This window comes from Streptosporangium carneum (assembly GCF_027922005.1).
Classification (GTDB): Bacteria; Actinomycetota; Actinomycetes; order Streptosporangiales; family Streptosporangiaceae; genus Streptosporangium; species Streptosporangium carneum.
On sequence record NZ_BSEV01000010.1, the window covers coordinates 86,943 to 144,006 of the forward strand.

Genomic DNA, 57,064 nt, shown 5'->3' on the forward strand with positions numbered 1-57,064 from the left:
CGACACCGTGATCGACGAGGAGGGCGGCAACGTCAGCGCCGGGGAGAAGCAGCTCCTGACCATCGCCCGCGCCTTCCTGGCCGACCCGTCCCTGCTCATCCTCGACGAGGCGACCAGCGCGGTCGACACCCGCACCGAGGTCCTGGTCCAGCACGCCATGGCCGCCCTGCGCTCCGACCGCACCAGCTTCGTCATCGCCCACCGCCTGTCCACGATCCGCGACGCGGACCTGATCCTGGTGATGGAGGCGGGAAGCATCGTCGAACAGGGCACCCACACCGAACTCCTCGCCGCCGAGGGCGCCTACCACCGCCTCTACTCGGCCCAGTTCACCGGAGCCCTGGTCGGCGGCGAAGGCGAACCCGTCGGAGGCTGACGCCCCCTGAAGCGCTGAAGACCTGGCCGGAAGGCCGTACGGAGACCTGGTGGGGGCCTGGTGGAGATCTGATGGGGGGCCGGTGGGTCCAGGGGGTTTCGGGGTCCGAACCCACCGGCGGCCAAGGCGGAGCCGCAGGCTCGGGTCTTCGGGACCCGAGCCCGTCGGAGAGGCGAAGCGAGTCGAGTCGCCCGCAGGTCCGGCCAATCGGATCGCCCGCAGGTCCGGCCAGCCGAACGGCTCGGGAGTTCAGTGGATCGGGCGGCTCGGGAATCCCTCAGTTCCCGGGCCACCCGGCCACCGCCCGGCCGCGCCCACCGCCGAATGACACCGCTCGGGTGACGGCGAACCGCCGGGAGCCTGACGCCCCGTCACCAGGTATCCGTAGCCGTCGCCCGACCGGATTGGTGCCGCGGGACCCCGTATGGCGGAACCCGCCGGATCGGTCCCACGGCACCCCGTATGGCTGAACCCCGCGCGGTGCCCGGTGTCGGCCCTCCTCAGGAGTTCCACGACTGCAGGATCTTGAGGAGCTCGAACCCCTCCTTGTCCACCGACCGCTGCGTGTTGCTGAGCACGATGGCCGCGACCTTCTTCTCCGGGTCGAATCCCGCGAACGAGACGAAGCCGCCGGTCCCGCCGTTGTGCCAGATCTGCAGGTGGCCCCCCTGGCCGGCGTGCAGACGCTGCCCCATCCACCCGAGGTGCACCCAGGAGAAGGGGCTGGTCCGCTGCTCGACCTCACGGGTGAGCCGGATCGCCTCGGCCATCTCACCGGCACCGCCGCCCGACCGCGCGGCGGCTCCGCTGACGCCACCGTTCGACCGGACGGCTCCCTCACCGCCGCCACCGTTCGACCGGGCAGCGGCGTCGCCGTCCGGCGGGGCGGCGACAGCGCCCGTACCCGCGTCCAGCTGGGCCCGTACGAAGGCGACCAGGTCGGCCGCCGTCGAGCGCAGCCCGCCCGCCCCCGCCAGATCGGCGAGGTGCCACTCCGCGATGGGCTTGTGCTTGCGACTGTGCCCCTGGGCGAAACGCCTGGCCCGATCCCCGTCGACGGTGACGCCGGTGTCGGCCAGCCCCAGGGGCTCGCAGATCTCCCTCGCGACCAGCGTCTCGTAGTCGACTCCGGCCCGGTGCGCGAGCGCCAGCCCCAGCAGCCCCGCGCCGAGGTTGGAGTAACGGAACCGACGCCCCGGCGTGGCCCCCAGCTTGGTCGCGGCCAGTCCTCGCAGCAGGACGTCGGCGGTGCATCCGGCGTACGGATCCGGCTTCGAGGGGTTCAGCAGCGCGGGCAGCAACATCCCCTTGGGCAGCCGCGGCAGCCCCGAGGTGTGCGTCGCCAGGTGCCGCAGGGTGATCTCCGCACCGTCCCGCGACGGCACTCTCGCCCCCTCGGGCAGTAGCTCGACCAGCGGCTCGTCGAGTCCGGCCGTGCCCGCCACGACCATCCGCGCCAGGACCAACGCGGTGAACACCTTGGTCAGGGACCCGATCTCGAACACCGTGTCGGCCCCGGGCACGTCGTCACGCCCGCTGTCGGGCGCGCCGCCGTACCCTCCGCCCGTCCGTCCCGCTCCCCCGATCTCCACGGAGTCCCCCGCGATCGCGGCGACCACCACTCCCACATGCCGCGCCGCCAACTGGCACGCGGTCCCCTCCACCAGGCTGCCCAGGTCTTTCACAGCAAGGATTATGGTTCGCCCGCCGAACGATGATTATCCAACTTTCGGCTAAATCTCCTGGTCCACCACACTCAGCGAATCCGCCGGGCACAGGCGATGTCCCCCTATGTCCTCCCCTGTCCTCCCCGGGAGCCCTCCACCGGCTCCTCCCCAGGAGCCCTCCACCGACGGCACCTCCGCCAGCGCGGCCCGGCGGCGCTCCGAGATCTCCGGCACGCATGAGCCGAGAGCTCCTCAGGCCCGGCAACGAGGACGGCGGCGGCGCGAGACCTCCGGCGCACATGGGCCCGAGATCTCCGGCACGGAGCATGGGCCCGGGACTGCCCGCACGCGCGGTGAGGCACCATGGGAAGGTGAGCGAGGACAGGAGCACACTGGCGAAGCTGCTGGCCGCGGGTGACGTCGTCGTGCTGAGCGGGGCCGGGATGTCGACGGAGTCGGGGATTCCCGACTACCGGGGGCCGAGCGGCTCCCTGACCCGGCACACCCCGATGACCTACCAGACGTTCGTCGGCGACCCGGCGGCCAGGCGACGCTACTGGGCCCGCAGCCACGTCGGATGGCGGACGATGACGGGGGCGACGCCGAACGACGGCCACCGCGCCGTCGCACACCTCCAGCGGCGGGGTCTGGTGGCAGGCATCGTGACGCAGAACGTCGACGGCCTGCACCAGGCGGGCGGCGCCCGAGCGGTCGTCGAACTGCACGGCAGCCTGCACCAGGTGGTCTGCCTCGACTGCGGCGACTCGACCTCGCGCGAGGAGCTGGACCGCCGCCTGTCCCAGGCCAACCCGCACTTCGGAGTCCGGGCCGCCACGATCAACCCGGACGGCGACGTCGAACTGGGAGACGACGAGGTCAACGGGTTCCAGGTGGTCGCCTGCCGGGCCTGCGACACCGGCACGCTGAAGCCCGACGTCGTCTTCTTCGGGGAGACCGTCCCGGTGGATCGGGTGCGCGAGTGCTACGCCCTCGTGGAGAGAGCACGCCTGCTGCTGGTCCTCGGATCGTCGTTGACGGTGATGTCGGGCCGCCGCTTCGTCCTGCACGCCAACAGGCTCGGCATCCCCGTGGCGATCATCAACCAGGGCGAGACCCGCGGCGACGCCTACGCCACCCTCACCCTCGACGCCCCTTTGGGCACGATCCTCCCGGAACTGATCCGCCTCACCGACGCACAAGCCGCCGGCTCATCCGACCCGACACACCGCCTCTGACCCGAGACAGCAGTCCCCTCCGACCTGAGACAGCAGCGCCGAAAAATCCATTTCGGCCCCTATAAACAAAGATCGCATCACAGCCCGCCTTTGTCGTAAGAGCCCTATAGCCTTCCGTCCCGTGCCCAGACGATCAACAGCTCTCTGGACGGCGGCGATCCTGACCGCCATCGCCCCCGCCGCCTGTTTCATGATCATCGCATTGCTGTCCGGCGGCGCGGGCGACTCTTTCTCCTACGGCTTCGTGACATACGGGTGGTGCGCGGGATACGAGGCCGACCTCCAAATACGGCGGCTGCTGGGCCCGATCCACACCTTCTCCCTTCCGTACTTCGGATCCGTGCCGCTGATCGTGCTCGCCTGGGGTGGAATGCTCTTGAGCAAACGGGTCGGCCGCCCCCGGATCGGCCGGATACTGGCCCGCTCCGTCGCCACGGTGATGATCGTCGAATACCTCTCGTCCCCGCTGTTGCTCATGCTCGACGTGTCCAGAAGCTCCGGGTGTGCGCAGGTGTGGGGACCGCCGGAGGTGGTGGGCTGGAGTGTCGCGGCGAACCTCTACTACCTGGTTCCCGCGATCCTCGTGCTTGTCGTCGTCCGCACTCCGGGGCTTCCCCGAAGGAGCCACCTCGCCCGCACGGGAGCCACACTGTCGCTCGTCGCCGTGATCGTCCTCGGCACGGTGGCCGACAGCGCGGCCAGCCCGGTGAGCGACGTGATGGCACTCGGTTGTCAAGGGTTCGGTGAAGGCACCGCCTCCGGATTCGACGAGTCCGAAAAGGAGTTCCTGTGCGCGATCCGAAGCGACAGGCTCGGCGAGGGCGTGCCCGAGCTGGCGGACATGCCAGACCGTGACCTTCTCGCCTACGGCCGCCGGCTGTGCGACCTGGCCGCCCAGAACGAGGGCAACGTCTCCGCACCCGCCGTGTCGAAGGCGATCGGCAAGATGAACAACCCCTCGCTGACAGGAGCGCTGGCGAAGCTGTGTCCCTCGGTGGCCCAGGCCCAGGAGGACGAGGAGGAGCGAATGCGGGCGGAGAACGACGCCTACATCGCGGCGGCGAAGAAGCGCTGCTCCTCCCACCCCCGCCACCAGCCGAAGATCAGGCCGGTACGGCAGGCTCGCGCGACCATGTGGACGGAGTTCTGGTACATCAACGCGTGGGACGAGGGAAACGAGGGCGGATCGACCGGCGACATGGTCGCCGACCTGGTCGGAAGCGCACCCGGCGCGCTGGACATCTGGGCCGCGGACGAAATCGGCCACGCGTGCGTGACAGGCGAGGCCTACAGACGCCGTCCTCCCGTGGAGACCCGAGGCTGGGAACAGGTCGTCGAGGTCGGCTACACGACCGCGAAGGGAACCCTGTCCATCGTGGGCGACAACGGCGAAGAGCTTCCCGATCTCGCGGTCAACGGCCCAGGAGACTACCGGGTCCGCGTCCACGTCCGAGGCCGCAAGGCCGTACGGGAGAACATCGACACCCCGGATGCCACCGTCCAACTATTGATCATGGTCTTCCCAGGCAAGGAGAAGAAACCCACGATCTACCGCGACTATCCACAGAAAGCCCGAAAATAGGCGCGGCAGATCTTCCCCACGTCACACAGCCATGCCCCTCAGCCAGGGAGATCCCAGCTCGGCCCGTCGGGTTCGCCCAACCAGACGTACTGGCGCTCTCTGGTGACGGTGAGCCCGTAGGCGGACTGATGCGGAGCCCCAGCCGCCTGCCAGGTCAGAACGGCGTCCTCGACCGCATCCCACAACCGCCATCGGGATCGACCAATCGAGAAGGCAGTCCAGTTTGGCCTTATAGCCTCATACCTTCATCATCGCGGTAAGAATGTCCTGAGCAAGCGACAGACTGGAAGCGGCAACGAACTTTCGCCGCTGGCTCATGGCCTTTCTGATGTCGGCCACGGTGCCGAACTGGTAGTTCAATGGGATAGGACGGCCCTGAAGATCGAGGACTACTCCTCCAGCAGCGTTAAGGATGTAGTGCCCGGGCGCAAGATCCCAGATGGCGAATCCCTTTGCGAACTCGATCATCGCGTCGCTGAAGCCTGCGGCGACATGACACAACCCGATGGAGCCAAAGTCCACACCGATCCGACCTCGGCTGGCACCGTCCTGAGAGGGTCGGCTCAACTCCTCTATCAGGCGAGTCTGCCGGGCGAGTGGTTGGAAGCGTTCGGAAGGCTTCATAGAGTAGTTCGTGATCAACGACTCTGGTAGCGAAGTAGACCGCTCCAGTCGCAATGCATGAGGGGTCTTTTCCTCCGTGAAGACGAAAGCCTGTTCTTGCCCGGCATCGTCACGGGCTGCGAGATAGATCTGGAGGTGGTGAAAGATGTCACCAACTATCGCTGCGATCGGGCGCTCGAGGCTACGTGAGTAGACCAGGACATGTGTGTAGCCGTACAAGGCTCGGACAGCTAGTTCGCTCGTGTCGAGTGGATCGACCAGAACGCACAGGTCGGGGTCCGGATCATCTCCGATTATCTGGAGATCTGCCTCCTCTGAGGCATAGACGTACGATGGAATGATCTCTGTCAGCAGTTCCTGATAGCGCTTGTGCATCCACAGGTCATATTCCGACAGAAAGTTGTCGGCATGTCGAAAGTTTCGGCTCTCCGAGCGATCACCCGATAGTGCGGCCTCGATCAGTTGGGGACGAATCTCACTGATCACCGTCGCAACCAACTCGGCGAGGTTCTGCGCAATACCGGATAGAGGGGACTGGGACGTCACGATACACCTCGGTTCTGTCAGCGTAGCTCTAGGGGCGGTTCGATGCCGGGAGGACTCATCGTTGCAGCGATAAATACCGCTTTGAAGTCCGCAGCTCGCATGATGCCCGCACCGGTCAGGTCGTCGAAGCTGGCTACTTCAAGGTTTCGGCCCTTGGTCATAGCACCGAAGACGGCGAAGTAGATCTCCGCATCTGGGTAGCGACTGCGGATCTCTCGGGTGATGAATCCAACGACGTCCGCGTGCTTGACCTCGAAGTCGCATAGGACGATCGTCGGGGCTCCTGGCAGGTCCGGATACACCGAGGCCCGATCGAGAGCGATGAGGTCCCGTCTCTTGTTGCACTTTAAGTATCCGATGGGACATCGCCCAAACTGGGCAGATGCGAGGAAGGTCGCCATCACTAGGCCAGCTTCGTTGATCCCGAAGCAGGCATCAACGTCTACGCGACGTCCGACGTTCTTGATCTGCTGGACAAGCCGTTCCATCCCATATCCGAACGACGTCCAAGTCAGGTTCAGCAATTGGCCTGGTTTGGGGTTCGGCAGAGAGTACAGGCAGATCTCCGGGTTGCCGTACTCGACAGTTGGGACGGCAAGGTTGAAGTCAGGACCTATGACGTTGGCTTCAGCGGAGATCACCTGCGAGTCCAGCTTGGTCGGGTGCCCTTCTCGCCCTGTCCCTGATTCAGATGGCTCGTTAGGCGAATCGGCTGCGGTGAACTTCTTCAGTGAAAGCTGATCTTCGGGCGCGAGGCGCTCATATGCTTCAGCGACTAGATCACTGGGAGAGATGTGATCATTTGCCACGCCCAGGGGGCCACTGCTGTACGCAGTAGCAAGAATCAACAGGCTTGAGAAGGATGGAGGCGATGCATTTCCACGGCGGGCACGCGCCCATGTTTCCCAAGCGTTGATGGAGGTACCACCCAGGCTGGTTTGATGCCCAGTCACCTCGTTGTACCGGACAGCGGCTTGGTCCTGGGAGAGACCACACACATAGCGGTGGGCCTGAAGGCTGGATATGTCAGGATACCGATTCATCAGCTCGACGGCGGCCTCCTTGACCGAGCCCGTCTCCTGCCATAACTGCCTACCGATACGTGCCAGTTCGCGTCCCCGTGCCTGAGGGCTTTCTCCACCCCGACTCTGGGTAAGCATCGCCTGCCTCCTCATGATTTCGCCGTTAGGTTACCCATCCCAATGGGCAACAACTTGAAGATCGACGAAAAACGCAGGTCAGCACCACCCGTAGATCCGAGTAATTGCGGACTCTGTCATAGGTGTGAGGGAGACCCACCAAGTTCTACCGTCGTTGCATGATCCCTAGACAGACAGCAGGCGGACAGCGGCCTGACCAGCGCGCCCGCGACCTGCGCCACGTGCATCCCGGAATCCCCCAGCTCATGCCCGCAGTTCCACGTGTCGCCCGCAGCCTGGATCGTGGCCCTCACAACCCCCGCTGTGGTCCTGGAGGACATGTACAACCCCAACATGAACGGAAACCCGTTCACACAGATGACCTCAACTTTTTCGTCGGCCTGGACGAGCCGAACCTTCTTCGTTATGCACTTGCCACACAGTTGGTCGTTCGCATCGAGGACATGCAGCCAGCGCCGCACCTAGCGGACATCCCCTAAACCCGCGGCGACATGGAGAGTCCTCCTCCTGTGCCGCCGCGACAAACTCCCCACGAGCGGCGGTGCGCGACTTTCCGGGGCCGCACGCGAGGTTAGACGGACCGCACAACACCCTGGCCACGAGACCAACTCGCCCTTCACCCCCGCCAGGGGGGCACGCGAAGGGCGACAACCCTCTTGCGGCCACGGACACCACGGCCCCTTTCCCCTCTACGAAAGGAACGCCACGAGATGGAAAGACAACTAGAGTTCGATCGGTGGTTTGGCCACGCCAAGACCCTAGTACTCCAGCCGACCACGCTATGCAACCTCGATTGCGTGTACTGCTATCTGCCGTTCCGGCGCCTCAGCAATGAGATGTCCCCCGAGGTCGCCCAGGCCGTTGCCGACTCGGCGGCGGAGCTGACCGATCCCAGCGGCCCACTGGACATCGTGTGGCACGGCGGGGAACCCCTAGCCCTGGGACTGCGCAAGTTCGGCGCGCTGCTCGCGCCGTTCGAGGACCTGCGTCAGGCAGGTCGGATCCAGCACAGCGTGCAGACCAACGCCACCCTCATCGACGACGAATGGTGTGACCTGGCCGCCCAGAACGAGGACAACGTCTCCGCGCCCGCCGTGGCGAAGGCGATCGGCAAGATGAACAACCCCTCGCTGACAGGAGCGCTGGCGAAGCTGTGTCCCTCGGTGGCCCAGGCCCAGGAGGACGAGGAGGAGCGAATGCGGGCGGAGAACGACGCCTACATCGCGGCGGCGAAGAAGCGCTGCTCCTCCCACCCCCGCCACCAGCCGAAGATCAGGCCGGTACGGCAGGCTCGCGCGACCATGTGGACGGAGTTCTGGTACATCAACGCGTGGGACGAGGGAAACGAGGGCGGATCGACCGGCGACATGGTCGCCGACCTGGTCGGAAGCGCACCCGGCGCGCTGGACATCTGGGCCGCGGACGAAATCGGCCACGCGTGCGTGACAGGCGAGGCCTACAGACGCCGTCCTCCCGTGGAGACCCGAGGCTGGGAACAGGTCGTCGAGGTCGGCTACACGACCGCGAAGGGAACCCTGTCCATCGTGGGCGACAACGGCGAAGAGCTTCCCGATCTCGCGGTCAACGGCCCAGGAGACTACCGGGTCCGCGTCCACGTCCGAGGCCGCAAGGCCGTACGGGAGAACATCGACACCCCGGATGCCACCGTCCAACTATTGATCATGGTCTTCCCAGGCAAGGAGAAGAAACCCACGATCTACCGCGACTACCCGCAGAAGACCCGGAAATAGGCGCGACAGACCTTCCCCAAGTCACACAGCCACGTCCTTCACACAGGGAGATCCCAGCTCGGCCCGTCGGGTTCGCCCAACCAGACGTACTGGCGCTCTCTGGTGACGGTGAGCCCGTAGGCGGACTGGTGCGGAGAGCCAGCCGCCTGCCAGGTCAGAACGGCGTCCTCGACCGCGTCCCACAACCGCAAAGGCCCGTGCTGGTGAACCGTCCACCCGCCTTCCGGGTCGGGCTTGGTGGTGGCCTGCGACCCGGTCGCCACGTCCAGCAGGACGACCTCGTCGCCACCGCCCACCTTCATCGCCGACGGCGCGGCCAACTGTCCCACGAACAACCCGGCCGGATCGTCCAGCACTCGAGGATCCACCCGGCTGCTCCGCCCATCCCCGATCCCGAGATAGGGAGCCGCCATCGGCGGCGGCCCATGCGGGCGAGCCGTCATGAAGTAGACGTCGTCCTCCAGGAATCGTCCACTCGCGGTGCCGTCGTCGTCGAGCGTGAGACGCGCGAACGCACTGCCGTACATCCACCCGGAGAGCGGGACGGTGATCGTGCCGCCGTCACGCACCTGCCACAGCCAGGGGAACGGGATGTAACGCACGGAGCAGGTGGCAATCAGCCGATCGTATTCGGCGTTCTTCTCATAACCCGCGAGACCGTCACCGGTCACGAGCGTGGGCGTGTATCCGGCGGCAGTGAGCGCGTCACGGGCCCGGCCGGCTACGGCGGGGTCGTATTCGATCGAGGTCACAGCCTTGGAACCGAGCCGATGACACATCAGCGCGGTGGAGTACCCGGTGCCCGTGCCGATCTCCACCACTTTGTCCCCATCGGAGATCCGCGCGGCCTCCAACATCCGTACGACCAAACCGGGCAGTGTCGAGGACGAGGTGGGCGCTCCTTGGACGAGGCCGTGCGCGTCCGTGACCATGACCCCGTCGATCTGCGTCACCCACGTCTCATCGCGATAGACCAGCTCCAGCCACTCATCCGCGCCCACCTCCTCGCGATGGATCACTTCCCATCCCTCGCCGTACTTGGTGGCCCTGGCGATCGCGGAACCAAGAAACCGTTCACGCGCCACGGCCTCGACCGCGTCCCGCCATGCCGGGCCGCGCAGGGATCCGGTCAGGGCGAGCTGATCGGCGAGGGCACGACGAAGCCGTACGGCAAGGCCGGATGTGGCTTTGGCGGTCATGTCGGTTCCTCCAAGAGCAGGCCGGCTATAGCTGCGGCGATCGGCAGCCCGGTGGCGTCTTCGAGCCACCCCCACTGTCCGTTGGGATTGCATTCCAGGAACACCGGAACACCATCTTTGGTGAGCGCGAAATCGAACGCGCCGAAGCGCAGGCCGAGTCCTTCGAGGTAGGCGAGACAGCCATCGGCGAGTCCGGGCGGCGGATCGACCACCGTGTAGGAAAGGCGGTCGTAGTCCTGCCGCCAGTCGAGCAGGCCGGAGTCGATCCGTACGCAGAACACCCGCCTTCCGACGACGGTCACCCGAAGGTCGGCCACCTTGTCGACACGTGCCTGGAACAGGTGCGCGGCACGGCTGACAGTGTCGTCCACGTCATCAGGCTCGACCTGGGTCGTCCAGATGGTGGCGGGATTCCCGTCGGCACCGTTGCACGAGGTGGCCCGCAGCGGCTTGTAGACGATCGGACCGTACTCGGCCGCGAAAGCACAGGCATCATCCGCCCGGTTGGTGATCAGGGTGGCGGGAACGTCGAATCCGACCTGACGCGCCATGGCGAGCTGAAGGGGCTTGTGCTCGGCGGCGGTGATCGCCCACGGGTGGCTGACGTACGGGCACGGCAGAGCCGCGAGGACTCCGCCAACCCCGAATCGGGTCTGTGTTCCGACGAACCGTTCACCCTGCGACGGACTCTCAGACAGGTACGGCGTGGGCCGCCGATAGTAGACGGCCCGCACCCGTTCCAGAACGATCCGCCGTGACCGGGTGGTGAGGACGCCGTGCGGAGGAAACCTTCCGAACCACGCCGACAGCTCGGCGTCGGCGGGAAAATCCACGCCGGGGTCAAAGCGGGCGACACACACCTCGCGCCGGTTCAGATGGTTGATGACCATGTCCGCTGTCGGATCGTCCAGGCAGGTGAGCACCAGGATCACGGGGCGGCCGTCAGTCGTTGTCGTAGTCGGTGACGGTGGTCTGATCCGAGGGTGGAGGACTCTGGCCGTCGCCTCCTCCCCCGGTCCTTTGCGTCTTACTGGTCTGCTTGTTGGTGCCGTGCTTGCCCGCCTCGATGAGCTGCCCGCTCGTCGTGTCGCGGTGGACACCGGTCTGGGTGACGGGATCCAGCTCGACGCTGTACGGCGCGCTTTCCCCGATCACGAACGGGACCAGCCTCGTGAGACCCCATGGCTGTCCGTGCGAGTCGTTCATGGCTGCGTCCTTTCCCCGGCGTGTCCCGGGAGGAGCGGGGGTGGGGTGATGCCTTCGCCAGAGCAGGGCCAGGACGTGTCGACATCCAGGGATCAGACCTGACTGTCTGTGAGGACACGCTCCGACGGTAGGAATCCACGCCCTGCCAGGTCAACGAGATTGCTTTGGATTGCTCGAAAACCCATGAGCCTCACTGGCTAGTCGCAATCTCCCGACTCCGCCTCCGCGCGCAGCTCCGTCAGCACCTGCGCGATCACACTGCGGGCATCACGGCCGTAGCGCGCGATGCTTGCCAGGGCGTCGAAGACCTTCGCGTAGATCTCGATCTCACCCGGCTGCACGAGGGTGAGCTCGGCCGCAAAGGTCTCGACGAGCACCGTGTGGTCTTCCAGGATGTGGAAGCCGTGCAGAGGTGTAGCCGCGTACGACTCCCTCAGCGGAATGATGCCCAGTTTCAGTCTGGGAAGAGAGGTGGCCAAGGAGAGGCGGTCAAGCTGCTCCATCAGGATTTCGCGGGGAGCCGTGCCGTATCGCAGCGCCGCCTCGGTCATCACTATGTGAACGTCTGCTTCGTACAAGATGTCCTGGCGTTTGAGACGCGCTTTTATCCCTTCCTCGATGTCGTCACGAGCACCCCAGATGTGAACCGACCTCTTGAACCGCTCCCGCATGTATGGGGGGATCTGAAGCAAACCAGGAATGACCGAACACTGAAACGATCGGATCCGGCCGCTACGAGATTCGAGCTCGCGGATCTCCTCCTGGCGCACCCTCACCCCGTCACGGATTCGGCGACGCCATTCCATGTACTTCGACTCCAGGGAGCGAAGCTCGGCGACAAGGTCGGCCCCTCTCTCCTGAGCGTTCGCGATCTCCAGCCAGGTCCGGATGTCAGCCTCGGTGGGCGTCTGTTTGCCCAGCTCGATCTTGCTGACCTTGGATGCCTGCCATCCGGCCCGGCCGGCAAGCTCCTTGCCGCTCAGACCCGCGTCGAGCCGGGCCTCCCGCAGCTTGAAGCCGAGTGATTCACGTGCCTGGCGGATGTTGCTAGACACGCTTGGCGAACTCCTCGCGAGACACGGAAAGCTTTCGGGCGAGATCGAACCACCTGCAGTGCTCGGCTACGACGACAGGGTCATCGATCAGCTCCGCCCCCAGAAGCGCGCCATCCTCTTCTCCGAAATGAAGGACCGCCGACAGGGAACGATCAAAGCACCACACATCGAACTGAGGAATGTTCGCCTTGAGCGCGGCATCACGATCCAGGTACCGGATGTCCTCGCCTGCCGCATTGTTCGCCTTAGCTCCATGCAGCCCGAATCGGGCATAGCCTGACAGCGGAAGGGAGACAATCCGAACTCTCTGAAAGAGTCGCCCTTCCGTCGCCGCCTGACGAACCGAGTGGAGCCACGGCCTGTTCGCCCATTCCGGATCGGGATTCCCCTCCAGGAATCGACGGAGCGGCTCCTGCTCGACCGGCGAGTTGTAATGGTCCCGCGTCTCCAAACGCTGGGCGGTAGACCGGAAAAAGGTGAAGAGCTCCTGGAAGCGGTCACCTCTGACTAGCTCCGTCACCCTTGCTACTCCTTCGGGATGAACTCAAGCATCTCGCGGGGAATCTCGACGATAGCCTCGCCCAGGCCGAGGTTGACGGCATCGCCGAGCGCTTGGGGGTCGAGGACGAGCTTCCCCTGGATGGCCACCGTGCCGTTGGAGGTCTCGTAGGCGGCAGGACAGTCACCGTTCTCGGAGGACGTACCGAGGAACCGCAGGCGCATGAGCATGATCCTTTCGAGCGATTGCCAAGGATTGCGAGCAACACCGACTCTGAACGACACAACGAGCGCCGTCAACGCTCCGTACAGGCTTTGAAGCCAACCACTCCCAGTAGGAAAGCTTCAGCCCCCACCCGTCCTCAGAGAAGAGACCTCTAGGCCGCTCCATCCTCCGGCAAGGACATCGGTGACGACAGCTCATCAATCTTGTTGGTGAGAGCGAAGCATCCATGTCCGAAGGCATGCTCATCACCGACCTCGCCGCGCTCGCCCTGTTGGACATGCCTGGCTGTGAGACGGTGACCGAGACCTTGTGGCGATGTCTACAACGCAGTGGCCTGGAGCGCCCCAGTGCGCTTCTACGGAGGGCACGACGTGCATCTTCGACGGGTCGCTCCACCAGTCGGCGAGTACGCGCTTGGCCTGGCTAGTGACAGCGAACAGGTTGAGGACATCCCGAACTGAGGTCCAGAAAATCGCCATGGCCGCCCGAAGGGATGGGAGTGCTCGCTTGGATTGAGCCGCTCCTCATCCGAAGTGCGCGGTGGTGCCGGTATTTCTGGACTTAGCGGCCATCTGCCGATAGTTGCCGAATCCTGCCGCAAACCTCTACGCTCGCGCCAGAGATCTTGGTGAGGAGACCCTTGACGGACACCGTCTGGATGAACTGGCAGAACGACCAACTGGGGGCTCGCATCCGTGTGGCCCTCTGGCTCCACAACGAGATTGGTGAGGGCAATCGGTTCAACAAGCAACAGCTGCGGCAGGCAATCCCGGATGTAGAGCAGGTCGACCGCCGCATGCGGGATCTCCGTCCTGCCGGCTGGATCATCAGGACCTACCGGGACATGGCCAACCTCAGTCCGGACGAACTGCTTCTAGAGAAAATTGGAGCACACATCTGGGAGCCGGGGCAGCGATCCGCTGGGCTGCGCGCGATCAGCAGCAAACTCCGGCGGGAGGTCTTGGAGCGGGATCACCATCGGTGCGTGCGCTGCGGGATCAGTGCGGGCGAGCCGTACCCGGACGACCCCAGCAGCAGCGCCCGGCTCACGCTTGGACATGTCACACCACACAAGCACGGGTCCGCCGCACATCTCGAAAACCTCATCACCGAGTGCGCACGCTGTAACGAGGCGGTGAAGCATCTGACAGGTGTCCAGTTCTCCGCAGAACAGGTCTGGGACCGGATCCAAGAGCTTCCAAAGAGAGAGAAGCAGAAGCTACTGGCCTGGATGGCTGCAGATCGTCGGCTCATGCTGGAGACAGAACAGGTCTGGGCGCTATACCGGCAGCTCCCTGCCATACATCGGGAGGCTCTTAACAAGAGGCTTGGAACAGTTCTGGGCACGGGCGATGGGAGCGCAAGTTGAGCGTTGGCGAAATGGCCCCCGATTCAGCGCTTGAAGCAGTCTTCACCCGCCTCATGGCCCTCGACGAGGACGGCGCCAGGACGGGGAAAGCGATCAGGCGGACCTTCGACATGCTCTTGGACGGCCAGCACACTGGACGCTTCCGCTGGGAGCAGCTGCACAAGACCGAGAAGACACATTGCGGCACTCTGGTCGAGATCAACTTGCAGCGAGAGTTTGAGTTTTCCGACGGAGAGGTTCTCGACTATTCCATTGAAGGCGTCGAGGTGGACTGCAAGTACTCACAGGATATTGGAGAATGGATGATCCCCCCGGAGGCGGAGGGGCATCTACTCTTGGGCCTGTGGGGTAATGACCAGCTCGGACGATGGTCAGCAGGCCTTGTTCGAGCCCATCCAGACATGCTGACATCAAAGAAGGGAAATCGCGATCGTAAACGACGCCTGACAAAGGAGGGCAAAGGCACCATTCGCTGGCTGTTCCAGAACGCTCCCCTTCCCGAGAATGTCCTGCTCCGCATGCCAAAGGAAGATGTTGCTGCCATCTTCAGCTGTGGGCCGACCGGCCACAAATGCGAACGCCATGGGAGCAAGCGCGTAGACGAACTCTTCCGCAGGGCGCAGGGTCGGCTAGTCGGCCGAACCGCCGTCGCCACCGTGGCGCAGCAAGAAGACTATATGAAGCGTGTCCGAGGAAACGGCGGTGCGCGCTCTAACCTCAAGCCTGAAGGCATCGTCATCTTCGGCCAGTACGACAGTCACAGAGCGCTTGCCCGCCAGCTTGGAGTTCCAGTTCCTGGCAGTGGTGAGTCGATCAGCGTAAGGCTAGCCCAGCGTCACGCTCTACATGGAAACCTCCCGTATATCCATCTCGAAGGCAAGGAGTGGGTGGTGGCAAGGCCCGACGATCCAGTAGAGCCCGCCCCCATGCTCCCTGACACAAAAAAGTCCTCCACGGAGGACGAGTAGTGCGCTAAAGCGTGTTCGGCGAATCCCCTCAGGAGCTCGCATCTCATACCCCCCGCTTGCTCATAGGGGCTGGACCGCACATGCGGTCCGGCCCCTATGGCGTTCCTGTCTCATATTGGCTTGACTTTGCCGCTTCTTTACGTACTGTTGACCATGACGTAGGAGCATGCGTCACTCTGCAACCCCGGACAGGCGCCGACCTGAACGGGTATAGGAGAGGCCCGGGAAAGCGCCGTAGAGCGCTGAGGCCGACCCAGCGGAGTGGAGATGTGTCTCCAACGCTCCCTGCTTGCGGGCCAGACCTGCGAGATAGGGAAGCGAGGGCCGGTTCGGCGTCTCCGGTTCCCGCGTGTTTGCTCCGCGGGAGAGGTTCCTGCGGCGTTGGGAGCCGAGGAGGCAACCACAGTGTCATCGAACATCACGTCTCCAAGTCCGGACGCGCTTTCCAAGCCGATCAGGCTGGTCCCGCCCATCCCTGACTCGGCAGACCACCGGGCCCTTCGTGCCGCTCTGAAGAAGCACGGTATGAGTGATCGTGCCGCCGGCGCCATTTCCACGATCTGGACCAACCCCAAGGCGGTCTTGCCCCAGGTCAGCAATCCGCAGCGGCGGAGGATCCCCGGCGCGTACCAGCTGGTAATCTCGGGCGAGGTGTACACGGCGAGGCTGGTGCCGGACCCGTACAACCCACGTAACGCTGACCTGGTCCAGTTCGCGCTGGCGGAGACCAAAGATGCCCCTCCTGCCGCGCTCGCGGCCGCGACCGAACATGGCGTCGGCGAGATGGCGGTCCACGTCGCGAGCCCTGAGGAGCTCACCAGGCAGCTCAGGTGGGCCATTCAGACGACGCGTAACCGCAACACCCCCAACCCCAGTATTGCGGAGCAGGGGATCATGGATCCCCCGATCGGTGTGGCAACGACGTTCTTCTTCGAGGAGGACGAGGCTATGCCGATGACCTATCCCGTGGTGAGGGAAGGCTCCTCCCGTGTCAGCCACGGTCACTGGCATCTCAATGTCAGCGCCAATGAGGTGCTCCATCAGCTGCCGCGCAGCGCAAGCAGCATGGAAAGCCACATCACCAGGCTCAACAGTTACGCCGACAAGCCTGTCGATGAGATCGAGCCAACGGAACAGGCGGCAGTGCGGTGCGCCGTCACCGAGTTCGAGCTGATCATCGGAGTGGAGCCCGACGTCCCTGGAGCGGTTGACCTGTCTCAGGCGATCAAAGCGAGGGTCGCCCAGGACCACCTCAACCCGAAGACTCGGTGGACTACGGAGTCTAAGAACACCTCACTCGCCGAGGAGTGCCTACTTTCCGCGCGGAAAGCGGACGTCCTCGGGTCTGATAATGAGGCGATGTGGCTTGGAGGCTACCTGACACGCGACGACGCTTCCCGGCTCAAGATTCCACCGTACGGGGACGATCGGGCTGCATGGATCATCCACATGTTCACCACGAACGAGAAGACGACGCACGACGCGATCCGAGCACCGATCGCCCTTGTACTGACAAGTGACGAGGATGCTCCTTCCCGTAGGCGGGCAGTCCGTGTGGAAGGGAACACCAAGCTGCCCCTGGGCATCGAAGTGATCGCCCGCGAACTGCACGGTGCTCCCCTCTTCCCGGAGGCGAAGGTCACCCAGTTCCGCAAGCTGCTCAAAGAAGCGCTGCCCCGTAACCTCAGCACTCGTGGACTCTGGAAGCGGACCAAGCGGACTCCTGAGGCTCTGTTCGAAGCCGCGTTCAAGGAACTATCCGACGGCTTTCCCGGTGGCCCCGCCGGAACCGAACTGTGGGTACGAGCCGCCTACGTGCTCTGCAAGCACGGAATGATCGGCGGACCGCGTCACGACCAGGGTCCTGAGGGTGACCGGCGTCCTGCTGGTGAGGTCCTTGAGGCTCTGCTAAAGACGGAGGCTGGGCTCCGGCATCTGCGGCAGGTCTTGGAGGACGACCGCGTCGGCCTGCGGCCCCGGCGGGTTAATGATCAGGGGCAGCCCCTGAAGACCGCTGCGGGCGCCGACGTTGTGATCAGCAACAACTTCCTGCGTGACAAGCTCGCCCCTAAGGACGGAGTGGCAGAGGATTCGATCCTGCCGGAGGATGGGGCCCGCAAGCGCTTCAGCGCGGCCATGGAGACCGTGCAGAAAAGCGTCCGTCAGCTGGATGACAGCATGCGGAACCTCGCAGGCATCTACATGCCGGGCGACGCGATTCCTCTGGTGGAACAGACCGGTAAGCCAGACATCCTGCTCCTCCGAGAAGATCTCAAAAAGCTGGAGGACACCGCTGACGGCTGGCTGATCGCGGTCATGGAGGCCCAGAACGGAAACTCAGACTATGAGGACGACCTGTCTGAGGAGGAGACCAACTGATGAAGCGCATGGTGTACATGGCCCTCACCGACCTCGCTGGGAGGCGCCTGCTTCACAGGATGCCCCTACCAATGCGACCGCTTCCGGAACAGCTGCCGGACCTGTCGTGTGCTGTCTACGCAGTCGAGGACGAGAACGGCAAGGTCTGCTATGTCGGGTCTGTCTACCGGCCAGCCGATCCACATGGTCTCGCCAGCCATATCGGCGAGTATCTGCGAGAAGACCCGCGGACGAGCAAGTGGAGCAGGATCTACGTCCTGCCCCTCCAGCCGAGTACCTCTGAGGTGGAGGTACGGCGTTTTGGCGGCAAGGTCGCTGGATGGCTCCTGCCGTATGACCGGGAGCGCTGGCCTCAGGCCAGTTAAGTCCTGATCCTGGATAAGCCGGAGGGGGTGAGCCGAGATGCGGTTCACCCCCTCTATGTATCCTAATTTTTTCGCGTTGTTTGGGTGCTCTTTCAGTTGACCGCCTGACTCCCAGAGCAGATCGTCCACCTGCTCAGCGCCCCTCTGCCGGATGATGTCAGTAACATGTTGGTACTCGCGACCATGCCCATAGCGGGCTATTCACGATGGACAGCGGTTCACTTGGGACTTCTTGATCAAGAGGACCGTTACTGCAGCATACTGGGTGTTGTGCGGCCGTCTGTCTCAAAGCCCCAGTCGGCTTCAGTGAGTCGGCTTAATTGGTGATGTCGAAACCCGGCGCCTAGGGCTTGGTCGTGCCAGATACGTGCCTAAATCTGGGCTGTCGTCGAACTGATCCATATGTTTCCACTGTTCAATGGGCACGCGAGGAGTCTGTGAGGCTTCGGTCACGTCCACGCTGACGGTGTATAAGCTAACCTTCGCGTGATCCTGTTTCTACAGGTTAATTGGTGAGTTTCTGTGGGATGGGGTTGCGTGTCGGTGTGTCGCCGACGAGGACACACGTCCGGCACTTGGCCAGGATGTCCAACCCCATGTAACGGTGGCCCTCGGTCCACTCATCGGTCTGCTCGGCCAAAACCGTACCAACGAGCTGGATGATCGCGGCCCGGCCGGGAAGATCCTGACCACGTCGGTGCGGCGGCGGATCTCCTTGTTTAACCGCTCCTGAGGGTTGTTGGACCAGATCTGACACTATTGGCAAATTCCGATGGTTAGGCCGCGGTCGCGGTTGGGAGCTTTTCGAGGTGATGGCGGCGGCTAAGAGCCAGAGGGAGGCCGGTGAGCCAGGCGTCGACACGGACGAAGTTGGTTGCGGCTGCTGCCAGGACGCGCTGTAGATGGGGCTTGGCTAAGCCGAGGTAACGGGATCTGCGCAACTGGAAGCCGCGCACTGCCTGCGGGATGCTCAAGCGCCACATCCATGAACACAACCCGACTCGTACGCCTCCCGCAGCAAGATCATATATTCTTTACTGTCGGTACGATGCTGAATGCTCACTCCTGGTTGCTAGGTTGTCGGCTGGTCACGCTAGTCTCGCTCGCATGTTCGGTATCGGGCTTCACCGCTGCAACCACCGCCGCTACGGCCGCGGGAAGCGGTTCATGCTCCCAAAGCCGGACCACACGCCAGCCAGCGGCCTCGAGGGCAGAGTTGACGAGTTGGTCGCGCTCCATGTTTCGGCGAAGCTTGGGTGCCCAGTACCACTCGTTCGTGGTGGGTTGTCGGCCATGTTCCGGGCAGACATGCCAGAAGCAGCCATCGATGAAGATCGCGACCTTCTTGGCTGTGAAGACAATATCTGGACGGACCTTCACCTCAGCAACATCCAACCGGAGGTCCTTCCGGTAGCGCAAACCCAAGCGGTGCAGCGCCCTACGCAGGGCAACCTCAGGCTTGGTGTCGGAGCGCCGGTTGGCCTGCATGTTCCGGGATCGGCCCTCGTTGAGCGGCGCCGGATAAATCCCTTGCTCGTGGGCCTGCTTCCTGGCTTGGACTCTCTTGTTCTCTCCCACACTCGTTCCATTGGGCATGCGACTGACAATCTTCTACGCGAAGATACAACTGCCCAGTGGTCCACTGCCTCATCCGGACTACGCAAGGGGTCCCAGTGACCGAAAAGCAGCTTTGCATCATCGACACCCACGCTGGGGCCAACGAGCAGCTCCTCGAGCCGGAGAGCGCAAAGTTGGAGCGTGAGCTCACTGGGGCCGCTGGGTCAACACCGCCTACGTCAGAGCGCGTGGACGAACTCAAGGTCGTCGAGATCTGCGCCGGCGCGGGAGGGCAGTCACTCGGGCTGGAACGCGCAGGCTTTCGGCATCTGCTTGCCGTCGAACTCGACAGGCAGGCCGCCGAGACGCTCCGTCACAACCTCGTCAAAGTGCTCAAATACGACGAGGAGGAAGCCATCGACACTGTCAGAATTGGTGACGTTGCTGACCCGGAGGTCTGGAACCCAGACGAATATTGCGACGTCGACCTGCTTGCTGGAGGCGTGCCATGCCCCCCCTTCAGTATCGCGGGCAAGCAACTGGGCGCCACCGACGAGCGGGACTTGTTCGCATGGGCCGTGGAGCTGTGTGGCCGGATCAAGCCAAAGGCGCTCCTGCTTGAGAACGTCAAGGGTCTGAGCGGCAGCCGGTTCACAGCATATCGGCAGCGAGTACTCGACCGGTTGAAGGAGTATGGCTACATAGCCGAGTGGAAGTTGTTGCAAGCGGATCACTATGGAGTTTCACAGCTCCGACCTCGGTTTGTGCTGGTCGCCCTCAGGCCTGAGTACGCGGAATACTTCGAGTGGCCCAAGCGGTGTACGGAGGAGCCGCCCTCAGTTGGTGAGCTACTCAGGGACCTGATGGCCTTGGGTGATTGGCCTGAGGAAAAGCTGGACGAATGGGTCCAGCAGGCGAACAAGATAGCCCCAACCATCGTCGGGGGCTCCAAGAGACACGGCGGTGCTGATCTCGGTCCCACGCGCGCCAAGGCTGCATGGGAGGCGATGGGAGTCGACGCCAAGGGGGTAGCGGACGGGCCACCCGGACCGAATAACCCGAGGGTAAAGGGCGTCAAGCATCCGATGCTGACCGTAGAGATGGTCGCGCGGATCCAGGGTTGGTACGGCAGGGAGTTTGAGAAGTGGGAGTTCCGCGGCGGCAAGACCTCCAAGTATCGGCAGATCGGCAATGCTTTCCCACCCCCGATCGCGAAGGCACTCGGCGTAGCGATTAGAAAAGCTCTACTGAAAGAGGGCAACCGGCAGATTTTGGTGGAAAACACCAATGTTGTGCTGGATCCCGTCTACAAGGTTCTGCTGAGCAGCGGCCGACCATTGACGGTTGAGCAGATCGTTGAGCGGCTAGCTGATACGAATGAGCCAATGGATCAACCAGATGTCGAGCGGCACCTGAACCACCTCGGCCATGACTTCGAGCTACTGTCGGTTCAACGGTCCAACGGTGATGTCGCGTACAGTCTTGGTGAGTTCAAGGCGTTTATTGGGCAGGAAAATCATCAGCGACATGGCCTGTTCAGCAAGCACAGAGCGAAGATCAGCTGACATAGTGGCCTGATGCTGTAGCTCACTGGGGTGCTCAACATTTTTTAGACAAGTAGGCACATAACCCGACAGAGACTTACGAACCCCACCACGCTCGGTAGCTGGGTCAACATGGAGTTGCACCAATCCGATGGACAGTAATCAGCCTTGGTGTCGGCTGATTACTCCAAAGCAGACGACAGCAATACCGAACATCAAAGGATGTGCATGCGTACGCCCAAGCGGCGGATGCGTTCGCGGTAGCTGTAGCGCTCGAGGTCCAGGAGGGTCCGTACGGCCTGCTGGGCCATCGGGTGATTGCGGATGAGCAGGGGGGCGACCTTCTCGGCGCGCTCCAGCTCGGCCGTCGCGGCCTCGCGCTTGCCGCACCACAACAACCCTCGGGCGTAGTCGAGGTGGTGGTATCCAACACGGTTGGCCTGCAGGTCTTTCGGGAGCCGCACCACCTCCCCGCGGCGTACGGCCTGCGGTCCGTCACCAAGCTCGACGGCGATGGCGACGCCGTGGATATCGATGTTGGACTGGTTGGTGCACAGCTCGTAATAGTTGGTGCGCTGGCGGGATCCAAGCCGGGTGACCGCCTCGGCTGCGAGTCGGTGGCGTGACCACGCTTCGTCGGCACTGTTCTTGCGGGCTGCGGTGATCGCGGCTCGTAGCTGGAGCCCACCCCAGACTGCCAGCGCCTCTGGTTCGCCTGCGGTGTATTCGTTCTCGACGCCCGCGCACGCGGAGTCGAGCACGCTGAGGGCGTCGTTCCATGAGGTGCTGGACCACAGGTTTCGTATCCGCAGATAAGCAGCTACAGCGCCTTGGTATGGGTCTCCCGACTGCTCAGCGGCCCAGCGAACTCGGTTGGTTGCGATCAGAGACAGATCGGCGTAGCCAAGGTTGTAGGTCACGGAGTCCGCCGCCTGGTAAGCGGTCGCGAGCAGACTGAAGGCGGTGCTCCGATTCGACCCCAGGTAAAGGTGAGTTGCCGCTTGAAGCTCGGAGAGCAGGGCCGGAAGTTCGTTGGCCAGCTCCGCGTAGCGTGCCTCTCTTCGTAGCCAGTTCGCGCGATTGATTGCGGTGCTGAGTTCAGACAGCGGTCGCACCTCGCCATCCCATTCGGGCCCGAGGTCGTAGCGCTCCAGTTGGCGGCGAATCTCGGGGATCGCCGAATGACCTCGGTCCTCGGCCGGAGTGTCTCCCCGATAGGGGCGCGCGGTCAGCTCGTTGGGGTGCACGCGCAGGGCACGGGCGAGGGTGTTGATCAGTGCGATGGAGTCCAGGGGGATGCTGTCGTTCTCGACTCCTGACACCCAGGACTGCGCGCGACCGACGCGCCGGGCCAGCTCCCGCTGGGTGATGTCCATGCGTTTACGGGCGCGACGCACACGCGTTCCCACGCTCTCAGCCGCCGGATCCGAGTAGGCCATGACCTCAAAGTAGCCCGCCGCAGCGGGCTTGGCCCGTGCCTGCGTCAAAGTATCAACGGCGTTGATATCGACGCCTCTACGCGGTCGTACTGTCACTTTGAGTGAGTGGAGATAGGCGTGGGAACGTCAGGCGACACCCCCGTCACCTGATCGGGACGCCGTTCACGCCGGATCACGACTCATGAACCGCTGGAGGACGTCAGGCAGGTGTTCCTCCGGCGTCACGGCCAGATCGAAGTCCATGGGCGGCTCCGCCAGGTGGGTGGTGCCGCATGGCAGAGCCTTGATCGCACAGGAGGGTGTGACCGTGTCCAACCCTGGTGGAGCCGTCAGGATCATTCGGATCCGCTGGCATGCCGAGCGGCCGCCGTCGCCGCTTGGGTGCCGATGGTGCGGTCATCCGCCGTACGCCCATGACGCGGCCAGCCTGCCGCACCGCCCCGGTCACCTCTGGGACCAGCCCACCCCCGCCCAGGTTCGTGCCCGAATGGCGGCGCGACGCCGTCTCGGACTGTGCGGTCGGCCGCCCGTCACCGTGCCCGCGCATCCGCTGAGGCTCCGCCCCTCCACGGTTCCCACGGCGAGCCCGGGGAGCCGAGGACGCCGCTCACGACCGACCACGGCAGCTGCCGCGCCGTACGAGCACAATCCCCCCTCATACGGCAGGCGCGAACCGTACCGAGAGGCGGTGACAGTGTGAGCGGCCCTTCGCCTGCGGCGACGGACAACGGCGATCCGCCCGGTGTCATCCCACCCCGAAGTCGGCCTGGCCCTTCCATCACGAGGCCGGGTGACTCCGCGGCGAGGCTGGGCAGCGCGAATGCCGTGCCTCAGGAGGCGGTGCGTGCGCTGGCGCTGCGGTTCACCGGCTGGTGTCTCTGGTACGGCGTGGCGACAGGGCGTTGGTGGGCGCTCTCCCCTGTCTGGTGCCGACAGCGAATCGGCCTGATCGACACCGCCACCCTCGGCGAGCTGGCCGTACGGATCCAGCGGATCGAGGACTCCCGCCCTCACCTCGCCCCCTGCCCACGCCCCGTACGCCGGTCACGCCCTGTTCCCGGCACAGGGCGTGAGGCGGCTTTCCCGGCGCCTCGCCCAAGAGTCACCGAGGACACGATCGAAAGGAGTGATGAAGGTGGCGGCACGGCTTCTGGCCATGCTCATGGGCGCGTTCGCTGATCGGCTCCGCACGATGACCGATGACGTCGCAGATCTGTCTCGTCCGGACATGGGCTGGTCACCGCGGCGAGGTCCGGCGTCCCCGGATCACCCCGTGATCTCTCGGCGCTTCAGGGCGACCCCCGATCAGGTCAGGCCCGCGCGGAACTTCGTCGCCGAGATGCTCGGGGACGGTCATCCGTTCCGCGACGACGCGGTGCTCCTCACCAGCGAGCTCGCCACCAACGCCGTCGAACACCCCACCGGGCTCGTCTCCGGTCCGCGGGAGTTCCTCGTCACGGTGACGTTCGTCGTCCGGGGCGTTCTGATCACCGTCCAGGACCCCGGCTCCCTGAGGATCCCCTGCCCAAGGATCTCAGGACCGGACGCCACAGGCGGACGCGGACTTGCCCTCGTCAACAGCCTCGCCACCCAGTGGGGGTTCCACCGTGACTCCATGGGAACGGTGATCTGGTTCGAACTCAGCTCACCCAACTGAAAGAGCAGGGCCAGGAGGAGCCCGGCGGGGCGGCGTGGTGGTCTGGGCACGGTCCCTGGCCGGCCTTCGCCGTCCACACCGTCGATCAGGCCGCACGCACGGCGAAGAACCGGTCCAAGCGGATGCGGTACCCGCCCTGCTCTGATCACCGCGTTCCCCATCGGGCCCGGACTGGGCTTCCGCCCCCTCCGACCTCAGCCTTTGAACCTTTCCGGCGGGAGTGTCCAGCAGTGTTCGGCGCCCTTTATCCGCACTGCATGATTGACGATGCTAGTCATGACTGGCAATATCAGTCATGACTAGCAACTACTCCCAAGGTGGTGATCATGGCCTTACGGCCCGAACAGGTGATGTTCAACAGCCTCGGCACCCGTTGCGCGGGTGACCTCTACCTGCCGGACACGGTGTCGGCGGACTCCCCGGCGCCCGCGCTGGTGCTCGGGCACAGCGGCGTCATGGTGAAGGAGGCGTTGCGACACTTCGCGCCGTACTTCACGGAGGCCGGTTTCGTGGTCCTGGCGATCGACTACCGCACGGTCGGCGCAAGTGAGGGCGAGCCCCGCGGGCTGGACCACCCGGAGCGGCAGGTCGAGGACTTCCGCAGCGCGATCTCCTACCTCCATACGCGACCCGAGGTGCAGCCGGAACGGATCGGGCTGTGGGGGGTCAGCGTCGGAGGCTCGGTCGCGCTCCAGGCCGCCGTGCTCGACCGGCGCGCCAAGTGCGTCGTCGTGCAGAGCCCCAGTGTGATGAACGGCTGGCGTTACCTGGAACGGCTCCTCGGACGGGCCGGGCTGCGCGCCCTGCGCGACCGTCTCGACGAGGACTGGCAGCGCCGCCATGAGACCGGTGAGAGCGCCCGGGTCCCGCATCTGAACCTGGACCACGAGAACGCGCACCAGGCCCAGCTCCTGTCCACCGAGATCTACCCGACGTACCGCAACGAGAAGACACTCGACTCCACCGAGCACCTGCTCACCTTCGCCCCCGAGGACCTCGTCCACCGGCTGGCCCCCACTCCGTTGCTCATGATCGCCAACGGTGGCTGGGATCCGTACCACATGCTCGATGAGGCGCAGAGCGCCTTCGCCAAGGCCGGGGAGCCCAAGCGGCTCGAGGTGCTGCCCTACGATGTCCTCGGCCTCTACACCGGGCCCGGCCTCGAAAAGGCGATGAGCCTCGCCGTCGACTGGTTCGACCTCTACCTGCGCCGGACCGAGCTGCCGGTCGTGACTCCGGCGCCTACCCGCGAATCGGTGGCCGCCATGAAACAATGATCTACGGATGACACGCGAGGAGTGACGCGGAATGCCCAGCGGCGACCGAGAGCCAAGCCGTGACGACCTCCTGCTGTGGGTCGAGAAGGTCGCCGCGTTCTGCGTGGAGGAGTGGGCCCTGCCGCCCATCACGGGGCGCATCCTCGGCTGGCTGATGATCTGTGAGCCGCCCGCGCAGTCCGCGGGCGACATCGCCGACGCGATCCAGGCCAGCCGGGCGTCACTGACCTCCAACATGCGTTTCCTCACCAGCATCGGGCTGGTCCGCAAGGTCCGCCGCCCAGGTGATCGCGTCGTGTACTACCGCATCGAGGACGACGCCTGGCGTAAGGTCATCCAGCGCAAGTTCGCCAGCCTCAGCGTGTTCGGCGACATCGCCGACGAGGGTGTGGCGCTCACCGGCGGAGAAGGGCCTCGCACCGAACGGATTCGGGCCGCCCACGACTCCCTCGCCTGGTTGCAGGATGTCTTCGCACGCAACGCGGTCGAAGCGGCCACTCCGGACACCGACATCCACTGATCGGCGAGCGGCCCCGAGCCGCCCCTGACACCGACATCCCGTGATCGGGAGGCACCCCGATCGCTCACGACACCGATATCCCGTGATCAGCGGGCCCTCCGGTCACCCCTGACACCGACATCCCGTGATCAACAGGCCCTCCGGTCACCCCTGACACCGGCACGCCGTGGTCGGCGAACCGCCTCCGGTCGCGCCGGTACGAAATCTCATGGTCGGCCGACGGCTCATGAAGGCCGTCGGTCCGGCGCCCCGGTTCCGGGGCGTCATCTCGCGGCTCAAGGACGTGTCTCCATGCCTCAGCGACTTCCCCGTCTCAGCCCGATCCAGGAAACCCTGCTGCTCACCGCCTACTGCAAAGCCGTGGACAGCAGGCGGCCCGCCCCGATCCTCGGCGACACGATGTCCGCCGGGATCGTCGACGAGATCGACTACGACTTCGGCAAATTCAAGGTCCCGGCCAATCTCGTCATCACCGCCGCGCTACGCGGCAAGAAGCTGGACGCCGCCGTCCGCTCGTTCGTCGCCGCACACCCGGCGGCCGTGGTCCTCGATCTCGGATGTGGCTTCGACACACGCGTGTTCCGCTGCGACCCGCCGGAGGGCGTCGACTGGTACGACATCGACTTTCCTGAAATCGCCCGCCTTCGCCCCCGGTTCCTCCCCGAGCGGGCGCACACCCACATCGTCGGCGCCGACCTCACCGGGGAAGGATGGCTGGACGATGTGCCGCGTGACCGTCCCGCCATGATCGTGGCGGAGGGCCTGCAGCCCTTCCTCGCCGCCGACGCCTTCCAGGAGCTCGCCCGCACGCTGACCGGGCACTTCGCCACCGGCGAGCTCGCCTTCAATGGGTACACCCGGTTTGCGGCGTGGTCGATGAAGTACCACCCGACGATCAAGGCGATCGGCGTCGGCGCCGGGCAGGGGTTCGACGACCCCCGCGAACCCGAAAGCTGGAACGCCCGGCTCACGCTCGTCGAGGAGCAGATGCTGGTCGAGGCGCCGGAGGTGGCCGGGTTCCCGCAACCGCTCCGGGCGATCACGCGCCTCGCAGCCCACAGCGTCATCATGGCCCGGCAGGGCGCCCGCGTGCTGCGCTACCGATTCTGAACCGCGCGTGCCGTGCCACCGTTGATCGCGGCGACGACCTGGTTCGAGCGCGGCGACCGGCGGTGTGATGCGTCAGGAGACGCATCAGGTCGTATTGGTCGTTCTGCGAGCCGGGAGGTCCAGGGTGACCAGGTCGCCGTGCTTCTCGGGGACGTCGTCGAAGGGGACGACGTTCACGAACGGCGCCGGGTGTAGTGGTGGGCGATCAGGGCCACCATGGAGGCGACGGCGACGATTCCGGCGATCATGCCGACTCCCTCGGCGGGGCCGCCGACGCTGTTGCCGATGATGTTGATGACGGCGCACACGGTGAAGCCGAGCCACAGGATCACGCGGAGCGCGATGCCGCCGCTCGGCGGCCCGGGCCGGGGGGCGGGGGCGAACGGCGACGCGGAGGGCCGCGGCTGGGCGGCAGGTGTGATGCGGTAGGGGTCGTTCATGCTGATTACCCTAGAAACCGCTTCTGTTTGGGAAAATGAGGCAGTCTGCCATATCGATGGTAGTGCAGGGGGGAATGAAACGGTCCTCGCCTCAGCCTAGGGTGAGGGAAATGACCAGGGACGCCTTCGAGGCTTTGGAACGCCTGGCGGGAGGTCTCGGCACCGCGATCCTCGCCTCCATGGTCCTGTCGTTATGGATCCTGGTCGCCGCCGCCTGCCTCGTGGGGGTGGGGCTGCTGATGATCCCGCCGATGCTGGCGCTGACCAGGGCGGTGGCGGATCGGGAACGCGGCCGGCTCAACCGCTGGGGGTTCGAGGTCGTCACCCCCTACCTGCAACAGGACACGGCGACAGGCTGGACGGCCCGGATGCGCGCCGCCCGCCGCGACCCGGCGACCTTCCGCGACCTGCGCTGGGTGGCCGCGCACGCCACGCTGGGGCTGGTGCTCGGCGTCGTCGCCGTGCTGATGCCGACGATGACCCTGCGGGACGCGTCGTTGCCGCTGTGGTGGGGTCTGCTGCCACCGGAGAATCAGATCACCAGCTACGACCTGCCGCTCACCACATATCCCGCGGTGCTGGCGGCCGCCCTGGCGGCCGTGGTCGTTCAGGTGATCGCCGTCGTGCTCGCCTCGCGGATGGCCAGGTTGCAGGCGCTGCCCGGCGTACGGCTGCTGCGCCCGCATCCGTCGATCGACCTGTCGCGGCAGGTCGCCCGGCTCACCGCGACGCGCGCGGGCGCCCTGCAGGCGCACGCGGCCGAACTGCGCAGGATCGAGCGGGCGCTGCATGACGGCGCGCAGAACCGGCTGGTCGCCGTCGTGGTGACGGTCGCCGTGGCCAAGCGGGCGCTGGCCAGGGAGGCGGCGTCGACGGGCCTGGCGCTCGACGGGCCGCGGGCGGCGCTCGACGAGGCGCAGGGCGCCGCCGAGCAGGCGGTGGCCGAGCTGCGCGGGGTCGTCCGCAGCATCCTGCCGCCCATCCTGGAGGACAGGGGACTGTCCGGGGCGCTGAGCGCGCTGGCCGCGGGCAGCGCGGTCCCGTGCGCCTTGGCCGCCGACGACCTGGGGCAGCTGCCGCTGTCGGTGGAGACCACCGCCTACTTCGTCGTCGCCGAAGCGCTGACCAACGTGGCGAAACACAGCGGCGCGCGGAAAGCCCTGGTCGAGGTGCGCCGCGACGGCGGTCTGCTGCGCGTGGTGGTGAGCGACGACGGCAGGGGCGGGGCCTCGGAAGCCGGTGGCACTGGGTTGGACGGTATCCGCCGCCGGGTCGAGGCACACGACGGAATCATCACGCTGACCAGCCCGCTGGGCGGGCCGACGACCATCGAAGTGGAGTTGCCGTGCGGATCGTGATCGCCGAGGATGACGCGCTGCTGCGCCGGGGCCTGGTGCTGCTGCTGACCGGCGAGGGATTCGAGGTGGTGGCCGCGGCATCGGAACCCGACGGATTCCTGGCCGCGGTCGCCGAGCACCGGCCCGACGTGGCGGTGGTGGACGTGCGCATGCCGCCCACCCACACCGACGAGGGCATCAGGGCCGCCGTCGAGGCCCGGCGGCTGGTCCCCGACCTGGCGGTGCTGGTCCTGTCGGCCTACGTCGAGCAGGCCTTCGCCACGAACCTGCTGGCCGAGGGGACCAACGGGGTGGGATACCTGCTCAAGGAGCGCGTGGGCAACGTGGAGGAGTTCCTGGACGCCCTGCACCGCGTGGCCGCGGGCGGGACGGCGATGGACCCCGAGGTGATCGCCCAGTTGTTCACCCGCCGCCACGCCCCGATGGAACGGCTGACCGCCCGCGAGCGCGAGGTGCTGGCCCTCATGGCCGAGGGGTTGGGCAACACCGCCATCGCCCAGCGCCTGGTGGTGACCGACGGCGGCGTGCAGAAGCACATCCGCAGCATCTTCGCCAAGCTCGACCTCGCCCCCACCGACCAGGTCGACCGCAGGGTCGCCGCGGTCCTGCACTACCTGGAAAGCTGACCGTCACAGCAGTTCGCGGAAGCGGCCGTCACGGGGGCGGCCGTCACGGGGGCGGCCGTCGCGGGGTGGGCATCGCGGGGGCGGCCGTCACTGGTCGGCCGTCACCGAAGCAGCCGTCATGGAAGCAGCCGTGGACCTGCCGCGCCTTCCGCCTGCCCGTTTCATCGCCGCTGAGCAGACCTGGCGCCACTTTCGACGGTACAGCAGGGGCTACCGGAGGTTCGGCAGCCTGCAACGTCGTCTCGGCAAGATCCTCTTCATAGGGTTCTGGACGTAGGCCAAAAGGCCGCACCACGTGCGCCGATGTACCTCCCGGCCTCCCCCTCAGCCCTATGACAAGGAACCATCATGCGCTCCTCCATCGCCACCCCGCTGCGCCGTACGGCCATCGTCGCCGCCCTCGCCTCGGCCTGCCTGGCCGCCCCGCTGGCCGCCCACGCCGACGAGGCCCCGCCGACCTCCGCGACGGCCCTGGGCCAGGGCGTGGACCTGGAGCGAGTCACGATCCTCGATCTGCAGCAGGCCATGGACGGCAAGCGGCTGACCTCCGAGCAGCTGACCCGCACCTACCTGCAGCGGATTCACCAGCTGAACCCCCGCCTCGGCGCGGTGGTCACCGTCAACCCGGACGCCGTGGCCCTGGCCCGGCGCAGCGACGCCGTACGCCGCTCCGGTAAGGCGCGCGGACCGTTGGAGGGCATCCCGGTCCTGCTCAAGGACAACATGGACACCGCGGACCGGCAGCCGACCACGGCGGGCTCCACGGCCCTGCTGGGGGCCCGCCCGGCCAAGGACGCGTTCCTGGTCAAGCGGCTGCGCGAGGCCGGAGCGGTGATCCTCGGCAAGGCGAACATGACGCAGTGGGCCAACTTCCGCTCCTCGGCCACCATCGCGGGCTGGAGCTCCACCGGCGGCCAGACCCACAACCCCTACGTCCTGGACCGCAGCCCCTGCGGATCCTCCAGCGGCTCGGCGGCGGCCGCGGCGGCCGGCCTGGCCGCGGTGACGATCGGTACCGACACCGGCGGATCGATCGTGTGCCCGGCGAGCATGACCTCGACCGTGGGGGTCAAGCCCACGCTGGGTCTGGTCAGCAGGACCGGCATCGTGCCCATCACCGCACGCCACGACAGCCCGGGACCCATCGCCCGCAACACGACCGACGCCGCGCTGACGCTGTGGGCGATCTACGGACCCGACGCCGCCGATCCGGACAGCGCGCAGACCGCCGGCAAGCTGCCCGCCGACTACCGCACGGTGCTCAAGCGCGACGCGCTGCGCGGCAAGCGGATCGGGGTGTGGCGCACCGGCCACACCGGCATCGACCCCGACGTCGACCGGGTCTTCGAGGCCACCGTCAAGCAGCTGCAAGCCCTGGGCGCCACCGTGGTCGAAGGCGTGGACGTGCCCACCGCCAAGAACCCGGCCGAACACCTGTACCCGGCCGTGCTGAACGAGTTCAAGCACGACCTGAACGCCTACCTGGCCGCCACCCCCGGCACCCACCCCAAGACCCTGACCGGGCTGATCGCCTACAACAACAAGCACGCCAAGATCGAACTGGCGAAGTTCAACCAGGACATCTTCGAGATGGCCGACAAGACCACCGGTGACCTGTCCGACCCCGCCTACCGCGAGCACCGCGCCATCGTGACCACCCAGGCACGCCGCTCCATCGACGAGGCCCTGGCCAAGTACCGGCTGGACGCCATCGTCTCCCCCACCGAGCTGCCCGCTCCGAAGGTCGACTACCAGGGCGGCGGGAAGGACGCCGAGGCCTTCGTCGGCACCAGCGACAACACCTCGGCGGCCGGCTACCCGCACATCAGCGTGCCCGCCGGATACACCAAGGGCGGCCTGCCGCTGGGGGTGTCCTTCATCGGCACCCGCTACAGCGACGCCAAGCTTCTTGGCTACGCCTACGCCTACGAGCAGGCCACCCAGGTCCGCAAGGCCCCCCGCTACCTGCCCACCCTCCCCTAACCGCCCCACGAACCGCCACACGACCGGCCGACAACCTCCAGGACCGCTGGGCGGGCGCACATCGCGCCCGCCCAGCGCGTTTTCCCCGGACCACCCGGGTCCGTCATTCTCGTCGTTGGAAAGATCAGAGGGTTCGCGTCGTATGCGAGCCTCGCGGGTGGTGGGTCAGCTGGGCCAGCCGGCCCGGTTCGAACACGACTCGCGGGAGATCCCTGAGCCGGTGTCCGGGAAGTCTCCGAAGCGCTCGCGGTGCAGGTGTGCGAAGAAGTAAGCCATCTCCTCGCACTCGGCGTCCGGCACCGCCCTCTTCGGGTCCTCGGCGACCGCGGTGTAGAAGTCGCGGCCCATCGCGACGATGAAGCCGCGCGCGTAGAGGAAACCGTCGTCGGAACCGTCGGTGACCTCGTGGACGTCCGCGCGGTCGATGTCGTAGAGCTTGCGCTCGACCACCCGGTCGAGATCCGTCAGTTCGGCCGCCGACAATCCCTCGCCGATGGAGCCGAGGTTGCTCAGGAACTCCTCCAGGGCGGCTTCGACCACGGTGAACGGCGACGTGCCGTGAAGGTCCTCGTCGGGACCGGGCGTCGTCTGATGTGTCAGCGCCCGTCGCGCCTGGTCGACCTCCGCTCCCAGCGGCGCCCAGGCGGCCTCCACCAAGGCCCAGAGACCTTCTTCGTCTCCCGGGAGCCGCTGATCCCTCATGCCGTCGCCGCCTCTCATGACCAACCCTGCGTTCTGTGCCGATCACACAACCAGAAGGCACTGACAATCGGCTGCCGTCGGGGCGATGACCGGCCCGGCGGGAAGCCTTCAGAGCAGGCCGCAGTGGCGGCATCTGCCTCGCCTGCGCAGGTGGTAGGCCAGCGTCGCCACACCGAGTGCCACGGCCCAGATCGGCCAGTACGTCATCGGACTGCTCAGCCAGGCGGCCGGGTCGGTCCATTTCGTGATCCGTACGGCCTCCGTGCCCGCGGACAGCAGCACGACCGTGACCACCGACGCGAAGGTGACGGGAAAGGCCGGAGGCACGCGTCTGCCTCGTAGGCCGATCACCCAGCGCGGCCAGACCTCGCCCCAGCGGTGCACCAGCCCGAGGGCGAGCACGCCGCCGCCCGCCGCGAACGTGGCCAGGGCCGCTCCGGCCCACACCAGGCCGGTTTCGCGCAGCCAGCGCAGTTCCTCCTCGGAGAACAGCAGCGGGATGTTCAGCGCCCACGCCCAGCGGATCACGGCGTAGAAGAGGGGGATGACGAAGGCCGTGTAGGCCGCCCAGCGTCCCCACCTGGCCGCCGAGGCGGGGGTCGTCCAGGTGGCGGTCCGATGCGCGGAACGGCCGCAGCCGCCGCAGGAGTCGTCGGTACGCCGCTGGAAGGCCAGCGCGGCGCCCGCCCACAGCACTCCTCCGGCCAGGCAGAGGATCAGGTTCAGCACCGGCCAGGGAAGCGCGGCCTCGAAGTAGTCGGCGTCCGGCCAGCCGAACGGCAGCCCGACGAGGAAGATCGGAGCGTAGGCGACCGCCGTCAGGACGCGGGCGTCGGGGATGAGGCCGACGAGGGTGAACGCGGCGAGCCAGGCCGTCGCGAGCACCGCGACGCGGACCACGCCCCGTGGCCGCATCCGGGCCGTGGTCGGTGCGAGTGCCGCGCCGTGCGAACGTACTCGGACCGTGGCCGGTGCGAGTGCCCCACCCCGTGACCCTGCCTGGGTCGTGGCCGGTGCGGGCGCCGCGCCGCGCGGCCGTGCCCGGGCCATGACCAGTGCGAGTGCCGCGCCCGCGAATCCGAGTGCGGCGATGACCGGTGCGGTTCCCGCCGCCGTCGAGGCGCCCAGCAGTGACTCCGCCCTGGCGTCGGGGATGTCGCCCTCGCCGAAGGGGAATCCCGCGCCGCCCAGCGCCCAGTGGAGCCCGAGCCCGCCGTAGAGCAGCGACCAGGCGCTCGCCGCGTACGCCGCCCGGCGGGGCCATCGGGCGGTCGTCGTCCTCCGGTTGTTCGTGGTCGTTTCCATGGTTCAAGCGTTGAGCGGTGCGGGGCGGCGGCCCATCTGCCGTTCGGCGGATCCTGACCGGCGGACGGGGTGATCCGTCGCCCTTTCGGTAGACCTCCCGTGGCTGGACGGCCCCTAGAGTCGAGGCATGGACCTGGTCGCCGCGCTCCTGGCGCTCGCCGCGACGATCGCGGTGTTCGTGCCGCGCGTGCCGCCCGCGTGGCCGCCCGCCGTCGGCGGGGCGCTCTCGATCGCGATCACCGCCGCGTATCCGTTGGGCGGGTGGCAGGGCGTCGTCCTCCCCTGGACGCTGGTCGAGGTGCCGTCCCTGCTCGTGCTGACGCTCGTGTCCGCCAGGCGCGCGCCCGCGCCCCAGGCCGTCGTCTCGACCGGGCTCGCGGCGGGCGCGGTCGCGGTGATGCTCGTCCGCGCGCTCTGGCCCGGCGACCTCGCCTTCACCGTCGGCGCCTGCGCGGGCTGGTCCCTCCTGGCGGTCGGGGCGGCGGGAGCCGGTCTCTACGCCCGCACGCTGGACAACGGCCGCCGTCGCGCGGTGGCCGAGGCGAGGCGGTCGCAGCGGCTCGTGCTCGCCCGTGACCTGCACGACTTCGTCGCCCACGACGTGAGCGGGATCCTCGTGCAGGCGCAGGCCGCCCAGCTCGCGCCGGGGCCGGTCCCACCGCAGGTGACCGACGCGTTGCGGCGCATCGAGGACGCGGGCCAGCGCGCCCTGGCCGCCATGGACCGGACCGTGCAGATGCTCCACGAAGCCGAGGACACCGGATCGGGTACGGCGGAGCCGCTGCCGGGAGTCGACGGCCTGGCGCACCTCGCCGAGGGCTTCTCCCCGTCGGTGCGGGTGGACCTGTCGATCGACCCCGGCCTGGAGCGGCGGCTCTCCCGGGAGACCTCCGCCACCCTCTACCGGATCGTGACGGAGGCGCTCACCAACGTGCGCCGCCACGCTCCCGAGGCGGTCTCCGTCGTGATCACCGTCACCCGGACGGGAGAGTCGGTCCGCCTTCTGGTCACCGACGACGGCGGCGGCCACTCGGAGGCGGCCGACCGTGGCGGGTTCGGTCTGGCCGGGCTCGCCGAGCGGGCCGAGATACTCGGCGGCTCGCTGTCGGCCGGGCCCGAGCCGGGCGGCTGGCGGGTCGAGGCGCTCCTGCCCGTCCAACCGCGCCGGACGCGCCGGGACGCCGGCGGGCAGGTGAGCCGCCCGGCCGTCAAGACGCGTGCGAACCGCCTGGCCGCCGAGACACGTGCGGACCAGCCGGTCACCGAGGCGTGTGCGGACCGGCCGGTCACCGGTGTGCGCGCGAGCCGCCCGGCCGCCGACGGTGAGGAGCCGACATGACGACCCGGATTCTGATCGCCGACGACCAGGAGGACGTGCGGATCGGGTTCCGGCTCATCCTCGACTCCCAGCCCGACATGACCGTGGTCGGAGAGGCCGCCGACGGCCGCGCCGCCGTGGACCTGGCCCGGCATCTGCGGCCCGACGTGGTGCTCGCCGACATCCGCATGCCGAAGCTCGACGGACTCGAGGTCACCCGGCTGCTGGCCGGCGAGACCCGGGTGATCGTCGTGACGACCTTCGACCTCGACGAGTACGTGCACACCGCGCTGCGCGACGGCGCCTGCGGCTTCCTGCTCAAGCGCTCGGGTCCCACGTTGCTGATCGAGGCCGTCCGCGCCGCCATGGCCGGTGACACGCTGATCAGCCCGCAGGTCACCGTCCGCCTGCTGGCCCGCCTTCGCGCGTCCGCCGCACCGGCCGCGCCCGCCGAGGCGCTGACGGAACGAGAGCTGGAGATCGTCCGCCTGGTCGCCCAAGGTCTCACCAACGCCGAGATCGCCGCCGAGCTGTTCATCGGCTCCGGCACGGTGAAGACCCACGTCGCGAACGTCCAGCGCAAGCTGGGCGCGGCCAACCGGGTCGGCATCGCGGCCTGGGCGTGGAGGTCCGGCGCCGCCACCGGAACGTAGCGCGCGGCCCCGGAGGGCTGAGTTCTCTTTTTAGACCCTTAGGGGTTGGAGTACGGGTTAGATCAGGGGCGACCCTCAGTGACCGGGCGCTGACCGGGGTGACACGGTGATCGCGAGGCAGTCACCGCCTTGGGATCTGGAGTGGACATGAGCGATCTGACACCGACCGTCACCATCCCCGTCGAGTTAGAAGAGGTGAAGCAGTACCGGCCCCTGTCCGTGCTCGCCGTCTGGGCGGCGGCCGCCGTGCCGATGGGGGTGCTCGCGTGGGTCGTCGTCCCGGCGGTGGCGGGGCAGGGGGCCACGGTTTCGCGGTTCGCCGTGACGCTGATCGCGGCGCTCACCGTCGGGCTGGTCTGGCAGTGCGTCCTCGCCCTGTCGCTCGTCGCCTTCGAGCAACGCAGTCTGCGCTGGGCCGTCGTGCGTGACGCCCTGTGGCTGCGGGCGCCGTCCGACCCGTCGGGTCGGCGCGGCGGCCGCCTGTGGCTGTGGACGCTGGCCTTCGGGCTCGGTTTTATGATGCTCCAGTTCGTCCCGTTCGGCCTGTCCGAGCCGACCGACCGCAGCCTCGGCGAGTTCCTCAACTCCCCCGGGGGACAGGAGACCCTTCACGGCAACTGGGGGCTGTTCGCCCTGGTCTGCGCCATGATGCTGTTCAACACGGTGGCCGGTGAGGAGCTGCTCTTCCGGGGGCTGCTGCTGCCTCGCATGCGGGGCGCCTTCGGCCGGGCGGACTGGGTCGTCAACGGTGTGCTCACCGGGCTCTACCACCTGCACCAGCCGTGGTCGATCCCCGGCGCGACCGTGGCCGGGACCTTCCTGCTCGCCTACCCGACCCGGCGCTTCCGCAGCGCGTGGATGGGGATCGCGGTCCACTCGATGCAGAGCGTCTTCTTCGCCGCGCTCGTCTTCATGGTCGTCATCCGCTGAACCGGGGCCGAACGCGAGCACGAGGCCGAGACGGGAAGGAGAGGCGGGCGGGCCGGTTCAGGTGGAGGGCAGTGCGGACCGGAGGAACTCGCGGACGGCTTCGGCGAAGCCCTTCGGGTCTCCCGCGTAGACGAAATGGTCGGTGGCCAGTTCGGCGAGGCGGGTGTTCGGGCGGCGGTCGATCATGGCCTGGGCCTGGTCGGCGGGGATGACGCCGCCCTCTGAGCCTCGCACGAGAAGGGCGGGGCAGGCACTGGCCAGCCAGTCGGCCCAGTGGTCGCCGTGGACGAGGTCCTCTGAGTCGACCATGTCCTGCGGGTGGAAGGGGAGCCGCCAGGTGCCGTCGGCGTTCTCCCTCAGAGTGTCGGCGAAGTAGGGGGCGGCCTGGCCGAGGGCCTCGACCAGCGCCTCGCGGGTGGCCGCCTGGTACGGCAGCCCCAGCACGAAGGCCAGCGGGTTGGGCCCTTCGAGACCGAGGACGACCGGCGCGTCCGCGTTGACGAAGGCGGTCACCCGTTCGGGGTGGCGGGCGGCGAGCTGGTAGGCGTTGACGCCGCCCAGCGAGTGCCCTGCGATCGCCACCTGGTCGAGGCCGAGGTGGTCGAGCAGAGCGAGGACGTCGGCGAGATAGCCCTCCCGGGAGTAGTCGGCCGCCCGGTCCGACTCACCGTGACCCCGCTGGTCGGGGGCGATGACCCGCCACTCGGGGGCCAGCTCGGCGGCGACGGCGGCGAAGCTCGCCCCTTCCGACAGGTGCCCGTGCAGGGCGAGCAACGGACGGCCGGGACCGCCGAAGTCGAGGTAGGACAGGCGGCGGCCCGCGATGTCCAGCTCGGCCCGCACCGGGGTGACCGTCTGCGCGATGGCGTTCTGACTCATGACGTGCTCCTTCACATGAACATGACCGCGTACGGCTCCGCGGACCGGCCCTCGTGCGGCCCGCGTTCCTTGCCTGCCATGAAGGTACAGAGGATTTGGGCATTTGCGCAATGCGATCGCCTAAGGCATTTGCGCAAGAAGGAGGTGACACCGCGGGCAGGGCAAGTAGCATCCCGCTATGGGAAATCGTGAGGACCTGCTCGTCGGCGCGAGGCGCTGCCTTGAGGAGAAGGGATGGGCGCGGACGACCGTCCGCGACATCGCGGCGGCGGCCGGGGTCAGCATGGCGGCCATCGGCTACCACTTCGGCTCACGGGAGGCGCTGCTGAACGCGGCGCTCATCCAGGCGATCGACGAGTGGGGCCTGGAGGCCGGGCAGACGGCGTCCTCCGCCTACGACGACCAGGCCGCCACTCCCGAGGAGCGGTACGAGGCCCTGTGGGCGCGGCTGTCGAAGTCGTTCGGCACCCACAGGAAGCTGTGGGTCGCCAGCATCGAGGCGTTGCTGCAGGCCGAGCACTCGCCGGAGCTCCGCGACCGCCTAGCCGGAGGCCAGCGGGAAGGCCGCCGGGGGCTGGCCTCGATTCTGCTGGGAGTCGAGGAGGACAGCCTTCCCGAGAGCACCGTGCGCACGCTCGGCTCGGTGCAGTTGGCCCTGCTGTCCGGCGTGATGATGCAGTGGCTGGCGGACCCCGAGCAGGCGCCGACCGGCGCCGAGGTGGTGCGGGGGCTGCGGGCCCTCATGAACACCTTCGAACCCGCAGCCGAAACCGAAAACGCCGACGTGAACACCCCCGGACCCGCTGCCGAAGCCGACAAGGCGGACCAGGCCCAGGCCGCGGACTAGCGTTCGAGCGGCGGCGTCGTCACCCGCCTTCGGAGCCGCCTCGGCGTCGTGGCCGCCGACAGCAGGGGCGGAACGGCGGCGATCACGAAGCACAGGGTCAGCGGCAGGCTCTCGACCAGCATGCCGACGGCCGCCGTTCCGGCGGACGCACCGGTGTTGAAAGCCGTGTTGACCCAGGCGCTCGCCCGGACGCGGTTCTCCGGCACGGCGAACTCGTCGGCGAGCAGGTACGCCGTGGTCAGCGCCGGGGCGACGAACAGGCCCGCGACACCCACGGTGACGGCCAGGACGTACAGGTCGGGTGAGAGTCCAGCGACGACGAGCGCCAGCCCCAGGGCGACGGCCAGCAGCGGCAACCGGACCTGTCCCGGCGCGCGCCACGACCGCGCGCCGTAGGCCAGGCCGCCGAGCGCGCTGCCCGCCGACAGCGCGGCCTCGACCCAGGCCACCGCGGCGGGCTGGTGCTGACGCTCGGCGAAGACCACCATGAGCAGACCCAGCGCTCCCAGGCACAGGCCCACGCCGCCCGACACCAGGACCGGCTGGATGATCAGTCCGCTGCCCGGTCCTGCCGCCTTACGTGTCCGTCGCCCACGTGACGAGACCGGTGCCGGATCCGCGCCCCCGCCCCTGCCCACGTCCGTCCCGACGTCGGCCCCCTCGTACGGCCCGCCGCCCCAGCCGTCGCCCGGGTCGTCGCCCGTCCGGGAGGCTCCTTCCCCGACCGCGCCGTCGTCGGCCCGGAGAGACCCCTCGCCTACCGCACCGTCACCCGCCGGGAAGGACCCGGTGGCGCGGACGGTGGGTGAGGAAACGAGGGCGAGAGTGCCGACCAGCACCAGTGCGGCGCTGGCGGCCACACCCGCGGCGGGAACGGCGAGTACGGCCAGCAGACCGGCCAGCAGCGGCCCGGTGACGAAGAGCAGCTCTTCGGCGACGGTGTCCAGGCTGTAGGCGCGCTGCAGCAGCGACCTGTCGGGCAGCAGTTCGCTCCACAGCGCCCGCATCACCGGACCGAGCGGAGGAGCGCACGCGCCCGCCGCGACGGTCAGCACCACCAGCCACATCCCGGGGGTTCCCGGCCGCCAGGTGGCGACGGCCAGGCAGGTCAGCGACAGCGCGTAGACGGCGGCCATCAGAGGCAGGGTACGGCGGATCCCGTAGCGGTCGATCAGACCGGCCCGCAGCGGGGACAGCAGGGAGATGGCCAGCCCGAACAGGGCCATGACGGCTCCGGCGACGCCGTACGAACCGGTGGCGTCGGTGAGGGTGAGGATCAGGGACAGGAAGACGATCCCGTAGGACAGTCGGCCGATCAGGGCCGCGCCGAAGACGCGGCAGGCGTGAGGGGTGCGCAGGACAGCGAGGTACGACGGAGGTCGCGAAGGCGAAGACATGGAGGAAGACATGAAGGGGGTTCCTCTGGAAGGCGGCGCGCGCCTGGGGCGCCGCGGATGTGCGGGGACGCCGAAGTGCCGCACCCGGTGGGTGCGGTCAACGACGAGGTCCTACGCACAGAGAAGGAACACGCCCGCCACCCTAACAACGCTCCGTCGTTGGAGTCAGCCCCGTTTCCGGTGAGCGCCCCTGTGGCCCCCGGAACTCACCACGGCATGCCGAGGCGCTTGAGCTGACGGCGTTCCGCCGCCGAGGTCGGCCCCGTTGCCAGCTGGAGCCGCCCTCAGAGCACCGGCTCTCCCAGGATCGGAAACGCCGGTGAGCGGCGGAGACGTTCGGCGAATCCCGTGAGCGCCGCTCACGGGAAGGGCACGCCGGACGCCGCCCCAGACGCCGGGCGAGGCCGTCTCACCGGATCGGCGTGCGGCGCTGGGACGGTAACCGGTCCGTAGGAGGTGTCATCCGTCCCGGTGAGGTCGCCTCACCGGATCGGCGTGCGGCGAGCAGGACGGAAACCCTCCGCGTCGGAGTGTCACCCCATGGTCTTCGAGCCGTCCAGGGACTCGCGGATGATGTCGGCGTGACCCGCGTGCTGCGAGGTCTCGGCGATGAGGTGGAGCAGGACCCGGCGAACCGACCTGCGCGCGCCCGGCTCGAACCACGGGGCCGGCGGGAGGGGGTAGGAGGCGTCCAGGTCGAGCGTCGCCACCAGCTCGTCGGTCGTGTGGGCCACCTTGTCGTAGGCGTCGAGCAGACCGGCCAGCGTCTCGCCCTCAAGCATGCGGAACTGGTTCGCCCAGTCGCCCTCCCCGCCCGTCATCGCCTCGGGGTCTCCGAGCGCGAACCGCATCCAGCGGGCCTCGACGTCTGCCACGTGCTTGATCAGGCCGCCCAGGCACAGCTCGCTCGCGGTGGTGCGCAGCGCCGCCTGCTCGTCGGTCAGGCCGGCGACCGTGTGACGCAGGAAGCCTCGCTGCATGACCAGCGACTCCAGCAGGTCGGCGCGCTCACCGGTCAGGGTCTTGTTCTCCGTCATAACCACGCCATCGGCCTTTCGGTCGTTCAGGGGGTGCGGGGGATGCAGGGGACCCGTGGGAAACCCCTGTACGCACAGGTTAGAACGGCCCACCGACATTTCCGCCTCGCCGGATTCGGACCCGCCACGACCTCGGCCTCGCCGCTTCCCAAGGAGCCTCGGTGCGTCTCCGAGGGACCTCGGCACGCCCCGCTGAGGCGACGGGCAAAGCGGCCACTACTCTCGGAACCATGTTCGACCAGCTCATCTGTCACTGCCTTCTCTGCGTCGCGCACGACGAGGATCTCGACGACTTCGACCGCGGCATCATCAGAAAGGTCGCAGAGCACGGATGGGCGGTCGTCATGGTCCCCGAGGACGAGGACGGGCCCGGGTGGGCGTTCACCGTCGGGCTGTGGCACACCTTCCGCTCCCCCGAGATCTCCATGTTCGGGCTGGACATCGAGGTGATGAGAGGGTGTCTGAACACCCTCGCCGACCAGGTCGCGGCGGGGCGCGGCCTCGTGGCCGACCAGGAGCGGGACGACGTCATCAGGAACTACTCGGTCGTCACCAAGAACGTGGACCAGAGCTGGTACCGGTCGCTGTTCGGCATGGCGCTGCGCTTCTACCAGAGGCCTCCGTTGCCCTTCATGGAGGTGGTCTGGCCGGACAGCGCGGGCCGGTTCCCCTGGGATCCCCGGGCGACGCCGCGACTTCGCGATCTCCAGCCCTCACTGTGGATCCACAAGGACGACCACGCTCCGGGACCGTGGACGAAGCTGCCCCTGTAGTGCTGTGACCGGGAACGTTAACCGGGTCACGCGCCGTTCGACAGCGCCGGGCACGCCCAGGTCGGTGCTCGCCGTACCGGCGCTCAGAAACACCATGAACCCGGTGAGGGCATGCGGTCGCCTCACCGGCCGCACCGCCCAGGCAGGGTGAACCCGGTGAGGGCATGCGGTCGCCTTCCTGGCCGTACCACCCAAGCAAGACGAACCTGGTGAAGGCACACGGTCGCCTCACCGGCCGCACCGCCCAAGCAGGGTGAACCCGGTGGCGGCAGCGATCGCCTTCCTGGCCGTACCACCCAAGCAAGACGAACCCGGCGAGGGCATGCGGTCGCCTCACCGGCCGCACCGCCCAAGCAGGGTGAACCCGGTGGCGGCAAGGATCGCGCCTTCCTGGCCGCACCGCCCAGGCAGGGCGAATCCGGCGAGGGCGTGCGATCACCTCACCGGCCGCACCGCCCAGGCGGGTTGGTGGGCGGTCGGCCTCCTGGCGCGGTGTGTTCTCCGCCCCCGTGGTCGCGTGTCCCTCGTTCAGTGGCCGGAGGACTGACGGCCAGGTGTGGGGGTACGGACGGGAGACGGTCCGCCGGAGTCGTCGAGGGGGCCCGGAGGTCTCGGGTCTGTCCTTCGAAGATCGCCGGGGGCCGTTGACTACCGGACGGTAGGATTCGGCTGGTGCCTGTCACCAGTCCGTGCGGGCGTCATCTGAAGCGGTAGGCACGACAGAAGACGGATGAACAGGCATGGCGGTGAACGACACCGGAGGCGGGAGGCGGGAGGCGCTCGACCGCACCGGCCTGTCGGCCCGGTCCGACCCGGGCATGGAGCGCTTCGCCGGGCTGGTGGCCCGGATCCTGCGGGCGCCGATGGCCCTGGTGTCCCTGGTGGAGGACGACCGGCAGGTCTTTCCCGGCCTGGTCGGCCTGACCGAACCGTGGGCCGGGCTCCGCCAGACCCCGCTGTCGCACTCGTTCTGCCAGCATGTCGTGGCCGGCGGCGAGCCGCTGGTCCTGGCCGACGCCCGGCTCGACGAGCGGCTGTGCGCCAGCCCGGCCATCGAGGCCCTGGGGATGGTCGCCTACGCCGGGATGCCGCTGACCGACGAGGAGGGCCGGGTGCTGGGGTCGCTGTGCGCGATCGACACCACGGCCCGGCAGTGGACGCAGGCGGAGCTGACCGATCTGGCCGACCTGGCGCAGGCCTGCTCGGGCGAGCTGCGGCTGCGCATCGTCTCGCACGCCGCCGACGTCGCCAGGCGCGAGGCCGAGGCGGCGCGCTCGGCCGCCCAGCGCGCGCAGGCCAACGCCGAGCTGCTGCTGCGCGCCTCCCAGGAGATGGCCGACACCGCCAGCGTGCAGGACGTGCGGCGACGACTGCGGCACCTGGTCACCGGGCCCCTGACCCCGCACTACATCGGTCTGAGCCTGCTGAGCGGCGACCGGCTGGTACGGGTGCCCGACCCGGACACGCCGTACGCGATGGAGGACGACTTCGGCCACTACGCCGCTGTTTCCGCCTTCCCCTCGGCGCGGGCGCTGCGTGAACGCCGGATCGTCTCCGTGCCCGACCGGGAGGATCTGACGCGCCACTACGGCGCCGAGGCGGTGGCCGCCTTCGACTCCCTGGGGCTGTCCTCCGCGATGTGCCTGCCGCTGATCGCCAGCCGCGGTCCCGTGGGTGTGATCATGGTCGGATGGAATCAGCCCCACCGGACCGACCTGGTGGAACGCGCGACGTTGAGCGCGCTGGCCAGCTACACCGCCCACGCCGTGGCGCGGGCGGTGTTCCTCGGCGAACGCATCACCGTGGCCCGGCAGCTGCAGAGCGCCATGCTGACCGACCTGCCCGCCACCCCCGGCCTGGACAGCGCCGCCCTGTATCTGCCGGCCGCCGACGACGACATGGTCGGGGGCGACTGGTACGACAGTTTCCCCCTGCCGCCCGCTCCCGGCCAGCCACAGGGCTCCTCCCTGGCGGTCACGGTCGGCGACATCACCGGCCACGACATGCGGGCCGCCACCCTGATGGGGCAGGTGCGCAGCATGCTGCGCCAGGCCGTGCTGGACCACCCCGCGCTCGGGCCCGCGGCCGCGCTGACCGCCCTCGAGCACGCCTGCCTCAGCCTGCCATTGGCCGCCACCGGCACCATCCTGCACGCCCGCCTGGACCACGTCGGCCCCGGCTGGACACTGACCTGGTCCAACGCCGGGCATCCGCCCCCGCTGCTGCTCCTGCCCGACGGGCGCACCTGCCAGCTGGACCGGCACGACGTCCTGTTCTATCCGGGCCTGCAGCACGGCCCGCGCACCGACCACCGCCTGACCCTGGAACCGGGCTCGACCCTGCTGCTGTACACCGACGGCCTCGTCGACCAGCCGGGCCACGACCTCTCCTGGGCCATCGACGAGGCTCGCGCCCTGCTGGCCGCCCACGGCGACCGGCCGCTGCCCGCGCTGCTGGAGACCCTGGCCGGTGAGCTGGCCGGGCCGAAGGCCGCCGACGACGTCGCCCTGCTGGCGATACGCGTCCCCCGCCGAGGGTCTCCGCCGGTGAACGGATCTCGCCTCAGCGCGGCAGAGCCCTGATCGGAACACCTCATCAGGACGGTGTCGTGTTTCGGACTCACCGGAGACTCAGAGGGACTCGCAGGCACTCGGGGGGACTCGGGGACTTGGGGGGACCCGTCGGGAGGTGAACGCCGAGACCCGGCGGACGTCCCGCGGGTTTCGCATGACACCCTGTCTCGATCGATCAGCACCAATACGGGACAGAACACGTGATGACTGACCAAGACAGGCCGGATCGGGGCAGTGTCATCGACCTGCTGCAGCGCGTCGGCTCGGTGGCGCTCCCTGTCGGCGTCTCGCTCTACGCCCTGCTCTATCTGGGCATCCAACAGGTCTACGGCGTGTTCGACATCAGCCCCGAGCAGGCGGGCATCGACCAGGCGACCCTGTTCGGCCGCCTCGTCGGATGCCTGATCCTGCTGGTCCTGGGGGGCGTGCCGGTCCTGGGCGCGCTGGTGGGGGTCGGCTGGCTGCTGGACAGACTCGCCCGGGGGTGGCTGGTCAGGCTGGGGCACGCCGTACGGGAACGCGCCTGGGCGGCGGCGGCCGTCGGCGCGGTGTGGTGCGGCGCGACGTACTGGGGTCTCCTCGGCTACGCGGGTCTCGCGGAGGGGACGGAGCTCGCCGTGATCGTGCTGGTCGCGGTGGGCATCGGGGTCGCGGTCTTCCTGGTGCCGTTCCGGCTGCTGCGCCGCCGCCCGACCGGCAGGGCCGGGATGCGGACCGTGATCGCCGCGTTCACCGGCATCGGGCTCGGATTCACGTTGATCGGGCAGATGGAGTCCGACGCCGTTGAGCTGGCCTCGACCGGGCGCGGCAGCCTCGTGCTGAGCATGGTCGGCTTCCAGGACCAGTGGGTGGTCGCCACCACGGGGACCGGCAGGCCCGTGCGCGGCGTGCCGTTGCTGCTGCTGGGCGAGCACGAGGGGACGTACGCGTTCTACGACTGCGCCAGGCGGGAGACCTTCCGCCGCCCGATGGGCTCGACGGTGCTCCAGCAGATGGAGCTGGAGCCCGAGCACGACGAGAGCTTCACCTGCGCCGCCCCCGCCCCCGCGAAGGAGCCTCCGAAGAACCCCACACTGTCTCCGGAGAACTCCGCGCCCTCCTCGAAGAACCCCACACCGTCTTCGGAGGACCCCGCGCCGTAGGACCCTGTCAGGCCGGTTTCCCGAACCAGCGGCCAAGGGCGGTCCGCAGGGTCGACGGGTCGCCGGGAGACCGCCAGGCGACGTAGCCGTCGGGGCGGATCAGCACCGGCTCGCACCGCGCCCGTACGGTGTCCACCCGCCCGGCCCACTCCCGCGCCACCTCCACGAGCCGGTCGTCGTCCCCGAGGAACAGCGGCCTGCCCGCGCGGAGCAGCTCGACCAGCGTGACAACGCCTCCCACCCCTCCCGTGCCTCCAGCGGTGCCTCCTTCCGTCTTGAGCTCCGTGTCCTGGGCGAACGCGCCCGCGCCGGGGTGGCCGACGTCGTAGACCGTGTCCGTGGCGCTGAGCATGCCGCTCAGGTAGTCGTTGACCTCCCGCAACCTCATGAGCTCGGCGAACAGCTCGCGCAGTGGGTCGATCGCAGGGTCTGGACCGGCCAGGGCGGTCTGGGCGCGGACGTTCCACAGGACGCGGGCCGCCACCGGGTGCCGCTCGGCGTGGTAGCTGTCGAGCAGCCCCTCCGGGGCCTGACCGCGCACCTGCGCGGCGAGCTTCCAGCCCAGGTTCACAGCGTCCTCGAGGCCGGTGTTGAGCCCCTGCCCTCCCCAGGGGAAGTGCACGTGGGCGGCGTCCCCCGCGACGAGCACGCGCCCCCACCGGTAGGTCTCGGCCTGCAGCGCGGCGTCGCCGTACCGGGACAGTTCGCGCGGCTCGGTCATTCTGACGGGACGGCCCGCGATGTGCTCGGCCACGCTCCGCAGCTCCTCCAGGGTGACCGGGGCCCGCCGGTCGGCGTGCGGCCCCCGGAAGTCGTAGGTGCCGATCCGGCTGTGGCCGTGCACGCCTCCGCCCCAGACCATGAGCCAGCCGCGCGGGGTGCGGTGCCAGCCGCCGGGCAGGGGGTCGAGCAGCCGTACGTCGCCCATCAGCGCGGCGACGCCCGCCGGGGTTCCGGTGAACGGGATGCCGGCCAGCTCGCGGACGGCGCTGCGGGCTCCGTCCGCGCCGACGGCGTACCGGACGGCCAGCTCGTACGGCCCCGCCGGTCCCTCGACGGTCAGCGTGACCCGGTCGTCGTCCTGGACGAGCCCGACGACCTCGTGTCCTCGCCGGATCCGGGCGCCCAGCTCGGCGGCGCGGTCGGCGAAGACCTGTTCCGCCCACGCCTGCGGGCTGCCGACGATGCTCGGCCCCTCTCCCGCGACCGCGCCGAGGTCGAGCTCGAACATGCCGGAGAAGTGGAAGCGCACGCCGCCGTAGGAGGACCTTCCCACCGCCTCCAGCAGCCCCCTGCGGTTGAGGAGCTGCGCGGTCCTGGCGTGCAGCGTGCCCGCCTTGGACTCCCCCGTCGGCGCGGGAAGCCGTTCGAGGACCACGACCCTGACGCCCTGGAGGGCGAGCTCGGCCGCGAGCAGCATGCCGACCGGACCGCCTCCGGCGACCGCGACGTCGAAACCCAGGACGTCGGACTCGGCGATGTCGAATTCCACGGGGTCTCCTCAGGCGTCCACGCGCGCGGGCCGGGGGTCCGCGGCCCGGCGACGCCGGAAGGTCAGGGCGGGTAGGACGCTCAGCGGGAAGCCCCCGTGGACGACCGCGTACGCGCTGGTCACCCACTGCGGTGTGTAGGCGGAGAAGCCGAGATGGCAGCCTCGGGGAGGGGGCTGGGACGGGGAGGGGGACGGCATGACTTCCTTCGATTGTCCGACACATACGAACAGTTTGACTGTTCGGGATCCTCGTACAATTGAGCCGAGGCCGTCAAGTTCGTCTCTTCCGTACACTCGTTCCATGACCGCCCTCCACCCGTCGCTCGAGCAGTTCCAGCTCGAAGAGGTGCTGGCCGCCCTCGGCCACCCGATCAGGGCGTCGATCGTGCGGACGCTCGCCTCCGGCGAGGAGATGTTCTGCGGCGCGATCGTCCCCGACGTCCCGAAGTCGACCCTCACCCACCACTGGCGAGTGCTGCGCGAGAGCGGCGTCATCCGGCAGCGACCCTCGGGGCGCAAGCTCTACATCACCCTCCGCCGCGACGACCTCGACGCCCGTTTCCCCGGGCTGCTCGACCTCGTCCTGTCCGAGGAGACGTTCGGCGGGGCCGCCTGGCAGAGCGCCGCCGACTGACCCCTCCCGCCCCGCCCTTCTCCTCTCCCGACCCCGTCAGCGACTCCCGGCCCTCCCTGCCCCGCCGACGACACCCTGCCCTTCCCGGCCCCGTCGACGGATCCCCGGCGCCCTTCGCCGCGAAGAGAATGCCTTCCGTCGGCGAAAGTCAGCCGCCGAAGCGACAAAAGGGCCGATCAACGCGCTCGTCGACTCCACACGGCATTTCCGATGGCGTCCGGCCCACAGAGCGGGCCTCTCTTACCTGAACTCTTTCTGGAACGTGCCACATTTCATGGATTTGCGAACACCAGAGCGACCTGCGACTTTTATGCGATTGTTGTTCCGGTGTTCACCTACGGGGAGGGGTTCGGTGTCGAGACCGACGTTCCGGGAGCGGTTGCGGTACTGGTTCGACAACACCATGTCGCGAGGCACGGTGGCGCTGATCGGCTGGCTCGCCCTCATCTCGCTGGGGCTGATCCTGCTGGTCACGGTGCTGAGCCTGTGGCTGACCCCGGACGAGGCGGCGAAGAACAGCGGCTTCGCGGGCATGCTGTGGGTTTCGCTGATGCGCACACTGAGTCCCGGCAAGGTCGCGAGCGACAGCGGGAGCACGCTGTACGTCGCGCTGATGTTCGTGGCGTCCATGGGCGGCCTGTTCATCGTCAGCGCCCTCGTCGGCGTGCTCTCCAACGGCCTCAAGACCAAGTTCGAGCAGCTGCGCAAGGGCAAGTCACGGATCATCGAGAAGGGACACATCGTGATCCTGGGCTGGTCCGAGCAGGTCTTCACGATCGTCACCGAGCTGGTCCAGGCGCACGCGAGCGACAAGGGGTCGGTCATCTCGATCCTGGCCGACAAGGACAAGCCCGACATGGAAGACGACATCCGTCGCCATGTCGGCGACACCGGCAGGACCAAACTGGTCTGCCGGACCGGACGGCCCACCGAACCCGCCGACCTCGACCTGATGAACCTCGACGCCGCCCGGTCGGTGGTCGTCCTGTCCCCGCAGGGCGACGACCCCGACGCGCACGTCATCAAGACGCTGCTCGCGCTGGCCAAGCGCGCGGGCGACCACCCTCCCGTGATCGCCGCGATCGCCCGCACCGCGAACATGGCCGCCGCCCGTCTGGCGGGCGGCCCCGACGTCCACCTGGTCGACTCCGACGACACCGCCTCCCGGCTCATCGTGCAGTCGTCGCGGCAGTCGGGCATGTCCGTCGTCTGCATGGACCTGCTCAACTTCGACGACGGCGAGATCTACCTGCGCTCCGACCCCGACCTCACCGGCATGACGTACGGCCAGGCGCTCCCGGCCTACCAGACCGCCACGGTCATCGGCCTGCGCAGGCCCCGTGGCGTCATGCTGAACCCGCCGACGGACACGGTGATCGACGCCGGGGACGAGGTCATCGTGATCGCCCACGACGACTCGCTGATCCACCTGGCGGACGGCATGCCGCAGGCGCGGGAGGAGGCGATCGTCTCGGCCGAGCACGTCCGCCCCGGGCCGGAGCGGACCCTCGTGCTGAACTGGAACGGCAGGGGCCGCGAGGTCGTCCGCTATCTCGACGGCTACGTCGCCCCCGGCTCGGTGCTGGACATCGCCTCCGACCACCCGGACGCCTCGGTCCCCTTCGAGGGGCTGGCCAACCTGACGGTGAACGCCAAGGAGTGCGAGACCACCGACCGCTACGCGCTGGAGTCCCTCGGCCTGGGCGTCTACCAGCACGTGATCGTGCTCTCCGACGACCGCTACACCGCCGAGCACGCCGACACCCGCACCCTGATGACCCTCCTGCAGCTGCGCGACATGCAGACCACGCTGGGCGAGCGGTACTCGATCGTCAGCGAGATGCACGACGAGAACAACCGGAGCCTGGCCGAGGTCACCGAGGCCGACGACATCGTGATCAGCGACACGGTCATCGGCCTGCTCCTGGCCCAGCTCGCCGAGAACCAGCACCTGGCCGAGGTGTTCGGCTACCTCTTCGACTCCCGGGGCTCGGAGATCTACCCCCGCCCCGCCGACCAGTACGTCCACGCCGGGCTGCAGGTCAGCTTCGCCTCGGTGATCGAGTCGGCCAGACGCCGCGGCGAGACCGCGATCGGCTACCGTCTGGCGGACCGGGTGAACGAGGCGCCCCACTTCGGCGTCGTCCTCAACCCCGACAAGTCCCAGCCGCTGCGCCTGGGCGACGGCGACTCCGTGATCGTCCTGGCCGAGCGCTGACCGCCGGGCGGACCGGGCGAGCGGCCCCTGCCGCCCCGGAGCCGGGCCCGTGGGAGCCGCGCCTCACTCGTCGAACGGTTCGGCTCTGAGGCACAACAGACTCAGCAGACACGGAACGGCGAACATGACGGTCGCCGACCACGAACCCGTACCGATTCCGTGGAAACCGTTCACGAGCTGGGGCAGGAGTCCGGCGAAGACGATCGCCGCGCCCGCGTAGACCACCGACATGCCGGTGGCGCGGACGCGGGTCGGAAACGCCTCCGCCAGCAGCGGGATCATCGCGACGTTGACCGCGACCACGAAGGGAAGCGCCAGGAGCATCAGCCACAGACCGACCGAAGAGAGGCTCCCGCTCCCCAGGACGGAGGCCGACACGGCGAGTACGGACGCGCCGACGACCCCCGTGACAGCGACCCTGCGGGCACCGGCCTCGATGGCGGCGACGCCCCCGAAGAGTGCGCCGATCATGAACCCCAAGACGCCGGCTATGATCACCGCGCGGACCGCCACCGGCTCCATCGCTTCGCTCTCCATGGCGTCCAGCAGGAAAACGCTCACGGCCTGGAAGCCGCCCACTCCGAAGGACAGCCCGCCGATTCCGAGCAGCACCGACCGCCACGAGGTCCGCAGGAGCTCCACGATCGGCGGCCCGACCGGCTTCTCCTCGTCCGCCTGGGCCTGCTGGAAGTCGGGGGTCTCCTTCAGGGCCCACCACAGGAACAGGCCCGCGGCCAGTGTCAGCGCCGCCATGACGAGGAGAGAACCCTGCCAGCCCCAGGCGCTCGCCAGGTTCTCGTCGTTGCCGATCACATGGTCGGCGTCGGCGAACATCGCGGAGAACATGAGGCCGAACAGGCCGACGATGAAGAGCATCCCTCCGCCCATCACCTTCGCCTCCGGCTCGGCGTACTCGAAGGCCGGCAGCAGCACGGTGACCGGTTTCACGCCGAGCGTGAACCCCAGGGCGACCCGTAACACCACCGTGAGCACCACGGCGCGCCCGTCACCCGGCTCGGAGCCGAACAACAGGGCCGTGAGGACGACGATCGTGCTCGTCACGGCGAGGCCGGCCAGTACCGCGGGCTTGCGTCCCGCCCGGTCGGCGAGGTGGCCGAAGCAGACGCCGCCGAGCAGTCCGACCGGATAGCCGATCCAGTAGACGAGGGCCGTGGCCCCCGCGAGCGAATCAGTCGTTCCCGAGGGGAAGAGCAGGTCGCGCAATGTCTGGTCGCCGCCGAGCGCATGCTCGAAGAAGAGGATGTACACGGCGAGGCAGAACACCTCGATCACGACGCCGATGAGCATCATGTCGAGCATGGAGGGCACACTTTCGTCGTCATCGTCGTCGGCGGCCATGTGATCCTCCGGGAGACCTGAACGTCGGCGTCCGCATGAAAAATTCAGTGAAGGTGAATCTGGGTTGTCAGCGCCGTTCACATTCGTCGCGCTGTTCGCACTTTCCGCGCCCCGAGCCGTGTTCATGCTACTCAGCACGACGACTTACGCGAGTCATGTGCGCCCATAGCATTTAGGGAATACTCAGCGCACGCATGAAATAGAGAATCAAAGGCATGGCGTCCCGATTCGGTTATGGTCCGGCCGGAAGCGCTCCGCCCGGCGCGGCCGACCGGCCGTCGGCGGCTCCGCCATCCCCGGACCGCTCCGTCAGGAGTCGGCGGGCTCGGTCCTGCCGGTGGTCCGCGTCTCGGCCGTCCCGGCCTGGTCAGGGCCGGGTTCCCCGGTGGACTCCTCGTCCCGGCTCTCGCTCCGAGGGTCGGCGTGGGTTCCGGCCAGGGCTTCGACACCCTCTTCGGCCCGCTCCTCCGTCAGGCCCTGCGGCCGGGCGTCGGCGCGCCACCGGGCCGCCTCCTGGTAGGCCGAGATCACGGCGGCGAACATGGCGACCGGCATGGCGAGGAGGAGAAGGGGCTGGTACAGGCCGCCCGTCATCGTGAGAACGAAGAACACGACGGTGAGAACGATTCCGCCGCCGACCCAGTCGGCGGGCCTTCCCGGCACGTTCAAAACCATTCCCTCCACTCGTACCAGGGGCCCTCGATGTGTTTGTAGGCCGTCTCCAGGTCCTGGTACACACGCGCCTTCGGGCTCCAGATGAAGCCGTACCGGTCGAGGAAGCCCGCGTCCTCCAGATAGAAGATCACGCCGTCGTCGGACCGCTCGATCGACGACACCTGGTACAGCCCGGCCCATCGCCTCTCGCTCGCCGGTTCCTTCCCGGCCGCGATCCGCTGGGCGATCTGCTCCATGCTCGCCTTGGAGAGCGCGAAGCGGGCGGAGGAGGGGACGTCGAACCACAGGAGCCCGAAGACGGTCGCTCCGACGAGCGGCACCGCCGCCCAGCGCGCCCAGTGTCTGCGCAGACCGGGACGGCCGTCCGCGCGGAGCAGGCCCACGACGAACCGGGGTCCCCAGACGACGGCGACCCCCAGGGCCAGGAGGGCGCCCACGATCTGGGTCATGAAGTAGCTGCCGGGAACGCTGTCGCCGTACGTCAGCAGGAGGCCGGCGAAGGCGGCGGAGGGGATGAGCAGGCGTCCCGGTGGGCCGGTGAGCACTCGGGCGAGCGTGGAAGGGCCGGAGCTCGCCGACCGCGTCATCGGGGAGTCCAGCGGCCACTCGGGAGCGTTTCCCAGCATGGTGCAATATAACGCGCCAGTGATCACAGTGACCAGCGCGCGTGGGGGTCGTCGCGGCGACGACCCCCTGCCGCCACCTCAGGCAGTGATCATGAAAGCCAGGCCCAGCAGGACGATGACGGGGATCAGCCACACCACGGCCTCGACAGCGAACTCCTTGTACACGGTCAATTTCTCCCTTTAAGTCCCGCTAAATCCATAAATTTGGCCATGCGAAGCATATGCGCATCCAGGAGCAGCCCCGCACTCCCCCTCCCCCTGACCTCCCGACTCACCCGCCCCGGGTGCCTGGCGGCGACCGCGGCGGCCACGACCGCGCCGAGCGAGAAGCCGACGAGGTCGGCGGGCCCGCCGAAGGTCGCGGCGACCTGGTCGGCGAGCAGGTCCAGGGTCAGCTCCCCGGTGGGGAGCGGGGTGCCGCCGCTTCCCGCGTAGTTCGGAGTGATCACGGTGCGCCGGTCGGCGAAGCGGCCGACGAGGTGACCGGCAGGGCGGCGGTCGGCCGGGTGCTCCGGGAGGCCGCCGTCCACTACACCGATCCGGCGCATCCTCCCGGCTGTCTCATCGTCAGCGCCGCGGTCAACTGCGGCCTCGAGTCGGCGGAGGTCGAGGAGGCGATGCGCGCGCTCAGGCAGGCGACCAAGGCCGGCATCGGAGCCCGCATCGCCGAGGACGTCGCGGCGGGGCTGCGCCCCGAGGACACCGACGTCGACTCCATGGCCGCGTTCTACGCCGCCGCCATCCAGGGCATGTCGGTGCAGGCCCGCGACGGCGCGACCCGCGAGCAGCTGGAGCGCGTCGCCGACCTGGCCATGCTCGCCTGGCCCGAGGGTCAGTGCCCCTTGGCCGAGGCGTCCTCCAGCGGCTGATCCCGGGCCGCGGACCGCAGCCAGCGGACGCCGTACGGCGGAAGCGTGAACTTCACCCGGCCGTCGGCGGGAAGATCGAGCGTGCCGTCGACCAGCAGGTCGGTCAGCACGTGGTCGCCCTCGAAGCCCTTCAGGACGAACTCCACCTTCGCCTCGCGATCGGCGAAGTTGTGCACGGCGACCACCGTTCCGCCCTCCGCGTCGGCCCTGTGGACCAGCACGGCGTCGTCCCCCGAGGCCAGGACGTCGTAGTCGCCCCAGGCCAGCTCGGGCGACTCCCGGTAGCGCTCGACGAGCATCGTGACCCAGCGCAGCAGCGAGTCCGGGTCGCGGCGCTGGGCGTCGACGTTGACGTTGCGCGGGCCGTACTCGCCGGTGGGAGACGGGACGGGGGTCTTCGGGGTGACGGGTGAGAACCCTCCGTCCGGGGTCCACTGCATCGGGACGCGGACGGCCATCCGGCCCTCCCCCTTCAGGTTCTCGCCGAGGCCGATCTCCTCGCCGTAGAAGAGCACCGGGGTGCCCGGCAGGGAGAACAGCACGCTGTAGGCCAGTTTGAGGCGTCTGAGGTCGCCGTCGAGCATCGGCGGCAGGCGTCGCCGCAGCCCCCGGTCGAAGACCTGCATGGTCTTCTTGGGACCGAAGGCGTCGAAGACCTCCTGGCGCTCGGCGTCGGTGAGCTTGTCCAGGGTCAGCTCGTCGTGGTTGCGGACGAAGGTGGCCCAGTGGGAGTCCTTCGGCGGGGTGGGCCGCTGGCTGAGGGCGTCGGCGAGGGCCCTCGGGTTCTGGCGGGCCATGGACAGGTGGAAGCGCTGCATCCCGATGAAGTCGAAGCACATGGTGACCTCGTCGCCGTTGCCGTCGCCGAAGTACCTCATCAGGTCCGGGTAGGGCAGGTTGACCTCGCCCAGCAGGATGGAACTGCCGTCCCGGCGGTTCATGAAGGCCCGCAGGTCGGCGAGGAAGGCGTGCGGGTCGCCGCCGATGCCCTCGATCAGGAACGGCACCGCGTCCACCCGGAAGCCGGACAGGCCGAGCTCCATCCAGAAGCCGAGGATGCGGGCGATCTCGTCGCGGACCTCGGGGTTGTCGATGTTCAGGTCGGGCTGGAAGCGGTAGAAGCTGTGCAGGTAGTACTGGCCGGTCTTCTCGTCCAGCTCCCAGATGCTGTCCTCCTTGTCGGGGAAGACGATCGCCTTCGGGTCGACGGGGTCCGGCTCGTCCTTCCACACGTACCAGTCGCGTTTGGCCGAGTCACGACTGGCCCGGGCCTCCTTGAACCAGGGGTGCTCGTCCGAGGTGTGGTTGACCACCAGGTCCGCGATCACCCGTATGCCCCGGTCCCTGGCGGTCCGCATGAACTCCACGAAGTCCCCCAGCGTGCCCAGGCGGGGGTCGACGGAGTAGAAGTCGGTGATGTCGTAGCCGTCGTCACGGCCGGGGGTCGGGAAGAACGGCATCAGCCAGATGCAGGTGACCCCGAGCCGGTCGAGATGGTCGATTTGCTGAGTGAGCCCCCTGAAGTCACCGATGCCGTCGCCGTTGCCGTCCTTGTAGGTCTCGACGTCCAGGCAGTAGACGACGGCGTTCTTCCACCACAGATCAGCCGTGTAGGTCAGTCGCATGGTGACTCGCACTACCCGAGCCCAGAGGCTTTATCAGGATTTATAACAGCAAACGATCCCGGGATCGGTGCCGCTCGGCAGCCACACCGGCGCGGGACGGCTACGGTGGAGGCGACGACCCTGGAGGAGATCATGCGGCAGCTGAGGCGCGGCGCGCCCTTCGGCTGGTTGCTGACCCTCCTGTTCCCGCTGCTCGTGGCCGTGGGCGGAGGCCAGAGCGGGTCCGCCGCCACGGCCGCCGACGCGACCGCCCTCCCCCGGCACGCGCTCCTCAGCGTGACCGGCGCGGAACGGCACCCCCTGTCGCGCGGAGAGCTCTCCGGCCAGCGTCAGCACGACCTCGCCGCCGCGTTCGCCGCGGCTCTCGTCGCGGCCGGAGCCGGAGCCGGGGGCGGCCATCCGGTCGCCTCCCCTCCCCCGGGCTCCCCGCACCGCCTCACCGCCGCGGTCCTCGACTCCCGCCCCGCGGGCGAACCCCCGGGCCCGCTGGCGTCCCCGCTGGTCAGCCCGGCCAGAGCTCCACCCTCCACAGGCGTCTGACCCACCCCGGGGCCACCCGGGGACTTCGCCGTACCCGCGAACGCTCCGAACGCTCCGAACGCCCCGGCACGCCCTGGGGCCTTCGGACGTCTCGCCGTGCCCAGAGACTTTCCCCAGCCTGTGGAGGCTTCCATGTCGCGTGCCCCCGTGGTACGCGCGGTGACGGCGCTCGCCGTCATCGCCACATCACTTCTCATCGCGTTGACCATGACGCCGCGCCTGGGTCTCGACCTGCGCGGCGGCACCCAGATCGTGCTCGAGACCAGGGACTCCCCGACCGCCAAGGCCGACGCCGAGGCCACCGACCGCACCCTCGAGGTGCTGCGCCGCAGGGCCGACGCGCTGGGCGTCGCGGACGCCCCGCTGACCCGCTCCGGCGAGCGGCGCATCATCGTGGAACTGCCCGGCGTGCAGGACCCGGCCAGGGCCGCCGAGGTCATCGGCAAGACCGCGCAGCTCACCTTCCATCCCGTCCAGGGCATGGCCGACGAGTCGACCAAGGCGGGGAACGGCGAGCAGGTCATCCCCGACGAGGACGGCGTCAAGCTGCTCGTCGGCCCGGCCAGGCTCACCGGGAACGGCGTCAGCGGCGCGGAGGCGGGGACCGACCCCCAGCAGGGCGGCGGCTGGTTCGTCACCCTGGACCTGCGCGACGAGGGTCGCCAGGCGTGGGCGAAGCTGACCGGCGAGGCCGCCTGCAACCCGGTGGGCGACCCTAGACGGCGGGTCGCCATCGTGCTCGACTCGAAGGTCCTCATCTCACCGCAGGTGAACGAGGGCGTAGCCTGCCGCGTGGGGCTTCCGGGCAGCTCCACCCAGATCACCGGCTCCTTCACCGTGGAGGAGGCGCAGGATCTGGCCGCGCTGATCAAGGGAGGCTCGCTGCCCGTACCCGTGGAGATCGTCGAGCAGCGGACCGTGGGCCCGACGCTCGGCGCGGCCGCCATCACGGCCAGCGCGCAGGCCGCCGTCATCGGCGTGGTGCTCACCGCGCTGTTCATCATGCTGACCTACCGCCTCGCGGGAATGATCGCCACCATCGCCCTGGTCTGCTACGCGCTGATCTCCTACGCCGCGCTCGTCGCGCTCGGCGCCACGCTGACCCTGCCGGGTCTGGCGGGGTTCGTGCTGGCGATCGGCATGGCCGTGGACGCCAACGTGCTGGTCTTCGAACGCGCCAGAGAGGAGTACGCCGCGGGACCGCGACTGCGACCCGCCCTGGAGAAGGGCTTCCGCAACGCGTGGAGCGCGGTGGCCGACTCCAACATCACCACGCTGCTCGCCGCGGGACTGCTGTTCTTCCTGGCCTCGGGCCCCGTGCGGGGCTTCGGCGTCACACTGAGCATCGGGGTGATCGCCTCGCTGATCACCGCCATGGTCATCACCAGGGTCATCGCCCAGTGGGCGGTGACCCTGCCCGCCGTGGCCGGGCGGCCCCGGATCACCGGCCTGGCGGACATCGGCAGGGTCCGCAGGTGGCTGACCGCCCACGGCCCCGACCTGATGCGGCGGCGGGCGCGGTACTTCGTGGTCACCGGCGCCCTGGTCGCGACGGCCCTGGCCGGGGTCGTGGTCCGCGGGATCGACTTCGGGGTCGAGTTCACCGGCGGCAGGCTGACGGAGTACTCGACGAGCGTCCCGATGACCGCGGACACCGCCCGCGAGCTGGTCAGCGGCGCCGGGTTCCCGAACGCGATCGTGCAGTCGTCGGACGGGGCCGTCTCCGTGCGGACGGGAAGGATCGACGCGGCGG

53 protein-coding genes and 1 pseudogene (2 of these 54 only partly in view) are annotated in these 57,064 nt (G+C 68.1%); 28 read left to right on the top strand and 26 right to left on the bottom strand.

Annotation, left to right across the window (positions count from 1 at the left end):
- Nucleotides 1-376, top strand: the final stretch of a protein-coding gene (locus PKF00_RS22195) for an ABC transporter ATP-binding protein (protein ID WP_271219520.1). It extends 1,532 nt beyond the left edge of the window; the window shows 376 of its 1,908 coding nt (coding positions 1,533-1,908); its start codon lies beyond the left edge, outside the window; the stop codon is at nt 374-376.
- A 500-nt stretch (nt 377-876) separates the two neighbouring features.
- Here PKF00_RS22195 and PKF00_RS22200 read toward each other — a convergent pair whose 3' ends face one another.
- Nucleotides 877-2,061: a serine hydrolase domain-containing protein gene (locus PKF00_RS22200; protein ID WP_271219521.1), complete on the bottom strand. Its 1,185-nt coding sequence runs from the start codon at nt 2,059-2,061 to the stop codon at nt 877-879.
- Nucleotides 2,062-2,414: 353 nt separating this feature from the next.
- Between PKF00_RS22200 and PKF00_RS22205 the strand changes: the two genes are divergently transcribed.
- Both PKF00_RS22205 and PKF00_RS22210 read left to right on the top strand, forming a co-directional pair.
- Entirely contained in the window at nt 2,415-3,278 is an 864-nt protein-coding gene (locus PKF00_RS22205; protein WP_271219522.1) for an NAD-dependent protein deacetylase, read from the top strand.
- 121 nt (nt 3,279-3,399) lie between these two features.
- Nucleotides 3,400-4,860: a hypothetical protein gene (locus tag PKF00_RS22210; RefSeq protein WP_271219523.1), complete on the top strand. Its 1,461-nt coding sequence runs from the start codon at nt 3,400-3,402 to the stop codon at nt 4,858-4,860.
- A 237-nt stretch (nt 4,861-5,097) separates the two neighbouring features.
- Here the strand turns inward: PKF00_RS22210 and PKF00_RS22215 are convergent, their stop codons facing one another.
- The 3 genes from PKF00_RS22215 to PKF00_RS22225 all read right to left on the bottom strand — a co-directional run bounded on the left by PKF00_RS22215 (nt 5,098) and on the right by PKF00_RS22225 (nt 7,651).
- A complete protein-coding gene (locus tag PKF00_RS22215) occupies nt 5,098-6,030 on the bottom strand; it encodes an inositol monophosphatase family protein (protein WP_271219524.1) in 933 nt (310 codons plus the stop codon).
- A gap of 17 nt (nt 6,031-6,047) precedes the next feature.
- Complete coding sequence (locus tag PKF00_RS22220) at nt 6,048-7,190, bottom strand: hypothetical protein (protein ID WP_271219525.1); 1,143 nt, start codon at nt 7,188-7,190, stop codon at nt 6,048-6,050.
- 116 nt (nt 7,191-7,306) lie between these two features.
- On the bottom strand, nt 7,307-7,651 hold the full coding sequence (locus PKF00_RS22225; protein WP_271219526.1) for a hypothetical protein: 345 nt from the start codon (nt 7,649-7,651) through the stop codon (nt 7,307-7,309).
- Between the two features lie 249 nt (nt 7,652-7,900).
- On the opposite strand from PKF00_RS22225, the gene PKF00_RS22230 reads away from it, so the two are divergent.
- Nucleotides 7,901-8,941 (top strand): radical SAM protein, encoded by a 1,041-nt coding sequence (locus PKF00_RS22230; protein ID WP_271219527.1) that lies wholly within the window; start codon nt 7,901-7,903, stop codon nt 8,939-8,941.
- A 38-nt stretch (nt 8,942-8,979) separates the two neighbouring features.
- On the opposite strand, the gene tgmC is transcribed toward PKF00_RS22230, so the two are convergent.
- The 6 genes from tgmC to PKF00_RS22260 all read right to left on the bottom strand — a co-directional run bounded on the left by tgmC (nt 8,980) and on the right by PKF00_RS22260 (nt 13,124).
- Nucleotides 8,980-10,140 (bottom strand): ATP-grasp peptide maturase system methyltransferase, encoded by a 1,161-nt coding sequence (gene tgmC, locus PKF00_RS22235; protein ID WP_271219528.1) that lies wholly within the window; start codon nt 10,138-10,140, stop codon nt 8,980-8,982.
- Nucleotides 10,137-11,072 carry an ATP-grasp ribosomal peptide maturase gene (gene tgmB / locus PKF00_RS22240; RefSeq protein ID WP_271219529.1) on the bottom strand — a complete coding sequence of 312 codons (936 nt, stop codon included), beginning with the start codon at nt 11,070-11,072 and terminating at the stop codon, nt 10,137-10,139. The genes tgmC and tgmB overlap by 4 nt, the downstream gene beginning before the upstream one ends.
- A gap of 10 nt (nt 11,073-11,082) precedes the next feature.
- Nucleotides 11,083-11,346, bottom strand: a complete 264-nt coding sequence (gene tgmA, locus PKF00_RS22245) for a putative ATP-grasp-modified RiPP (protein WP_271219530.1) — start codon at nt 11,344-11,346, stop codon at nt 11,083-11,085.
- A 197-nt stretch (nt 11,347-11,543) separates the two neighbouring features.
- The gene (locus PKF00_RS22250) at nt 11,544-12,401 is read right to left on the bottom strand and encodes a helix-turn-helix domain-containing protein (RefSeq protein ID WP_271219531.1); all 858 of its coding nucleotides are present in this window, start codon (nt 12,399-12,401) and stop codon (nt 11,544-11,546) included.
- On the bottom strand, nt 12,394-12,921 hold the full coding sequence (locus tag PKF00_RS22255; RefSeq protein ID WP_271219532.1) for a DUF6879 family protein: 528 nt from the start codon (nt 12,919-12,921) through the stop codon (nt 12,394-12,396). Before PKF00_RS22255 ends, PKF00_RS22250 begins: the two co-directional genes overlap by 8 nt.
- Before the next feature lie 5 nt (nt 12,922-12,926).
- On the bottom strand, nt 12,927-13,124 hold the full coding sequence (locus tag PKF00_RS22260) for a hypothetical protein (protein ID WP_271219533.1): 198 nt from the start codon (nt 13,122-13,124) through the stop codon (nt 12,927-12,929).
- A 641-nt stretch (nt 13,125-13,765) separates the two neighbouring features.
- Here PKF00_RS22260 and PKF00_RS22265 point away from each other — a divergent pair.
- From PKF00_RS22265 to PKF00_RS22280, 4 genes are all read left to right on the top strand, one after another.
- Entirely contained in the window at nt 13,766-14,494 is a 729-nt protein-coding gene (locus PKF00_RS22265; protein ID WP_271219534.1) for an HNH endonuclease, read from the top strand.
- Nucleotides 14,491-15,462: a NaeI family type II restriction endonuclease gene (locus PKF00_RS22270; RefSeq protein ID WP_271219535.1), complete on the top strand. Its 972-nt coding sequence runs from the start codon at nt 14,491-14,493 to the stop codon at nt 15,460-15,462. The genes PKF00_RS22265 and PKF00_RS22270 overlap by 4 nt, the downstream gene beginning before the upstream one ends.
- Nucleotides 15,463-15,867: 405 nt before the next feature.
- Nucleotides 15,868-17,841 carry a hypothetical protein gene (locus PKF00_RS22275; RefSeq protein ID WP_271219536.1) on the top strand — a complete coding sequence of 658 codons (1,974 nt, stop codon included), beginning with the start codon at nt 15,868-15,870 and terminating at the stop codon, nt 17,839-17,841.
- On the top strand, nt 17,841-18,206 hold the full coding sequence (locus tag PKF00_RS22280; RefSeq protein WP_271219537.1) for a hypothetical protein: 366 nt from the start codon (nt 17,841-17,843) through the stop codon (nt 18,204-18,206). The genes PKF00_RS22275 and PKF00_RS22280 overlap by 1 nt, the downstream gene beginning before the upstream one ends.
- A 505-nt stretch (nt 18,207-18,711) precedes the next feature.
- Here PKF00_RS22280 and PKF00_RS22285 read toward each other — a convergent pair.
- Both PKF00_RS22285 and PKF00_RS22290 read right to left on the bottom strand, forming a co-directional pair.
- Nucleotides 18,712-18,959: pseudogene (locus PKF00_RS22285) on the bottom strand (transposase); the annotation flags it as partial.
- Nucleotides 18,960-19,265: 306 nt separating this feature from the next.
- Nucleotides 19,266-19,784: a very short patch repair endonuclease gene (locus PKF00_RS22290; protein ID WP_271219538.1), complete on the bottom strand. Its 519-nt coding sequence runs from the start codon at nt 19,782-19,784 to the stop codon at nt 19,266-19,268.
- 95 nt (nt 19,785-19,879) lie between these two features.
- Here PKF00_RS22290 and PKF00_RS22295 point away from each other — a divergent pair, with 95 nt between their 5' ends.
- Entirely contained in the window at nt 19,880-21,328 is a 1,449-nt protein-coding gene (locus PKF00_RS22295; protein WP_271219539.1) for a DNA cytosine methyltransferase, read from the top strand.
- A 194-nt stretch (nt 21,329-21,522) separates the two neighbouring features.
- On the opposite strand, the gene PKF00_RS22300 is transcribed toward PKF00_RS22295, so the two are convergent.
- Nucleotides 21,523-22,746, bottom strand: coding sequence for a helix-turn-helix domain-containing protein (locus PKF00_RS22300; protein WP_271219540.1), 1,224 nt, complete (start codon nt 22,744-22,746; stop codon nt 21,523-21,525).
- A gap of 1,273 nt (nt 22,747-24,019) precedes the next feature.
- Here PKF00_RS22300 and PKF00_RS22305 point away from each other — a divergent pair.
- From PKF00_RS22305 to PKF00_RS22320, 4 genes are all read left to right on the top strand, one after another.
- Nucleotides 24,020-24,403: an ATP-binding protein gene (locus PKF00_RS22305; RefSeq protein WP_271219541.1), complete on the top strand. Its 384-nt coding sequence runs from the start codon at nt 24,020-24,022 to the stop codon at nt 24,401-24,403.
- A gap of 326 nt (nt 24,404-24,729) precedes the next feature.
- Nucleotides 24,730-25,680 (top strand): alpha/beta hydrolase, encoded by a 951-nt coding sequence (locus PKF00_RS22310; protein WP_271219542.1) that lies wholly within the window; start codon nt 24,730-24,732, stop codon nt 25,678-25,680.
- Between the two features lie 31 nt (nt 25,681-25,711).
- Nucleotides 25,712-26,200, top strand: coding sequence for a GbsR/MarR family transcriptional regulator (locus PKF00_RS22315; RefSeq protein WP_271219543.1), 489 nt, complete (start codon nt 25,712-25,714; stop codon nt 26,198-26,200).
- Between the two features lie 291 nt (nt 26,201-26,491).
- A complete protein-coding gene (locus PKF00_RS22320) occupies nt 26,492-27,310 on the top strand; it encodes a class I SAM-dependent methyltransferase (RefSeq protein WP_271219544.1) in 819 nt (272 codons plus the stop codon).
- A 173-nt stretch (nt 27,311-27,483) separates the two neighbouring features.
- On the opposite strand, the gene PKF00_RS22325 is transcribed toward PKF00_RS22320, so the two are convergent.
- Nucleotides 27,484-27,750: a hypothetical protein gene (locus PKF00_RS22325; RefSeq protein ID WP_271219545.1), complete on the bottom strand. Its 267-nt coding sequence runs from the start codon at nt 27,748-27,750 to the stop codon at nt 27,484-27,486.
- A gap of 110 nt (nt 27,751-27,860) precedes the next feature.
- Here PKF00_RS22325 and PKF00_RS22330 point away from each other — a divergent pair, with 110 nt between their 5' ends.
- From PKF00_RS22330 to PKF00_RS22340, 3 genes are all read left to right on the top strand, one after another.
- Nucleotides 27,861-29,108 carry a sensor histidine kinase gene (locus PKF00_RS22330; RefSeq protein ID WP_271219546.1) on the top strand — a complete coding sequence of 416 codons (1,248 nt, stop codon included), beginning with the start codon at nt 27,861-27,863 and terminating at the stop codon, nt 29,106-29,108.
- A complete protein-coding gene (locus tag PKF00_RS22335; RefSeq protein WP_271219547.1) occupies nt 29,096-29,734 on the top strand; it encodes a response regulator transcription factor in 639 nt (212 codons plus the stop codon). Before PKF00_RS22330 ends, PKF00_RS22335 begins: the two co-directional genes overlap by 13 nt.
- Nucleotides 29,735-30,082: 348 nt before the next feature.
- On the top strand, nt 30,083-31,717 hold the full coding sequence (locus PKF00_RS22340) for an amidase (protein ID WP_271219548.1): 1,635 nt from the start codon (nt 30,083-30,085) through the stop codon (nt 31,715-31,717).
- 165 nt (nt 31,718-31,882) lie between these two features.
- Here the strand turns inward: PKF00_RS22340 and PKF00_RS22345 are convergent, their stop codons facing one another.
- Both PKF00_RS22345 and PKF00_RS22350 read right to left on the bottom strand, forming a co-directional pair.
- Complete coding sequence (locus PKF00_RS22345) at nt 31,883-32,419, bottom strand: DUF4240 domain-containing protein (RefSeq protein ID WP_271219549.1); 537 nt, start codon at nt 32,417-32,419, stop codon at nt 31,883-31,885.
- Nucleotides 32,420-32,527: 108 nt separating this feature from the next.
- Complete coding sequence (locus PKF00_RS22350) at nt 32,528-33,724, bottom strand: hypothetical protein (RefSeq protein WP_271219550.1); 1,197 nt, start codon at nt 33,722-33,724, stop codon at nt 32,528-32,530.
- 127 nt (nt 33,725-33,851) lie between these two features.
- Between PKF00_RS22350 and PKF00_RS22355 the strand changes: the two genes are divergently transcribed.
- The 3 genes from PKF00_RS22355 to PKF00_RS22365 all read left to right on the top strand — a co-directional run bounded on the left by PKF00_RS22355 (nt 33,852) and on the right by PKF00_RS22365 (nt 36,625).
- The gene (locus tag PKF00_RS22355) at nt 33,852-35,063 is read left to right on the top strand and encodes a sensor histidine kinase (protein WP_271219551.1); all 1,212 of its coding nucleotides are present in this window, start codon (nt 33,852-33,854) and stop codon (nt 35,061-35,063) included.
- Nucleotides 35,060-35,695, top strand: a complete 636-nt coding sequence (locus tag PKF00_RS22360) for a response regulator (protein ID WP_271219552.1) — start codon at nt 35,060-35,062, stop codon at nt 35,693-35,695. Before PKF00_RS22355 ends, PKF00_RS22360 begins: the two co-directional genes overlap by 4 nt.
- 147 nt (nt 35,696-35,842) lie before the next feature.
- Nucleotides 35,843-36,625, top strand: a complete 783-nt coding sequence (locus PKF00_RS22365) for a CPBP family intramembrane glutamic endopeptidase (RefSeq protein WP_271219553.1) — start codon at nt 35,843-35,845, stop codon at nt 36,623-36,625.
- Between the two features lie 57 nt (nt 36,626-36,682).
- On the opposite strand, the gene PKF00_RS22370 is transcribed toward PKF00_RS22365, so the two are convergent.
- Nucleotides 36,683-37,504: an alpha/beta fold hydrolase gene (locus PKF00_RS22370; protein ID WP_271219554.1), complete on the bottom strand. Its 822-nt coding sequence runs from the start codon at nt 37,502-37,504 to the stop codon at nt 36,683-36,685.
- 178 nt (nt 37,505-37,682) lie between these two features.
- Here PKF00_RS22370 and PKF00_RS22375 point away from each other — a divergent pair, with 178 nt between their 5' ends.
- Nucleotides 37,683-38,351 (top strand): TetR/AcrR family transcriptional regulator, encoded by a 669-nt coding sequence (locus tag PKF00_RS22375; protein ID WP_271219555.1) that lies wholly within the window; start codon nt 37,683-37,685, stop codon nt 38,349-38,351.
- Here the strand turns inward: PKF00_RS22375 and PKF00_RS22380 are convergent.
- Both PKF00_RS22380 and PKF00_RS22385 read right to left on the bottom strand, forming a co-directional pair.
- Nucleotides 38,348-39,748, bottom strand: coding sequence for an MFS transporter (locus PKF00_RS22380; protein WP_271219556.1), 1,401 nt, complete (start codon nt 39,746-39,748; stop codon nt 38,348-38,350). The two genes, PKF00_RS22375 and PKF00_RS22380, sit on opposite strands and share 4 nt — an antisense overlap.
- 533 nt (nt 39,749-40,281) lie before the next feature.
- Complete coding sequence (locus PKF00_RS22385) at nt 40,282-40,785, bottom strand: DinB family protein (RefSeq protein WP_271219557.1); 504 nt, start codon at nt 40,783-40,785, stop codon at nt 40,282-40,284.
- Between the two features lie 230 nt (nt 40,786-41,015).
- Between PKF00_RS22385 and PKF00_RS22390 the strand changes: the two genes are divergently transcribed.
- From PKF00_RS22390 to PKF00_RS22400, 3 genes are all read left to right on the top strand, one after another.
- Nucleotides 41,016-41,558, top strand: coding sequence for a DUF4262 domain-containing protein (locus PKF00_RS22390; protein ID WP_271219558.1), 543 nt, complete (start codon nt 41,016-41,018; stop codon nt 41,556-41,558).
- 740 nt (nt 41,559-42,298) lie between these two features.
- Nucleotides 42,299-44,140 carry a SpoIIE family protein phosphatase gene (locus PKF00_RS22395; RefSeq protein WP_271219559.1) on the top strand — a complete coding sequence of 614 codons (1,842 nt, stop codon included), beginning with the start codon at nt 42,299-42,301 and terminating at the stop codon, nt 44,138-44,140.
- A gap of 194 nt (nt 44,141-44,334) precedes the next feature.
- On the top strand, nt 44,335-45,273 hold the full coding sequence (locus PKF00_RS22400; protein WP_271219560.1) for a hypothetical protein: 939 nt from the start codon (nt 44,335-44,337) through the stop codon (nt 45,271-45,273).
- Nucleotides 45,274-45,280: 7 nt separating this feature from the next.
- Here PKF00_RS22400 and PKF00_RS22405 read toward each other — a convergent pair whose 3' ends face one another.
- Nucleotides 45,281-46,765 carry an FAD-dependent monooxygenase gene (locus PKF00_RS22405; protein ID WP_271219561.1) on the bottom strand — a complete coding sequence of 495 codons (1,485 nt, stop codon included), beginning with the start codon at nt 46,763-46,765 and terminating at the stop codon, nt 45,281-45,283.
- 9 nt (nt 46,766-46,774) lie between these two features.
- Complete coding sequence (locus PKF00_RS22410) at nt 46,775-46,963, bottom strand: hypothetical protein (RefSeq protein ID WP_271219562.1); 189 nt, start codon at nt 46,961-46,963, stop codon at nt 46,775-46,777.
- 103 nt (nt 46,964-47,066) lie between these two features.
- Between PKF00_RS22410 and PKF00_RS22415 the strand changes: the two genes are divergently transcribed.
- The gene (locus PKF00_RS22415; protein ID WP_271219563.1) at nt 47,067-47,399 is read left to right on the top strand and encodes an ArsR/SmtB family transcription factor; all 333 of its coding nucleotides are present in this window, start codon (nt 47,067-47,069) and stop codon (nt 47,397-47,399) included.
- Between the two features lie 352 nt (nt 47,400-47,751).
- Entirely contained in the window at nt 47,752-49,617 is a 1,866-nt protein-coding gene (locus PKF00_RS22420) for a CASTOR/POLLUX-related putative ion channel (protein WP_271219564.1), read from the top strand.
- A 63-nt stretch (nt 49,618-49,680) separates the two neighbouring features.
- On the opposite strand, the gene PKF00_RS22425 is transcribed toward PKF00_RS22420, so the two are convergent.
- From PKF00_RS22425 to PKF00_RS22440, 4 genes are all read right to left on the bottom strand, one after another.
- Nucleotides 49,681-50,976 carry an MFS transporter gene (locus tag PKF00_RS22425; protein ID WP_271219565.1) on the bottom strand — a complete coding sequence of 432 codons (1,296 nt, stop codon included), beginning with the start codon at nt 50,974-50,976 and terminating at the stop codon, nt 49,681-49,683.
- Nucleotides 50,977-51,285: 309 nt separating this feature from the next.
- Nucleotides 51,286-51,651, bottom strand: coding sequence for a hypothetical protein (locus PKF00_RS22430; protein WP_271219566.1), 366 nt, complete (start codon nt 51,649-51,651; stop codon nt 51,286-51,288).
- Nucleotides 51,642-52,277 (bottom strand): hypothetical protein, encoded by a 636-nt coding sequence (locus PKF00_RS22435; RefSeq protein WP_271219567.1) that lies wholly within the window; start codon nt 52,275-52,277, stop codon nt 51,642-51,644. The genes PKF00_RS22430 and PKF00_RS22435 overlap by 10 nt, the downstream gene beginning before the upstream one ends.
- Before the next feature lie 167 nt (nt 52,278-52,444).
- Nucleotides 52,445-52,726 (bottom strand): alpha/beta fold hydrolase, encoded by a 282-nt coding sequence (locus PKF00_RS22440; protein WP_271219568.1) that lies wholly within the window; start codon nt 52,724-52,726, stop codon nt 52,445-52,447.
- Nucleotides 52,727-52,756: 30 nt separating this feature from the next.
- Here PKF00_RS22440 and PKF00_RS22445 point away from each other — a divergent pair, with 30 nt between their 5' ends.
- On the top strand, nt 52,757-53,146 hold the full coding sequence (locus tag PKF00_RS22445; protein ID WP_271219569.1) for a TetR family transcriptional regulator C-terminal domain-containing protein: 390 nt from the start codon (nt 52,757-52,759) through the stop codon (nt 53,144-53,146).
- Here the strand turns inward: PKF00_RS22445 and PKF00_RS22450 are convergent.
- Complete coding sequence (locus PKF00_RS22450) at nt 53,110-54,771, bottom strand: alpha-amylase family protein (protein WP_271219570.1); 1,662 nt, start codon at nt 54,769-54,771, stop codon at nt 53,110-53,112. The two genes, PKF00_RS22445 and PKF00_RS22450, sit on opposite strands and share 37 nt — an antisense overlap.
- 105 nt (nt 54,772-54,876) lie before the next feature.
- On the opposite strand from PKF00_RS22450, the gene PKF00_RS22455 reads away from it, so the two are divergent.
- The gene (locus tag PKF00_RS22455; RefSeq protein ID WP_271219571.1) at nt 54,877-55,311 is read left to right on the top strand and encodes a hypothetical protein; all 435 of its coding nucleotides are present in this window, start codon (nt 54,877-54,879) and stop codon (nt 55,309-55,311) included.
- A 132-nt stretch (nt 55,312-55,443) separates the two neighbouring features.
- Nucleotides 55,444-57,064, top strand: the 5' portion of a protein-coding gene (secD, locus tag PKF00_RS22460) for a protein translocase subunit SecD (protein WP_271219572.1). The gene runs 650 nt beyond the window's last position; the window shows 1,621 of its 2,271 coding nt (coding positions 1-1,621); its start codon is at nt 55,444-55,446; its stop codon lies beyond the right edge, outside the window.

Excerpts from the sequence above, each read along its gene's own strand:
- PKF00_RS22220 (WP_271219525.1), bottom strand. The coding sequence starts at position 7,190 with ATGCTTACCCAGAGTCGGGGTGGAGAAAGCCCTCAGGCACGGGGACGC.
- PKF00_RS22230 (WP_271219527.1), top strand. The coding sequence starts at position 7,901 with ATGGAAAGACAACTAGAGTTCGATCGGTGGTTTGGCCACGCCAAGACC.
- tgmC (WP_271219528.1), bottom strand. The coding sequence starts at position 10,140 with ATGACCGCCAAAGCCACATCCGGCCTTGCCGTACGGCTTCGTCGTGCC.
- tgmA (WP_271219530.1), bottom strand. The coding sequence starts at position 11,346 with ATGAACGACTCGCACGGACAGCCATGGGGTCTCACGAGGCTGGTCCCG.
- PKF00_RS22260 (WP_271219533.1), bottom strand. The coding sequence starts at position 13,124 with ATGCGCCTGCGGTTCCTCGGTACGTCCTCCGAGAACGGTGACTGTCCT.
- PKF00_RS22280 (WP_271219537.1), top strand. The coding sequence starts at position 17,841 with ATGAAGCGCATGGTGTACATGGCCCTCACCGACCTCGCTGGGAGGCGC.
- PKF00_RS22300 (WP_271219540.1), bottom strand. The coding sequence starts at position 22,746 with ATGGCCTACTCGGATCCGGCGGCTGAGAGCGTGGGAACGCGTGTGCGT.
- PKF00_RS22310 (WP_271219542.1), top strand. The coding sequence starts at position 24,730 with ATGGCCTTACGGCCCGAACAGGTGATGTTCAACAGCCTCGGCACCCGT.
- PKF00_RS22315 (WP_271219543.1), top strand. The coding sequence starts at position 25,712 with ATGCCCAGCGGCGACCGAGAGCCAAGCCGTGACGACCTCCTGCTGTGG.
- PKF00_RS22320 (WP_271219544.1), top strand. The coding sequence starts at position 26,492 with ATGCCTCAGCGACTTCCCCGTCTCAGCCCGATCCAGGAAACCCTGCTG.
- PKF00_RS22325 (WP_271219545.1), bottom strand. The coding sequence starts at position 27,750 with ATGAACGACCCCTACCGCATCACACCTGCCGCCCAGCCGCGGCCCTCC.
- PKF00_RS22330 (WP_271219546.1), top strand. The coding sequence starts at position 27,861 with ATGACCAGGGACGCCTTCGAGGCTTTGGAACGCCTGGCGGGAGGTCTC.
- PKF00_RS22340 (WP_271219548.1), top strand. The coding sequence starts at position 30,083 with ATGCGCTCCTCCATCGCCACCCCGCTGCGCCGTACGGCCATCGTCGCC.
- PKF00_RS22345 (WP_271219549.1), bottom strand. The coding sequence starts at position 32,419 with ATGAGGGATCAGCGGCTCCCGGGAGACGAAGAAGGTCTCTGGGCCTTG.
- PKF00_RS22350 (WP_271219550.1), bottom strand. The coding sequence starts at position 33,724 with ATGGAAACGACCACGAACAACCGGAGGACGACGACCGCCCGATGGCCC.
- PKF00_RS22355 (WP_271219551.1), top strand. The coding sequence starts at position 33,852 with ATGGACCTGGTCGCCGCGCTCCTGGCGCTCGCCGCGACGATCGCGGTG.
- PKF00_RS22360 (WP_271219552.1), top strand. The coding sequence starts at position 35,060 with ATGACGACCCGGATTCTGATCGCCGACGACCAGGAGGACGTGCGGATC.
- PKF00_RS22365 (WP_271219553.1), top strand. The coding sequence starts at position 35,843 with ATGAGCGATCTGACACCGACCGTCACCATCCCCGTCGAGTTAGAAGAG.
- PKF00_RS22370 (WP_271219554.1), bottom strand. The coding sequence starts at position 37,504 with ATGAGTCAGAACGCCATCGCGCAGACGGTCACCCCGGTGCGGGCCGAG.
- PKF00_RS22375 (WP_271219555.1), top strand. The coding sequence starts at position 37,683 with ATGGGAAATCGTGAGGACCTGCTCGTCGGCGCGAGGCGCTGCCTTGAG.
- PKF00_RS22380 (WP_271219556.1), bottom strand. The coding sequence starts at position 39,748 with ATGTCTTCGCCTTCGCGACCTCCGTCGTACCTCGCTGTCCTGCGCACC.
- PKF00_RS22385 (WP_271219557.1), bottom strand. The coding sequence starts at position 40,785 with ATGACGGAGAACAAGACCCTGACCGGTGAGCGCGCCGACCTGCTGGAG.
- PKF00_RS22390 (WP_271219558.1), top strand. The coding sequence starts at position 41,016 with ATGTTCGACCAGCTCATCTGTCACTGCCTTCTCTGCGTCGCGCACGAC.
- PKF00_RS22395 (WP_271219559.1), top strand. The coding sequence starts at position 42,299 with ATGGCGGTGAACGACACCGGAGGCGGGAGGCGGGAGGCGCTCGACCGC.
- PKF00_RS22400 (WP_271219560.1), top strand. The coding sequence starts at position 44,335 with ATGACTGACCAAGACAGGCCGGATCGGGGCAGTGTCATCGACCTGCTG.
- PKF00_RS22410 (WP_271219562.1), bottom strand. The coding sequence starts at position 46,963 with ATGCCGTCCCCCTCCCCGTCCCAGCCCCCTCCCCGAGGCTGCCATCTC.
- PKF00_RS22415 (WP_271219563.1), top strand. The coding sequence starts at position 47,067 with ATGACCGCCCTCCACCCGTCGCTCGAGCAGTTCCAGCTCGAAGAGGTG.
- PKF00_RS22425 (WP_271219565.1), bottom strand. The coding sequence starts at position 50,976 with ATGGCCGCCGACGACGATGACGACGAAAGTGTGCCCTCCATGCTCGAC.
- PKF00_RS22430 (WP_271219566.1), bottom strand. The coding sequence starts at position 51,651 with ATGGTTTTGAACGTGCCGGGAAGGCCCGCCGACTGGGTCGGCGGCGGA.
- PKF00_RS22435 (WP_271219567.1), bottom strand. The coding sequence starts at position 52,277 with ATGCTGGGAAACGCTCCCGAGTGGCCGCTGGACTCCCCGATGACGCGG.
- PKF00_RS22450 (WP_271219570.1), bottom strand. The coding sequence starts at position 54,771 with ATGCGACTGACCTACACGGCTGATCTGTGGTGGAAGAACGCCGTCGTC.